Source organism: Georgenia sp. EYE_87, from assembly GCF_023148685.1.
Classification (GTDB): domain Bacteria; phylum Actinomycetota; class Actinomycetes; order Actinomycetales; family Actinomycetaceae; genus Georgenia.
On the sequence record NZ_JAHXNL010000008.1, the window covers coordinates 1 to 56,797 of the forward strand.

At 70.5% G+C, this 56,797-nt stretch carries 54 protein-coding genes and 1 pseudogene (1 of these 55 cut by a window edge); 37 read left to right on the forward strand and 18 right to left on the reverse strand.

Features of this window, described 5'->3' with window-relative positions; genetic code table 11:
* Together KZX45_RS12355 and KZX45_RS12360 are read left to right on the forward strand one after the other, a co-directional pair.
* Positions 1–1,238, forward strand: a 1,238-nt coding sequence (locus tag KZX45_RS12355) for an McrB family protein (protein ID WP_248258050.1), incomplete at its 5' end; no start/stop codon positions are given.
* Positions 1,238–2,482: an McrC family protein gene (locus KZX45_RS12360; protein ID WP_248258051.1), complete on the forward strand. Its 1,245-nt coding sequence runs from the start codon at positions 1,238–1,240 to the stop codon at positions 2,480–2,482. The genes KZX45_RS12355 and KZX45_RS12360, both read left to right, overlap by 1 nt.
* Before the next feature lie 478 nt (positions 2,483–2,960).
* Here the strand turns inward: KZX45_RS12360 and KZX45_RS12365 are convergent.
* Positions 2,961–4,619: pseudogene (locus KZX45_RS12365) on the reverse strand (IS1634 family transposase).
* Positions 4,620–4,860: 241 nt separating this feature from the next.
* Between KZX45_RS12365 and KZX45_RS12370 the strand changes: the two are divergent.
* From KZX45_RS12370 to KZX45_RS12385, 4 genes are all read left to right on the forward strand, one after another.
* On the forward strand, positions 4,861–5,544 hold the full coding sequence (locus KZX45_RS12370; RefSeq protein ID WP_248258052.1) for a VWA domain-containing protein: 684 nt from the start codon (positions 4,861–4,863) through the stop codon (positions 5,542–5,544).
* A gap of 8 nt (positions 5,545–5,552) precedes the next feature.
* The gene (locus tag KZX45_RS12375; RefSeq protein ID WP_248258053.1) at positions 5,553–6,467 is read left to right on the forward strand and encodes a PP2C family serine/threonine-protein phosphatase; all 915 of its coding nucleotides are present in this window, start codon (positions 5,553–5,555) and stop codon (positions 6,465–6,467) included.
* Entirely contained in the window at positions 6,464–8,401 is a 1,938-nt protein-coding gene (locus tag KZX45_RS12380; RefSeq protein WP_248258054.1) for a hypothetical protein, read from the forward strand. Before KZX45_RS12375 ends, KZX45_RS12380 begins: the two co-directional genes overlap by 4 nt.
* Before the next feature lie 187 nt (positions 8,402–8,588).
* Positions 8,589–8,753 carry a DUF4236 domain-containing protein gene (locus tag KZX45_RS12385; protein ID WP_248258055.1) on the forward strand — a complete coding sequence of 55 codons (165 nt, stop codon included), beginning with the start codon at positions 8,589–8,591 and terminating at the stop codon, positions 8,751–8,753.
* 1,419 nt (positions 8,754–10,172) lie between these two features.
* Here KZX45_RS12385 and KZX45_RS12390 read toward each other — a convergent pair.
* The 3 genes from KZX45_RS12390 to KZX45_RS12400 all read right to left on the reverse strand — a co-directional run bounded on the left by KZX45_RS12390 (position 10,173) and on the right by KZX45_RS12400 (position 13,259).
* Complete coding sequence (locus KZX45_RS12390; protein ID WP_248258056.1) at positions 10,173–10,841, reverse strand: response regulator transcription factor; 669 nt, start codon at positions 10,839–10,841, stop codon at positions 10,173–10,175.
* Positions 10,841–12,061, reverse strand: a complete 1,221-nt coding sequence (locus tag KZX45_RS12395; RefSeq protein WP_248258057.1) for a sensor histidine kinase — start codon at positions 12,059–12,061, stop codon at positions 10,841–10,843. Before KZX45_RS12395 ends, KZX45_RS12390 begins: the two co-directional genes overlap by 1 nt.
* 151 nt (positions 12,062–12,212) lie before the next feature.
* Positions 12,213–13,259 (reverse strand): hypothetical protein, encoded by a 1,047-nt coding sequence (locus KZX45_RS12400; protein WP_248258058.1) that lies wholly within the window; start codon positions 13,257–13,259, stop codon positions 12,213–12,215.
* A gap of 239 nt (positions 13,260–13,498) precedes the next feature.
* Here KZX45_RS12400 and KZX45_RS12405 point away from each other — a divergent pair, with 239 nt between their 5' ends.
* The 5 genes from KZX45_RS12405 to KZX45_RS12425 all read left to right on the forward strand — a co-directional run bounded on the left by KZX45_RS12405 (position 13,499) and on the right by KZX45_RS12425 (position 16,727).
* The gene (locus tag KZX45_RS12405; RefSeq protein WP_248258059.1) at positions 13,499–13,945 is read left to right on the forward strand and encodes a nitroreductase/quinone reductase family protein; all 447 of its coding nucleotides are present in this window, start codon (positions 13,499–13,501) and stop codon (positions 13,943–13,945) included.
* Between the two features lie 151 nt (positions 13,946–14,096).
* A complete protein-coding gene (locus tag KZX45_RS12410) occupies positions 14,097–15,209 on the forward strand; it encodes a sensor histidine kinase (protein ID WP_248258060.1) in 1,113 nt (370 codons plus the stop codon).
* The gene (locus KZX45_RS12415) at positions 15,206–15,871 is read left to right on the forward strand and encodes a response regulator transcription factor (protein ID WP_248258061.1); all 666 of its coding nucleotides are present in this window, start codon (positions 15,206–15,208) and stop codon (positions 15,869–15,871) included. Before KZX45_RS12410 ends, KZX45_RS12415 begins: the two co-directional genes overlap by 4 nt.
* A 173-nt stretch (positions 15,872–16,044) precedes the next feature.
* Positions 16,045–16,329: a type II toxin-antitoxin system Phd/YefM family antitoxin gene (locus tag KZX45_RS12420; protein WP_248258062.1), complete on the forward strand. Its 285-nt coding sequence runs from the start codon at positions 16,045–16,047 to the stop codon at positions 16,327–16,329.
* Positions 16,326–16,727 carry a type II toxin-antitoxin system VapC family toxin gene (locus KZX45_RS12425; RefSeq protein ID WP_248258063.1) on the forward strand — a complete coding sequence of 134 codons (402 nt, stop codon included), beginning with the start codon at positions 16,326–16,328 and terminating at the stop codon, positions 16,725–16,727. Before KZX45_RS12420 ends, KZX45_RS12425 begins: the two co-directional genes overlap by 4 nt.
* Positions 16,728–16,781: 54 nt before the next feature.
* Here KZX45_RS12425 and KZX45_RS12430 read toward each other — a convergent pair whose 3' ends face one another.
* A complete protein-coding gene (locus KZX45_RS12430) occupies positions 16,782–17,885 on the reverse strand; it encodes an NAD(P)/FAD-dependent oxidoreductase (protein WP_248258064.1) in 1,104 nt (367 codons plus the stop codon).
* 288 nt (positions 17,886–18,173) lie between these two features.
* Here KZX45_RS12430 and KZX45_RS12435 point away from each other — a divergent pair, with 288 nt between their 5' ends.
* The gene (locus tag KZX45_RS12435) at positions 18,174–18,572 is read left to right on the forward strand and encodes a hypothetical protein (protein WP_248258065.1); all 399 of its coding nucleotides are present in this window, start codon (positions 18,174–18,176) and stop codon (positions 18,570–18,572) included.
* A 59-nt stretch (positions 18,573–18,631) separates the two neighbouring features.
* Here the strand turns inward: KZX45_RS12435 and KZX45_RS12440 are convergent, their stop codons facing one another.
* Both KZX45_RS12440 and KZX45_RS20310 read right to left on the reverse strand, forming a co-directional pair.
* Positions 18,632–19,339, reverse strand: coding sequence for a response regulator transcription factor (locus KZX45_RS12440; RefSeq protein ID WP_248258066.1), 708 nt, complete (start codon positions 19,337–19,339; stop codon positions 18,632–18,634).
* Positions 19,336–20,487: a histidine kinase gene (locus KZX45_RS20310; RefSeq protein ID WP_248258067.1), complete on the reverse strand. Its 1,152-nt coding sequence runs from the start codon at positions 20,485–20,487 to the stop codon at positions 19,336–19,338. Before KZX45_RS20310 ends, KZX45_RS12440 begins: the two co-directional genes overlap by 4 nt.
* Before the next feature lie 207 nt (positions 20,488–20,694).
* On the opposite strand from KZX45_RS20310, the gene KZX45_RS12450 reads away from it, so the two are divergent.
* Positions 20,695–21,378, forward strand: a complete 684-nt coding sequence (locus KZX45_RS12450) for a hypothetical protein (RefSeq protein WP_248258068.1) — start codon at positions 20,695–20,697, stop codon at positions 21,376–21,378.
* 9 nt (positions 21,379–21,387) lie between these two features.
* On the opposite strand, the gene KZX45_RS12455 is transcribed toward KZX45_RS12450, so the two are convergent.
* The 3 genes from KZX45_RS12455 to KZX45_RS12465 all read right to left on the reverse strand — a co-directional run bounded on the left by KZX45_RS12455 (position 21,388) and on the right by KZX45_RS12465 (position 23,060).
* Positions 21,388–21,978: a hypothetical protein gene (locus KZX45_RS12455; protein WP_248258069.1), complete on the reverse strand. Its 591-nt coding sequence runs from the start codon at positions 21,976–21,978 to the stop codon at positions 21,388–21,390.
* 445 nt (positions 21,979–22,423) lie between these two features.
* A complete protein-coding gene (locus KZX45_RS12460) occupies positions 22,424–22,804 on the reverse strand; it encodes a type II toxin-antitoxin system VapC family toxin (RefSeq protein WP_248258070.1) in 381 nt (126 codons plus the stop codon).
* 1 nt (position 22,805) lies between these two features.
* On the reverse strand, positions 22,806–23,060 hold the full coding sequence (locus KZX45_RS12465; protein WP_248258071.1) for a type II toxin-antitoxin system Phd/YefM family antitoxin: 255 nt from the start codon (positions 23,058–23,060) through the stop codon (positions 22,806–22,808).
* Positions 23,061–23,203: 143 nt separating this feature from the next.
* On the opposite strand from KZX45_RS12465, the gene KZX45_RS12470 reads away from it, so the two are divergent.
* Positions 23,204–24,637 (forward strand): hypothetical protein, encoded by a 1,434-nt coding sequence (locus KZX45_RS12470; RefSeq protein ID WP_248258072.1) that lies wholly within the window; start codon positions 23,204–23,206, stop codon positions 24,635–24,637.
* Between the two features lie 52 nt (positions 24,638–24,689).
* Here KZX45_RS12470 and KZX45_RS12475 read toward each other — a convergent pair whose 3' ends face one another.
* Positions 24,690–24,956, reverse strand: coding sequence for a hypothetical protein (locus KZX45_RS12475; protein ID WP_248258073.1), 267 nt, complete (start codon positions 24,954–24,956; stop codon positions 24,690–24,692).
* Between the two features lie 636 nt (positions 24,957–25,592).
* Between KZX45_RS12475 and KZX45_RS12480 the strand changes: the two genes are divergently transcribed.
* Positions 25,593–27,419 (forward strand): calcineurin-like phosphoesterase family protein, encoded by a 1,827-nt coding sequence (locus tag KZX45_RS12480; RefSeq protein WP_248258253.1) that lies wholly within the window; start codon positions 25,593–25,595, stop codon positions 27,417–27,419.
* Between the two features lie 139 nt (positions 27,420–27,558).
* On the opposite strand, the gene KZX45_RS12485 is transcribed toward KZX45_RS12480, so the two are convergent.
* Entirely contained in the window at positions 27,559–28,053 is a 495-nt protein-coding gene (locus KZX45_RS12485; protein WP_248258074.1) for an SRPBCC family protein, read from the reverse strand.
* Positions 28,054–28,128: 75 nt separating this feature from the next.
* On the opposite strand from KZX45_RS12485, the gene KZX45_RS12490 reads away from it, so the two are divergent.
* From KZX45_RS12490 to KZX45_RS12520, 7 genes are all read left to right on the forward strand, one after another.
* Positions 28,129–28,476 carry an iron chaperone gene (locus tag KZX45_RS12490; protein WP_248258075.1) on the forward strand — a complete coding sequence of 116 codons (348 nt, stop codon included), beginning with the start codon at positions 28,129–28,131 and terminating at the stop codon, positions 28,474–28,476.
* 158 nt (positions 28,477–28,634) lie between these two features.
* Positions 28,635–29,639 (forward strand): LacI family DNA-binding transcriptional regulator, encoded by a 1,005-nt coding sequence (locus tag KZX45_RS12495; RefSeq protein ID WP_248258076.1) that lies wholly within the window; start codon positions 28,635–28,637, stop codon positions 29,637–29,639.
* 146 nt (positions 29,640–29,785) lie between these two features.
* A complete protein-coding gene (locus KZX45_RS12500; protein WP_248258077.1) occupies positions 29,786–31,090 on the forward strand; it encodes an ABC transporter substrate-binding protein in 1,305 nt (434 codons plus the stop codon).
* Positions 31,091–31,166: 76 nt separating this feature from the next.
* Positions 31,167–32,162, forward strand: a complete 996-nt coding sequence (locus tag KZX45_RS12505) for a carbohydrate ABC transporter permease (RefSeq protein ID WP_248258078.1) — start codon at positions 31,167–31,169, stop codon at positions 32,160–32,162.
* Entirely contained in the window at positions 32,162–33,067 is a 906-nt protein-coding gene (locus KZX45_RS12510) for a carbohydrate ABC transporter permease (RefSeq protein WP_248258079.1), read from the forward strand. Before KZX45_RS12505 ends, KZX45_RS12510 begins: the two co-directional genes overlap by 1 nt.
* The gene (yicI, locus tag KZX45_RS12515) at positions 33,068–35,419 is read left to right on the forward strand and encodes an alpha-xylosidase (protein WP_248258080.1); all 2,352 of its coding nucleotides are present in this window, start codon (positions 33,068–33,070) and stop codon (positions 35,417–35,419) included.
* A complete protein-coding gene (locus KZX45_RS12520; protein ID WP_248258081.1) occupies positions 35,416–36,891 on the forward strand; it encodes a GH1 family beta-glucosidase in 1,476 nt (491 codons plus the stop codon). The genes yicI and KZX45_RS12520 overlap by 4 nt, the downstream gene beginning before the upstream one ends.
* Before the next feature lie 24 nt (positions 36,892–36,915).
* Here the strand turns inward: KZX45_RS12520 and KZX45_RS12525 are convergent, their stop codons facing one another.
* Together KZX45_RS12525 and KZX45_RS12530 are read right to left on the reverse strand one after the other, a co-directional pair.
* The gene (locus tag KZX45_RS12525; RefSeq protein WP_248258082.1) at positions 36,916–37,434 is read right to left on the reverse strand and encodes a pyridoxamine 5'-phosphate oxidase family protein; all 519 of its coding nucleotides are present in this window, start codon (positions 37,432–37,434) and stop codon (positions 36,916–36,918) included.
* 120 nt (positions 37,435–37,554) lie between these two features.
* Positions 37,555–38,334: a hypothetical protein gene (locus KZX45_RS12530; RefSeq protein WP_248258083.1), complete on the reverse strand. Its 780-nt coding sequence runs from the start codon at positions 38,332–38,334 to the stop codon at positions 37,555–37,557.
* A gap of 224 nt (positions 38,335–38,558) precedes the next feature.
* On the opposite strand from KZX45_RS12530, the gene KZX45_RS12535 reads away from it, so the two are divergent.
* The 10 genes from KZX45_RS12535 (at position 38,559) to KZX45_RS12580 (ending at position 48,724) form a co-directional block, all read left to right on the forward strand.
* Positions 38,559–39,131 (forward strand): TetR/AcrR family transcriptional regulator, encoded by a 573-nt coding sequence (locus KZX45_RS12535; RefSeq protein WP_248258084.1) that lies wholly within the window; start codon positions 38,559–38,561, stop codon positions 39,129–39,131.
* 125 nt (positions 39,132–39,256) lie between these two features.
* On the forward strand, positions 39,257–40,159 hold the full coding sequence (locus KZX45_RS12540; protein ID WP_248258085.1) for a branched-chain amino acid ABC transporter permease: 903 nt from the start codon (positions 39,257–39,259) through the stop codon (positions 40,157–40,159).
* On the forward strand, positions 40,108–41,346 hold the full coding sequence (locus KZX45_RS12545; protein WP_248258086.1) for an ABC transporter substrate-binding protein: 1,239 nt from the start codon (positions 40,108–40,110) through the stop codon (positions 41,344–41,346). Before KZX45_RS12540 ends, KZX45_RS12545 begins: the two co-directional genes overlap by 52 nt.
* Positions 41,343–43,082, forward strand: a complete 1,740-nt coding sequence (locus KZX45_RS12550; protein ID WP_248258087.1) for an ATP-binding cassette domain-containing protein — start codon at positions 41,343–41,345, stop codon at positions 43,080–43,082. The genes KZX45_RS12545 and KZX45_RS12550 overlap by 4 nt, the downstream gene beginning before the upstream one ends.
* Positions 43,082–43,771, forward strand: coding sequence for an ABC transporter ATP-binding protein (locus tag KZX45_RS12555; RefSeq protein ID WP_248258088.1), 690 nt, complete (start codon positions 43,082–43,084; stop codon positions 43,769–43,771). Before KZX45_RS12550 ends, KZX45_RS12555 begins: the two co-directional genes overlap by 1 nt.
* 26 nt (positions 43,772–43,797) lie before the next feature.
* Positions 43,798–45,243 carry an amidase family protein gene (locus tag KZX45_RS12560; protein ID WP_248258089.1) on the forward strand — a complete coding sequence of 482 codons (1,446 nt, stop codon included), beginning with the start codon at positions 43,798–43,800 and terminating at the stop codon, positions 45,241–45,243.
* Positions 45,244–45,361: 118 nt separating this feature from the next.
* On the forward strand, positions 45,362–47,047 hold the full coding sequence (locus tag KZX45_RS12565) for a long-chain-fatty-acid--CoA ligase (protein WP_248258090.1): 1,686 nt from the start codon (positions 45,362–45,364) through the stop codon (positions 47,045–47,047).
* 37 nt (positions 47,048–47,084) lie between these two features.
* Positions 47,085–47,813: a molybdopterin-binding protein gene (locus tag KZX45_RS12570; protein ID WP_248258091.1), complete on the forward strand. Its 729-nt coding sequence runs from the start codon at positions 47,085–47,087 to the stop codon at positions 47,811–47,813.
* Positions 47,814–47,847: 34 nt separating this feature from the next.
* Complete coding sequence (locus tag KZX45_RS12575; RefSeq protein ID WP_374112592.1) at positions 47,848–47,991, forward strand: zinc-binding dehydrogenase; 144 nt, start codon at positions 47,848–47,850, stop codon at positions 47,989–47,991.
* Between the two features lie 145 nt (positions 47,992–48,136).
* Positions 48,137–48,724, forward strand: a complete 588-nt coding sequence (locus KZX45_RS12580) for a GNAT family N-acetyltransferase (RefSeq protein WP_248258092.1) — start codon at positions 48,137–48,139, stop codon at positions 48,722–48,724.
* Positions 48,725–48,750: 26 nt separating this feature from the next.
* Here the strand turns inward: KZX45_RS12580 and KZX45_RS12585 are convergent, their stop codons facing one another.
* Entirely contained in the window at positions 48,751–49,317 is a 567-nt protein-coding gene (locus tag KZX45_RS12585) for a DUF421 domain-containing protein (RefSeq protein WP_248258093.1), read from the reverse strand.
* A 202-nt stretch (positions 49,318–49,519) separates the two neighbouring features.
* Between KZX45_RS12585 and KZX45_RS12590 the strand changes: the two genes are divergently transcribed.
* Both KZX45_RS12590 and KZX45_RS12595 read left to right on the forward strand, forming a co-directional pair.
* Positions 49,520–50,545, forward strand: coding sequence for a hypothetical protein (locus KZX45_RS12590; RefSeq protein WP_248258094.1), 1,026 nt, complete (start codon positions 49,520–49,522; stop codon positions 50,543–50,545).
* 241 nt (positions 50,546–50,786) lie between these two features.
* Positions 50,787–52,244, forward strand: coding sequence for a SulP family inorganic anion transporter (locus KZX45_RS12595; protein WP_248258254.1), 1,458 nt, complete (start codon positions 50,787–50,789; stop codon positions 52,242–52,244).
* A gap of 72 nt (positions 52,245–52,316) precedes the next feature.
* Here the strand turns inward: KZX45_RS12595 and KZX45_RS12600 are convergent, their stop codons facing one another.
* The gene (locus tag KZX45_RS12600; RefSeq protein WP_248258095.1) at positions 52,317–52,712 is read right to left on the reverse strand and encodes a MerR family transcriptional regulator; all 396 of its coding nucleotides are present in this window, start codon (positions 52,710–52,712) and stop codon (positions 52,317–52,319) included.
* 190 nt (positions 52,713–52,902) lie between these two features.
* Here KZX45_RS12600 and KZX45_RS12605 point away from each other — a divergent pair, with 190 nt between their 5' ends.
* Entirely contained in the window at positions 52,903–54,087 is a 1,185-nt protein-coding gene (locus KZX45_RS12605; protein ID WP_248258096.1) for an NAD(P)/FAD-dependent oxidoreductase, read from the forward strand.
* A 5-nt stretch (positions 54,088–54,092) separates the two neighbouring features.
* On the opposite strand, the gene KZX45_RS12610 is transcribed toward KZX45_RS12605, so the two are convergent.
* Together KZX45_RS12610 and KZX45_RS12615 are read right to left on the reverse strand one after the other, a co-directional pair.
* Positions 54,093–54,482 (reverse strand): universal stress protein, encoded by a 390-nt coding sequence (locus KZX45_RS12610; RefSeq protein ID WP_248258097.1) that lies wholly within the window; start codon positions 54,480–54,482, stop codon positions 54,093–54,095.
* 67 nt (positions 54,483–54,549) lie between these two features.
* On the reverse strand, positions 54,550–55,212 hold the full coding sequence (locus KZX45_RS12615) for a GntR family transcriptional regulator (protein ID WP_248258098.1): 663 nt from the start codon (positions 55,210–55,212) through the stop codon (positions 54,550–54,552).
* 146 nt (positions 55,213–55,358) lie between these two features.
* Between KZX45_RS12615 and KZX45_RS12620 the strand changes: the two genes are divergently transcribed.
* Both KZX45_RS12620 and KZX45_RS12625 read left to right on the forward strand, forming a co-directional pair.
* Positions 55,359–56,411 (forward strand): tripartite tricarboxylate transporter substrate binding protein, encoded by a 1,053-nt coding sequence (locus KZX45_RS12620; RefSeq protein ID WP_248258099.1) that lies wholly within the window; start codon positions 55,359–55,361, stop codon positions 56,409–56,411.
* Positions 56,408–56,797: the 5' portion of a tripartite tricarboxylate transporter TctB family protein gene (locus KZX45_RS12625; RefSeq protein ID WP_248258100.1), read on the forward strand. 162 nt of this gene lie beyond the right edge of the window; 390 of the gene's 552 nt are visible here — the first part of the coding sequence; its start codon is at positions 56,408–56,410; the stop codon falls past the right edge of the window. The genes KZX45_RS12620 and KZX45_RS12625 overlap by 4 nt, the downstream gene beginning before the upstream one ends.

The following is a 56,797-nucleotide window of genomic DNA, read 5'->3' on the forward strand; positions in this document are numbered from 1 at the left end:
AAGGTAGCGTCGGGCACGTCGAGGTCTTCCGGATGGGTGGCGTGAGAACCTCCATCTTCGGAAGACCTCGACCCCTATCCGGCGACCGACGCGCCGACCCGCACTACACCCTCAACTGCGAAGAGCCGGTTTACCTGGGCCACATCCAGGGCGAACCGGTCCACAGCGAGCACGCCGACACCCGCACCACCATCCGCAGGGCCGTCACATGGAGTCACGACGGAATCGACTTCACGCAGCTCGACGAGGCTCTGCAAGCGCGACTGAAGTCCTCGGCCACCGTCGTCGACCTTACCGAGGTCGCCGACTCCGTCGAGGCACTGCTCGGCACCGCAACGGTCGTCATACCTGAAGTCGCCCTTGCGGATCTCCCTGGGGAGGTAGTCGAGCTTCTCCTGGTAGGGGCACCGTGGCTGAACGAGCTCACCGACCTCCTGCGTACCAGACGGCAGGTCATCCTCCACGGTCCCCCCGGCACGGGAAAGACGTTCATCGCACTGGCCGTGGCGGAAGAGCTGACAGACCGGGCCAACGTCACGCTCGTCCAGTTCCACCCGGCCTACTCCTATGAGGACTTCTTTGAGGGCTATCGGCCCACCACAGTCGATGACAGCGGCCGGGTCGGCTTCGCCCTCACCCCCGGTCCTTTCCGGAAGGTCGTCGACCAGGCTAAGGAGGACCCCGGCAACCCCTACTTCTTGATCATCGATGAGATCAACAGGGCCAACCTCGCCAAGGTCTTCGGCGAGCTGTATTTCCTGCTCGAGTACCGCGAACGGACCATCGATCTCATGTACGGCTCGGGCGACGAGGGCCGCGACTTCTCCTTACCGAAGAACGTCTACATCATCGGCACAATGAATACCGCCGATCGTTCGATCGCGCTTGTCGACGCCGCCATGCGCCGACGGTTCGCATTCCTATCCCTCCACCCAGACGACCCGCACCTGCGGGGCATGCTTCGGACCTGGCTCGGGCGCCACGGCTTGCCCACCCTCGCCGCCGACCTGCTCGACGTCCTGAACGCACGCATCCCTGATAAGGACTTCAAGATCGGACCGGCGTACTTGATGAAGCCCGACGAGGTGGCGAGCGACGCCGGGCTCGACCGGATCTGGCGCACGTCCATCCTCCCTCTGCTTGAGGAGCTCCACTACGGCGACGATGGCATGGACGTGCAACGCACATACGGGCTACCCGCACTTCGGGCCGCGTTGCCTGGCGTTGCGGAAGAGTGATGGATTTCGGGGCCAAGCGGCGCCGGGTCGACCTGGTCGAGAACGGCCCCGGGCTGGACGTCGTCCTGGACATCGAGACCGGAATGGCCCTGGCACAGACTGGCTTTATCGATGCCCGACTCATTCCGGGCACACGAGCTTGGACCCTGCAGCCGCTGTCCAAGGTCGGTACCGTCGCGCTCGGCAGCGTCGAGGTTCACGTCAGGCCGAAGGTCCCTATCAGCCGCGTGATCTTCCTGCTGGAGAGCAGTCTGAAGTCCGCCCGATGGCGCGACGACACGGTGAACGTCGCCCCCGCAGAAGACCTCCTACTCGCGGTCGTGGACTCGTTTGAGCGCCTCGCCTCGCGCGCGCTCCAGCAAGGACTTCTGCAGGGCTACCGCACGGTCGATGAAGCCATACCCGTCGTACGAGGTCGACTGCGCGAGTCTGATCAGATCCGGCGAAGGTTCGCTCTACCTGTGCCGGTCGAGGTGCGCTATGACGACTTCACCGTAGACACGGCCGAGAACCGGCTGCTGCGCGCGGCTGTAACCATCTGCCGCCGCCTACCAATACTCGATCGTCGTCTCCGTCACCGGTTGCAGCGGTTGGATCTTCTTCTCGCTGGCGTTTCTCCAGCGCATCGGGGCGCCCCACTCGAGGGATGGGCGCCGAGCCGGCTCAATGCGCGCTTTCACAGCGCGTTGTTTCTCGCCGAGGTCATCGTCAAGGCGTCGTCGTTTGAACGGTCCGGGACCGGGTTGGCCGTCTCGGGCTTCGTCATCGACATGGCCAAAGTCTTCGAGGATTTCCTTTGTGCCCACCTCGGCAAGCTCCTGCTTCAGGCTGGCGGCCGGGTCGCCACACAGGACCCATGGCATCTCGACGTCGGCCGCACCGTGCGCATGAAACCCGACCTCGTCTGGTACGCGGACACATCGGGGCCGTCCGCCGTCGTTGACGCCAAATATAAAGCTGAGAAGCCCGCGGGCTTCCCAGACGCCGACCTCTACCAAATGCTCGCCTACTGCACGGCCCTACGATTGCCGACGGGATATCTCATCTACGCGAAGGGAAACGCGGCGGGCGCAACCCATCATGTCCGACATGCCGACGTCGAGATTCGGGCAGTGACCATAGACCTTTCTGAGCAACCAACGGGACTACTTGCACAACTGGACAAGATCGCATCGGAGATTGTCGACGGTGCATGCCCCGCCGCACCCCCTGCAGATCGCCAAATGGCCTCACGTCATTTGTGAAGCCCCGTCGTGGCACCCGGGTTCGACCTCCGCCGCGCCGAACCGCGTAGACCACTGTCCCCGCGCCGAACCTCAGCCTCCCATCGGCGACAGGAGGACCTGCGGCTGCATAGTTCCCCATTCTCCAGCGCCAGTGCGCGGTCCGCCACTGCCGGATGGTTGAAGGTCCCGGGCCGGGACGATGATGATCGAGACGAACGTCGCCGGGACATGGGCTGCCGCAGGCGAAAACGCCGACCGCCGAGGCCCGGCACCCGATATGGAACGACCTCGTCCCAACCACAGAACCACCCCGAGGATAAGGATCGTCCCGATCGCGGCGAACGCGCCCGCTAGAGCCCCCGAGCAGGGGGCATCAGCTCGAGCCGCTCGACTGGGAGAATAGGGACGTTTGTCGGACACTGACTGCCTTCCGGCGATACAGTCGTCCTCGCCATCTGCATACTCAAAGGGGAACGGCGTTATGACCTGAGTTCGGTCATTCGGTTGGTGCCTGAGTCTTGCCGGTCGTGAGGGTGTCGATGATGGCTTGTCGGTCGGGGTCGATCTGCGGCGGGATGGTCTGGGTGGCGCCGTTGGCCGTGATGGTCGCCGAGCGCAGCGGCCGTACCTGGCGGACGACGTTGCGGATCGCGAGCCCGGAGCGTCAGCTGAACCTCGCGGGAGACGGCCAGTGCGGTGAACACGATGGTCAGGTGGGCCTCGATCGCGTCCCCGGTCCGCACGAACATCGGCCGGGCGGCCAGATCGGTCTTGGACATTCGGAAGGACTGCTCGACGTGCCAGAGCTCGTGGTAGGACCCAACGACCTCACCGGCGGGCATCAGCCGAGCGGGGATGTTCGTCACGTAGCCCTTCAGCCCGACCAAGCGCCGGGCGCGGGTCAGGGCGGCTTCGTCGAGGCTGCGCGCGTCACCGGTGGTCCTGACGAACCGCGGGGTGCGGGCGGCCTTCTCTCCGGCGACGACGGCCCGGGCCTTGTTCTCCTGCAGAGTGAGCGTCTTTGCGTCCCGCGCCGCCCGCTTCGCCGAGTAGGACCACACCGCCCGCCACGACCCCGGATGCTGCTCCAGGTCCCAGACCGGCTCGACACGAACCGCGTCGTTGTTCTCGCTGCGCCGGCCGGTCCTGGGGGTGATGGTGTCGATGACCTGGGCGTCGGTGAACGCATCCCCGTGCCAACGGAAGTGCGAGGCCAGGTCCATCGGCGCCTTGGTCACCCAGGAGCCGACGATGAAGCGCAGGTTCGCCTCCTCCAGCGCGGCCAGATTGGCCGCCGAGAGCATGCCGGCGTCGGCGACGACGACCATGTCCTCGATGTTGTGCCGGTCCTGGAACTGCTTGACGATCGGCACGATCGTTGCCGTCTCGGCATGATTGCCCTCTTAGCAGCCGATCTCGAGCGGGAACCCGTGCCGGTCGACGAGCAGACCGACGACGATCTGGGGGTCGACGCGGCGTTCCTTGGAGAACCCGACCTTGCGCAGGTCGTCCTCCTTCTCCGCCTCGAAGTACAACGTCGTCACGTCGTACAAGCACAGCGAGACATCACCGCTGGTCGCAGCATGGGTGAAGCACAACGCGGCGATCTTGTCCCGGTAAGCGCCCGGCCCCTCGCCGGCCGCGGCCCGGGCCAGGGTGCGGCGCATCGTCTTCTCGCTCGCCGGCCTGGCGCCGAGGTCGGTCAGCACCCGGGCGGTGTCCAGGATCGAGGTCGGCTCCACGATCCGGGCGATCACCAGATCCCGGAACACCACGTCACCCAGGGCGTCGAACCCTAGATCGGTGAACACCGCGGTCAGTGCGTCGTAGAGCACCGCGAGGCGGTCCCCACCACCCGCGGCGGTGCCACCGGCCCCCGCTCACGTACCGCCGGGCCCGGCTCGCCGAAGAGGGCCGGCACCCCGGGCCGGCCGATCAGCGTCGTCCTCGGTGCCACGGGCTCGAGGCCAAGGTCGAGCTCGCCCTGTCCCGGGTCATCCAGCAGCTCCCGCGCCCGCTCGAGGAGCAGCCCGACCTCGGCCTCGGTATGCGCCGACCCGACGTGGGCGAGGATCCGTCGACGGCCCTTGACGGACTCAGCGATCTGCACGGCCGTCGCTCCCGAGGCCGTCCGTACCCGCCGAATCCACGCCACGCGCCCCACGGTAGAGCACCAATTAGTGCCTCAAAACCGCCGCCTCCACACCCATCACCGCAGGTCAACGAGCTGCCCGATCTTGAAGCGCGGCGCGGTGACCAAACTCAGGAGAGCCCCCGAGCAGAGTGCATCAGCTCGAGCCGCTCGACTGGGAGAATAGGGACGTTTGTCGGACACTGACTGCCTTCCGGCGATACAGTCGTCCTCGCCACTTGCATACTCAAAGGGGAACGGCGTTATGACAGACCAGGTCGGGTACGACGGGTTCGAGTTCAAGCACAATCCAGAAGTAGACTTCGCAGACAATCCGGAACCCCGAGTCCCGCTGCTGTTACTTCTGGACGTCTCGTACTCAATGTCAGGGAAGCCAATCGAGGAGCTGAACGACGGCCTGCGAGTGCTCGAGGAGCAGATCCGGGGCGACAGCCTCGCGAGCAAGCGCGTCGAGATCGGAATCGTCACCTTCGGACCGGTCGAGACGAAGCAGGAGTTCGTCGGCGCCATGTCGTTCCAGGCCCCCACGCTTACGCCTCAAGGCAACACTCCAATGGGGTCCGCCATCGCCCAGGCTGTCGGGATGGTGCACGAACGCAAGCAGGTATACCGGGACAATGGCGTCAAGTACTACCGGCCCTGGATCTTCTTGATTACTGACGGCGCGCCCACCGATTCCTGGCACGAAGCAGCAAGCCTCGTCCGCGAGGGCGAGGCGTCCAAGAAGTTCGCCTTCTTCGCAATCGGCGTTCAGGGGGCCGACATGGACACGTTGGGGAAGATCAGTTCCCGCGCACCGCTGCCGCTACAGGGGCTGAACTTCCGTGAGCTCTTCATGTGGCTCTCAAGCTCTCTGCAGTCCGTGTCGCAGTCCGTCCCTGGCACCGAAGTGTCGTTGGAGTCTCCCGCTGGGTGGGCCGCGGTGTGACGTGGCGCGTGCTCTTCGCGTCCCAGGAGGGCACATCCCATAGCGCTTCGGGAGTCCCGTGCCAGGACGACTGCTGGGCCAGCGTCGAGGAAGTCGACGGTGCGGCGCTCCTAACAATATTTGTCGCCGACGGGGCTGGCTCGGCCAGTCGTGGGCATGACGGGGCGCAGAATGCAGTGCGCGAGGCGATCGCCTTCGTCACCAGCAGGGCGCACGACGATCTTCCCGGGCTCTTCACGGAAACTTCCGGACGCGACCTTGTAAACGCAGTTCGTGGTGCTCTAACGGCGCAGAGCGATAACTCCGGCATACCTATCCGTGAGTACGCGTGCACCTTCTTGGCGGTACTTTCGTCCGCCGAGCACGGCACCTTGGCGGTCCAGATCGGCGATGGCGGCATAGTCCTCGATTTCGGTAATGGTCTTTTCGTCCCGATCGAACCGATGGGAGGAGAATACGCCAATGCGACTCGCTTCGTGACCGAGGCCGACGCCCATGAGATCGTCGAAGTTCGTCATTACGATAAGAGTGCGGTTAGAGCGGCAGCCTTCACTGACGGTTTGGAACCATTAGCCTTAAATCAGGCAGAGAACACAGCTCACCCCCGGTTCTTCGCCCCCTTCTTCGACTCATTATCCTCACCTACGACGCCGGACGAAGAATTCTGCTGGCAGGACAGGCTGACCGGCGCCCTCGTACGGTTCCTCAATAGCGACGCGGTGAATAGTCGGACAGACGACGACAAGACTTTGGCGTTGGCGGTTCACCAGGGCGAGAAGCAGGTCGTGACGCCCGGCGGAGCGAATCATGAGCAGGACAACCCGTCCCCTCTCGGTCAGGATGGGGCTAACGCATATACTCCCGACGACCGAGACAACCGTGGTGTCAACGGGATAAAAATCGACACTGAGGTAACACCATGAGCACCGTCCTTGTTACAGGATCCGGAACTCCCGTCAAGCTCGCCAAGGAGATAGGCCGTGGCGGCGAGGGATCTGTCTTTACAATTTCAGCCAGGCCCGACCGCGTGGCGAAGGTGTATCACAGGCCGCCGGACAGAGAGCGCCAGTCGAAGCTGCAGCTCATGGCAAACAACGCCGACGACACTCTCCTAAGTTTCGTCGCGTGGCCAGAAACAACCCTTCACGACCAAAGGGGAACGGTTGTTGGGTTTGTGATGCCAAAGCTCGCAGACGACCAAGCTCCAGTCCACGCCTTCTACAGCCCCGCCCACCGCAAGGCTGAACACCCAGGTGCCACCTGGGAGTTTCTCTTGCTGGCAGCGCGCAACACAGCGGCGGCCTTCGCTGTCGTGCACAATCACGGGCACGTCATCGGGGACGTGAACCAGAACGGGATATACGTTGCTAAGGATGCCCGAATATCGCTAGTGGACGCCGACTCCTTCCAGATTTCCGACCCCCGCGGCTCGTTGTATCGGTGCAAGGTGGGCGTACCTGAGTTCACCCCTCCCGAACTGCAGGACAGTCCATCGTTAGCGGCCGTGACACGTGCGCCCAATCACGACAATTTCGGTTTAGCCGTCCTAATATTTCATTTGCTCTTCGCAGGACGCCACCCCTATGCCGGGGTTCCACTGCTCGACCATGTCGGCGCAGATATGACCACCGACATCCGCCACCTTAGGTACGCGTACAGCGCGGACAGCCAAAGCCGAGGACTAACTCCACCGCCGCGAAGCGTGCCCGCCTCAGTTGTCCCGGGCGAGGTGCAGAAAATGTTCTACGAGGCGTTCACTGAGAAGGGCCTCCAGGGCGGCCGGCCGTCAGCGACGCAGTGGAAGCACGCTTTAGATGAGGTACGCCGCTCCATCCGGAACTGCAACGTCAGCCGAACGCACCGCTTCCCCGGCAACCTCCGTGCCTGCCCGTGGTGCGCCCTCGAAGGGCAGGGTGTCACTCTTTTCATCGATCTAGGCACCAAGGTCACCTATACCCAGTCTGGCTTCGTCTTGGAGAAGGCTTGGGCACTCGTCGAGCGCGTGCAGGCTCCCCCTCCTATACCCCAACCCGTCCCTGAACGCATTGACGTCGAGGCGAAGCCACTCCCTCCGGGTGTGCCCTCCCGTGGCAACATCAGAGTCCTGCGCATCTTGGTCGTCGCCATAACGGTCGGTCTCGTCGCAGGTTTGCCCGACCTCGCCTTGTGGATGTTCCTTGTCGGTGTGGCGGGGTGGGCCGGCGTCACCGCCCGCGCAAAGCCCCTAAAAGCCGAGCGAAGGTCGCGCGAAGCGGAGCTGCAAGCCGCTCAGGAAGAGTTTCAGAGACAGACGTCGCGTCTGGAACGAGAGACCATCGGCCGGTTCCACTCGCGCAGGCAAGAGCTCGCTGGCCTCGCTGACGAGTACCGGCATCTCGCAGAGTTTGAGCGGCGGCAACTTGCGAAGCTGGACGCCACAGTGCGCGAGCGGCAGCTTCTGCGGCACCTCCAGGCCGCCTTCATCGACACGGCGAACATTCGGGGGCTCGGCCCAACTCGGAAGGCCGCGTTACGGTCTTTCGGCATCGAAACTGCAGCGGACATAGACGCGACAAGGATTCGTCAGGTCCGCGGTTTCGGAGATGCTCTCACCCACAGCATGGTCGCCTGGCGCCGTGAACAAGAGCGCAGGTTCCGCTTCGATCCGAACCACCCGTCGATCAAGGCCGACCGCGACGCCACCAAGGCGACGTTTCAAGTACGGCGCCGCCTGATCGAGCAGCAACTTCAGATGGCGCCTAACGAGCTCAGCCGCATAGCACGAGAGGCTTCGGCGCGTGCCGCTGTCATTCAGCCGCATCTCGAGGGCGCAGCACAGCGTCTTGCGCAGGCACGGACGGACCTCCGCATGGCCTAAGTGCAGCGACATCGCGGGCGGCCGCCCCCGGTTGCCCTCCGGCGACCGACGCTCGGGTTCACCGAGGTGCGCTTCGAGGTCTTTTAAAAGAGTGACGGTGAGCGGCGCCTCGGACCCGCGGCCCCACGGAACAACTTGTTGGCCCGTATCGGCCCAAGGACTGTACGCGTTACGGGACAATACCGGCATGGGCTTCTACTTCCGGAAGAGCAAGAGGGTTGGTAAGCGTGGCCGCATCAATGCCTCCAAGTCGGGCGTCTCATACAGCCATCGGCTTGGCCCGATCACTGTGAACTCCCGCGGCCGAGTCACCCTGCGGATCGGCAAGGGCATTGGCATCCGTCTACGATGACGTGGCCGGCTCGGCACGCTGCACCAGCCGGCACACGGCATGCAATGCGGCAGGGGCCGGGCAACGGCCGAGGAGCATTCTGTCTAACTGCGTGCGCCGCTCCTCGCCGAACTACTGAAACCCGGTCCTGCTAGATCGACACATGCTCAACCTGCATCGGCATCTTTGAAGTGGACGAGGTCTTAAGGCGATCGTGTTCGCCCCCACGTTACCGTTACCGTTGACTATCGGACCTCGCGCATTTGACCACGGCGAACGGCATGGAGTCCCATTCGAGAAGATTGGTCCAGGCCAGTCCATTCGGTTGGCGGCTCGCCGTAACAATGAGTCAGTCGTCCGGCGTGTGTGCGGGGCCGTAAACGGATTAGCTAGCTCGCCTAAGGAACTCAGTGTATTGGGAGCGTCCTACGGCGATCCGAAACGCAACACGGACGGCGCACCTGTTGAGACGATGGCAGTGTGACGACTTACCGCCGCCGAGGTCACTATCGCAGAGGCCCCAACGGCCAGAGGGTCTGGGTTTCCAGCCACATGGTCACTCGATCAAGCGGCGGCTACCGCAACACCCTGCGCTCGTCATCAAGTCGGGAGCCGTCTGCGCGGCCATCCAGGATGATCCCGATGGCAGCCGCACCTCGATCACAGGAGAAGCCGTACTCCGCCCGGTGGCTCCGGCCTAATGCATCGTGTCCTGTCTGCGGTGCTTCCGTCTTCTTCTATGCGAATGAACACGGGAGCCGCGTATACTTCGACGAACTCGGTCCCCCGTGGTCGAAGCATCCTTGCACCGACAGCACGTTGTTCCTCCACTCCGGCGCGCCACCACGTCAGCGAGTCACGCCGACCGCATACCAGGACCGTGTCGGTAGGAGAGTCCTCAGAGACGCACGGCGCTATGACAGATTCCTTCGATATCTGGCGAGCACTTGGTCCGACAGGCCCCTCGCCGATTCGACAGCACGGCTGGTACTTGGTTCGTGGCACAACCACCAGGGCACTCTGATCCACCTAGAACGTCCCTACGAGAGCGCGCCGGAAGAAGCATGGGGTACCCCAGCGCACATCTCGCTAGAGCGTGGTGATCTAGTTTTTATCGCGGACGGCTACATGTCATTCTTCGACGTTGAACGGATGGAAGGCGCCCGCGTGCCGGTTTACTTCCAGCATCGACTTACGAAGCCGTCGCTCGCGCACCGCATCGCTGCCTGGGTACGACCTCAGAACAATGAATGATCAGGACGAACTGCTCAACACGCCCGCTCCTATCTCCACGCCGGCAGGCGCCAGGCGCCCATCCCACCCTCGTCAACTTCAGGCACGAGCCACGCGACCGTACAATCGGGCTTCGGAACGGCAGCAAGGGGCTCCGGCCAAGGCGGGCAGACGGTCGGCGGCAGCACTACTGGAGGAGCTGGAAGCTTAGGCAATTCCCGGACGCACGAACCCCGACTCGTAGGCACGCACGACGGCCTGGGTACGGTCCCGCACCCCAAGCTTGGCCAGGATCGAGCCGACGTGTGTCTTGACCGTCTCGGTGCCTAGGAACAGTTTCGCGCTGATCTCCGCGTTCGATAGCCCGGACGCGAGGAGCCGGAGCACTTCCTGCTCCCGCTCGGACAGCTGGGCTCGGACGAGCCGGTCGCCGTTCTCGGCCGTGGCGGATGCGGCGACGAGCCGGCGCAGCGCCGTCGGGAACAGAAGCGCCTCCCCGCGCGCGACCACCCGGATGCCCTCGAGCACCTGCTCCGGGTGGGCCCGCTTGAGGAGGAACCCGCTCGCGCCCGCGCGCAGGGCGTCAAGGACGTAGTCGTCGTTCTCGAAGGTCGTCAGGACGAGCACCCGCGGAGCCACGGCACCCACACGGTCGGCCTGTGTGAGCAGCGCCCGCGTGGCCGAAATGCCGTCCCGGCCCGGCATCCGCACGTCCATCAACACGACGTCTGGACGCGTCCGGGCGAAGGCGTCGGGCACGTCGGCGCCGTCGGCGACCTCGCCGACCACCTTGAGGTCGGGCTCGGCGTCGATGATGTACCGCAGGCCGCCGCGCACAAGCGCCTCGTCGTCGACGAGCAGGACCTTCACCGTCACTATGCCTCCCACGGCAACCGGGCGCGGACCACCCACCGGCCCTCCTCGATGCCCCAGGTCATCTCACCACCGAGAGCGACGGCCCTCTCCCGCATCCCGGCCAGGCCCCGCCCGGTCCCGGGGCTACCGGCTCCCCCACCGGCCAGGCCATTGACCACTTCGATCCCGACGGCGGAGCCGGCGAGCTCGATGGCGATGCCGACGCTGCCGTCCCCGTGGCGTAGGGCGTTCGTCGTCGCCTCACGGACAACGGCGTAGCAGGCTCGGGAGACGAGGGGCGGCACTTGGTCCGTGGCCGGCAGAGCGAGCGTGGCCTCGGCACCCGCGGTGCGCAGTTCGCGGGCGAGCGTGGGCAGGTCGGCGAGTGTCCGGTCGCCCGCGGCGGCCTCCGCAGCAGTCGGGGCTTCGCCCTGCCGAAGCAGTCCAAGCGCACGGTCGAGCTCCGCCGCGGCGTCCCGACCGGTGCCTGCGATCGCGGCGAGCGCGGAGCGGACGAACTCGGGATCACGGTCGAGTGCCCGCTCGGCGGCTGCGGCCTGAAGCGAGGTGACTGTCAGGGCGTGACCGACGCTGTCGTGCAGGTCCCGGGCGAGGGCGTCGCGGGCCGCGAGCTGGCGCTTCTCCTCCTCGAGCTGTGCGATCCGCTCCTGCGCGGACGGCCCGAGCAGCACCGGCGCGAGGAGGCGGAGAAGCTCGCCGAGCCACCAGAAGACATAAGCGGGCACCACTAGGAGGACGACCGCGAGAACGACGGCGGGCACCACCGGCAGGCCGCCGAGCGCGCCGAGCGTCCGGTCCAGGACGGTGACGCCCGACTGCCGGGCCACGAGCGTGACGGCGACCGGCACGCAGACGAGCAGAGAGAGGACTGCGACCGCTCCGGTAGCGAGCAGGGTGAGGTACCACGCCGCCCCGCGCAGGCTAGCACTGGTGCCGCGTCCGGGCAGGACGGGCAGGTCGGCGTCGAGGAAGGTGCGGGCCGCGAGCGCCTCGAGGACCCGCACCGAGTGGAGAAACGGCGGGGCCAGGACGATAGCAGCGGTCACGACAACGAGCGCAGTGATTACCGCGCTCGGGACGTCCGGCTGTCCGTACATCTGGCCGAACCCTGCAATGAGCAGCCCGTACGCCGCCGCGACCACGCCGCCGATGACGAGGAGCACCCCGCGGCGCGGCGTCGCCGCGCTGGTCAACGGCAGCAGCACCCTCGGGACGGCCATGGCCGCAAGTCTGCCCGAACCTCCCATCACCTCGACCAACCCTTTCTCTTGGAGGCTCGTGCAGTTCGCGTCAACGCCGAGCAGGCGGACGCCGCCCGCCTGCGTTTCGGGCAGGAGTAGCCGGCCGACGGCGGACGGGGCGCCCACCCAGTCAGAGGACCGGGATTCGTACTTCCGCATCCACCGACGCCCGCCGCTCGCCGGCGCGGCGCAGCGCGTATGCCAGCGTCGCCGCGCCGAGCGCCAGCCCCCACAACGGCCACAGGAAAGTCGGCCCTGCGGCTGCCCAGTTCTCGATGATCTCGGTGGCCATGTCGTCGGCCATCGCCTGGCGGAACATCGAGATTCCCGCCGGGGTGACGATGATGGATACGAAGGTGGCGGGGACGACGGCGGCCGCAGGCGGCACTCGGCGACCGCCGATGCCCGGCACCCAGGACGGGACGATCTCGCCCCAGCGCTGGACGAGCCCGATGGTGAGAATGGCTCCGAGGACGGCGAATGCGCCAAGCCAGACGCCGGCGAGCAGCGACCCTTCCGAGCGCGCGACCTCCCAGAATTCGGGGTCAAAGCCGAGCGGGTAGACCAGCCAGACGAAGCGGGTGAGGGCGTAGGTCAGCGGCGGGACGACAGCGACGGCCACCGCCCATCTCCCCCACCGGGCTGCGGCGTCGGGGCGCGCCCACGCCGGCACTGGCACGGGGTGCCTGCGCAGATGTTCCCGGGCTGCCGCGCCCCACAGCAGGACGCCCGCGACCACGATCAGCTGGACGACGAGGCTGGCGTCGAAGGTGCGTACCAGCGAGTCGCGCATGCCTTCGTGGAACGGTGCCATGACGAGCGCGAGGGGCAGGTACCCCACGAGCGCCAGCAGGCCGGCGGTGAGTGTGAGCAGTGCCAGGGCGGCGCCGGCGACGGCCCCGACCATCACCGGGCGGGCTGCGCCGTCGCGGCGGCGGGGAGCTCCGGCGTCGGACGCGTTCGCCTCCGAGGTGAACCGGGCCGCCGTCGCGGCGAGGACGGCGGCCAGCGCGGCGGCGACGACGAGGAACACCGGCAGCGGCATCAGCCCGGCGAGCGCGGCGGTCGGGGTGGGCAGGTGGTTTGCGAGGGCGAGGTCGGGGCCGGTGGCGGCAAGGACGAGTCCTGCGCCGGCGGCGAGCGTCCAGTACGTGGTGGGGTTGATCGCGTGTCTCATGCCTCCACCCTCGTCAGCCGCGAGCGCGGGCGGATCACCCGCGACGGTGGTCCGGGTCCGCAGCGCTCCCCCGGGCGAGGGAGGCCGCCCTCAGGTGAGGCCCGGAGGCGGCGGCGGTACGGTGAAGAGGCAGGCCCTACCCCGACACGGTCGTCGGTGCACCGGGGCACGTCGCATCCGTGATGTCCCCGGCACGTGGCGCTCCCTGCTCGTGGCCGGGCATCGATGGAGGTGCGGATGTGGACAGGTGGCGGAAGACGCTGAGGCGCACGGGCGGCCGGATCGGGGTCTGGCTGTACCGCACGCTCGACGGAAGGCTGTCCAGCGGCAGCAAGAAGGTGACCGTCCTGATGATCACGACCCCGGGGCGTCGGACGGGGATCCCCCGCTCGACCTGCGTGCGCTACCTCGAGACCGCCGACGGGTTCGTCGTGTGGGGCACCGGATCGGGCTCGCCGAGCGACCCCGACTGGTTCCGGAACCTGCGCCGGGCCGCCACGGCCGAGGTCCAGATCCGGTCGAGGCATCTCCGGGCGCGCCCGCGCGAGCTCACCGGCGCGGAGCGGGACACGGTCTGGCGCGACGTGGTGCTCGCCCGGGTGCCGGAGGTCGAGCGGTACGCGCGCAAGGCCGGGCGGACCATCCCGGTCGCCGTGCTGGAGCCGCTCACCGCGGCCCCGGGCTGACCCGGGCCGTCGGCGCACCGGTCACCGGCCGCGCCGTCTCGCCCACCGGGCAGAGGCGGCCCTCTCCCCCGCGGCCGATGCGCCGGACCACGCGCCCCGAGAGCATCGGGGCATGCCACCGCCGCCAGCGGCCCGCTCTAGACTCGCGGCCATGACGGACCGGACGGCGCGGGTCGCGGCCCCGGTAGCGCTCGCGCTGTTCGTCGCCGCCGGGATCTTCTTCGGCCGGCAGCCTGTCGCGGTGGCGGTGCCCGCCGCGCTGGTGGCGGGCGCCGTCGCCGTCGTCCTTGCGGTCCGCGCGACCACCGGGTGGGCTCTCCTGGTCGGCGCGGTGGTGGCCGGAGCAGCGGCCACCGCGGTGTCGTGGGGTGTCGCGTCCAACCTCGGCTGGTTCGCCCTGTTCATCCTGGTGGCCTGGTGCGCGCTCGGCGCCGGACGGGCGGAAACTTTCCTGCTCACCGCGGGCGTCGTCCTCACCGCCGCGGTCCAGTGGGTCCTCTACCCCGCGGACCTCGGCTGGGGCGCCTGGATCGCCGGCGCCCTGTTCACCGCCGTCCTGGGCGTGCTGGTCCGCCGCCAGCAGGACCTCCTCGAGCGGCTCCGGGCCGCGCAGGCCGGGCTGGCCGAGAGCGCCCGCCTCGAGGAGCGCACCCGGATCGCCCGCGAGATCCACGACGTCGTCGGGCACGCCCTGACCGTCTCCCTCCTGCACGTCACCAGCGCGCGCCTGGCCCTGGACGAGGACCCCGCCGAGGCGCGCGCGTCCCTGGAGGAGGCAGAGCGGCTCGGCCGCCGCAGCCTCACCGAGGTGCGTCAGGCCGTCGGCGTGCTGCGCGACCACGAACCCCGCTCCCTCGCCCCCATGCCGGGCGCCGGCCAGCTGGACGAGCTCGCGGAGTCCTTCCGCCACGCGGGCACGCCGGTCCGCCTCGAGGTGACCGGCGACCGCGCCGCACTCACCGCCACCGGCGGCCTCACCGTCTACCGGATCCTGCAGGAGGCGCTGACCAACGTCGCCCGGCACGCGCCCCGCTCCCCCGCCGACGTGCGCCTCGAGATCACCGGCGACGGCGTGCGGCTGAGCGTCGACAACCCGGTCACCGAGCCCGGCGACGGCGGGGACGACGGCGCCGGTATCCGCGGCATGCGCGAGCGGGCGGAGTGCCTCGGCGGCACCCTGACAGCAGGCCCGACGGCCACCGGCTGGCACGTGGCGGCCGTGCTCCCGAGCACGCTCGTCCCCGAGACGGAGAGGATCGCATGAGCGACCCCGTACGCGTCCTGCTCGTCGACGACCAGGACCTCATCCGCGCCGGCCTGCGCGGCATCCTGCGGCCGCGGTTCGGCTTCGACGTCGTCGGCGAGCTCGACGACGGTGGCGGCGTGGTCGCCGCCTGTGCGGAGCTGCGGCCCGACGTCGTCGTCATGGACGTCCGGATGCCCGGCACCGACGGCGTCACCGCCACCGCCCGCCTGCTCGCCTCCGACCACCCCGTGCCGGTGCTCGTGCTGACCACCTTCGAGGACGACGAGATCCTCGCCGGGGCGCTGCGCGCCGGCGCCGCCGGGTTCCTACTCAAGGGCGTGCCCGCCGAGGACCTCCAGCGCGCCGTCCGTACGGTCGCCGACGGCGGATCCTGGCTCGACCCGGCCGTCACCGGCCGCGTGCTCACCGCCTACCGCGACGGCGTCACCCTCCTGCCCGACGACGCCCTCGACGTGCTCACGCCCCGCGAGCGCGAGGTCCTCACCCTCGTCGGCGCGGGCCTGAACAACGCCGAGATCGCCGCGCGCCTCTACCTCGGCGAGGGCACGGTCAAGACCCACCTGGGCAACGTCTTCGCCAAGCTGCACCTGCGCGACCGCGCCGCCGCCGTCGTCCTCGCGTTCGACCACGGGCTCGTGCGGCCCGGGCTGCGCGACTGACCCGCGGGACCGACCCGCCGTCCGTGCCCGTGCGGCCACCATCCGTTCATCCGGACGGCTCATCGCCGTAACGGCAGGTTGGCCCCGTGCTGCAAGCGTTATGCCGTGAACCCCTCCGGGGCCGCCGTGGCCTCTCCCGCCCGGGTAGCACATCCGGTGCTTACCATCGGAGGATGACACGCATCGGGATCCGGGAGCTCCGCCAGCACGCGTCCCGATATGTCGCCCAGGCCAAGGCCGGCGAGACAGTCGAGGTGACCGACCGAGGCGAGCTGGTCGCGCTCCTGACACCCCCCGGGGGCCCGCGTACGGTGCGCGACCGGCTGCTCGCCACCGGACGGCTCGTCCCAGCGACCAGCCCGACCGGGCGACTCCGGTCCCCGCACCCCGTCCCGATCGCCGTCGGGGAGCCGACCAACCTGGAGCTGCTCGAGGCGGAGCGCGGGGAACGGCTGTGATCTACCTCGACTCGTCCGCTCTCATGAAGCTGGTCCGGCGGGAGGACGAGACAGCAGCCATCGTCGAGTGGCTCGACGCGCACCCAGACCTTCCCCTCGTCACCAGCGAGCTCGGACGGGTTGAAGTCCTGCGCGCGGCCCGAGGAGCCGGCGGCCACGCGCTGGCGGAGGCTCGCGCCGTCGTCGGCGATCTCGACCTGGTCCCACTTGACCGCGCTGTTCAGGACGTCGCCTGCGACCTCGGTGCTCCGATGTTGGGAACCCTGGATGCACTGCACCTGGCATCAGCGCTCCTGCTCGGCGACGGGCTGACGGCGCTCGTCACCTATGACCACCGACTCGCCGATGCCGCCCGGGACGCCGGCCTCGCCGTCGCGACGCCCGGTCAGCAGGTGTGATCGCGAGCTCTCCCGTGCTCGTGGCGGAGAACGATCTGTCGAGCCCGTGGGCGGTCAGGCCGCGGCCGGGGCCTTCGCCCGGCTGCGCGCGCCGATCGCCCTGGCCAGGTAGGCGGCGTCGCGGCCGACGCCGGGCAGCACCATCGAGCCGAACGCGTATTGGAACGCCAGCCCGCAGAAGTAGAGCCCGGGCACCGACCCGACGACGCCGCGGAGCTCCACCGGCCAGCCGTCCTCCATCGGGAGGGGTGGGCGGACCCAGTCGAAGTCCTGGCGGAACCCGGTGGCCCAGATGACGTTGGCGACGTCGAGCACCCGGCCGTCGGCCAGGACCGGCCTGCCGTCGGGCGAGGCGCCGGTGACCTTCGACTCGTAGCGGGCGACGCCGCGCTCGGCGAGGTGGTGGGCCTTGACCCTGGTAGTCGGGCCGCCCTCGTGACGCACCTTCTGCATCTCCTTGCGGCCCATCGGCGTGCGCCGCGTCAGCACGTGCTTCCACAGGAAGACCACGATCGGGATCGCCAGCTTCATCTTCCGGCTGCCCCACTCGAACGGGATGTTCCCGCGGTCGGGTCCCACCAGGATGGTCGGCCGCTCGGCCCCCACCTCGTAGGCGATGTCATAGCCGGAGTGGGAGGCGCCGACCACCAGCGTGGTCCCAGGCTGCAGCTGGCCGGGGTTCTTGTACTCCGAGGAGTGCAGCTGCCGGATCGCGGGGGCGAGCCGCTCCGCCACCTCCGGCACGTGCGGCAGCCTGCCGAACGTCCCGGTGGCGACCACGACGTTGTCGCACTCGAGGACATCGCCGCCGACGTGCGCGACGAACCCCCCGCCGTCGCGCGCCTCCTGGCTTTCGACCTTCGTCCCGAGACGGACCGGCAGTCCGAACTTGGCGGCGTACGACTCCAGGAAGTCGGCGACCTCGTCCTTGCCCGGGAAGTGCCAGGGCTCGCCGGGGAACGCCATCCCGGGGAGCCCGTCGTACTTCACGGGCGTGTAGAGCGTCAGCGAGTCGTAGTGGCAACGCCAGTTGTCACCGATGCGCTCGTTGCCGTCGACGATCAGGAACTCCCGGCCCTGCCGCTGCAGGTGGTAGCCGGTGGCGAGGCCGGCCTGGCCGGCGCCGACGATCAGCGTCTCGACGTGCTCGATGGTCATCTCGGACTCCTTGTGTGAAGGTCGCGCCGGTGTGAAGTTGCGCCGGCGAAGGTCCGGTGGGCGGCCCCTGCGGGTCGGCGCGGCGGCCGCCGTCTTGCCGCCGACGTTAGGAGCGTGGCACCGGGGCTCGCATCGGGCGAACTGCGCAACCTGCCGCCGGAGACATGGGTATAACGACCCACTCGTCGAGCCCGCCGCCAGCGGGCTCCGGCGTGATCTGCGGTTTCCGGGGAACCAGTCGGTTCAGTCTCGTTGACTGATTCGGACCGCTCCCGCCATGATTCGCCGATGGGATACACGGTGTGCTTCTGGGGCGAGTCGACGGCGGACGCGGACGAGACGCACGCTCGGCTCCTGGACGGCGACGTCTCGACGGTGACCCCGCACCCGGACGTCGCCCGGCTCAGGGCGGACGTCCTGGCGCGCTGGCCGGAGCTCGGTGAGACGGTCGAGCCGTGGAGCCCAGATCTGGGTGATCCGGTCACGGGACCGGAGGGGCTGGAGTCGCACTACCTCCTGCTCAACCTCTCCTGGGACGTCGACGCCGACGTCGTCGAGCAGATCTGCGCGCGGGCCACCGAGCTCGGGCTCGTCGTCCACGACCCCGAGAACGAGGAAGAACCGCCGGAGGAGCCGGGCTTCCTCGCCCGCCTGCTGGGTAGATCCCGGCGACGCCAGGGCGGCTGACGCCAAGGGGGCGGTCAGGTGACCGGCACCCTGGCGCCCCCGGCCGCCCGCAGCCTCCCTCAGGCCGGCTCGCCCGCCTGCACCAGCCCAGACTCGTAGGCGACGACGGCGACCTGGACCCGGTCGCGCAGGTCGAGCTTGCCCAGCACCCGGGAGACGTACGTCTTCACGGTCGCCTCGCTGAGGAACAGCCGCGCGCCGATCTCGGCGTTCGACAGCCCCCGGGCGATCAGCCGCACGATCTCCACCTCCCGCTCGCTCAGCGCCCCCAGCTCCGCGGGGAGCTGCCCGGCCGGCGGACGGCGGGCGAACTGGGCGAGCAGCCGGGTGATGAGCGCCGGGGCGAGCATCGACTCCCCGCGCGCCACCACCCGGACGGCGTGGACGAGATCGTCGGGGGCGACGTCCTTGAGCAGGAACCCCGCAGCCCCCGCCCGGACGGCGGACCAGACGTACTCGTCGAGGTCGAAGGTGGTCAGGACGAGGATCTTGGGGTGCGGGCCCGCCCCGGCAAGGATCTCGCGGGTGGCGGCGACGCCGTCGAGCCGGGGCATGCGGATGTCCATGAGGACGACGTCGGGGCTCAGCTCCCGCGCCGCGAAGACGGCCGCCCGGCCGTCCGCCGCCTCCCCGACCACGTCGAAGCCGCCGCGCTCGAGGATGAGCCGGAACCCCGTCCGGACGAGCTCCTGGTCGTCGACGACCAGCACCGACGTGGCGCGCGCCGCCGAGCCGGCCGAGGGTGCCGCACCGCGCGCCGGGCTCACGCCGGCTCCAGGGGCAGGACGGCGTCGACGGTGAACCCCGGCCCGGACGTAACCGTGAGGCTGCCGCCGAAGAGCGCGGCGCGCTCGCGCATCCCGACCAGCCCGTGCCCCGGCTCGCCGTCGGGGGCCCGGGCGGGTCCGTCGTCGGAGACGCGGATCCGCAGGTCCTCCGGGCCGAACCGCAGCGCCACCCGGGCGCGCCCGGCCGCGGAGTGCCGGCGCACGTTCGTCAGCGCCTCCTGGACGATCCGGTAGGCGGTGAGGTCGAGGCCGGCGGCGAGCGGCATGCGCTCCCCCGTCACCTCGACGTCGACCTCCAGTCCCGAGCCGCGCACGGCGCCGAGCAGCTCGGGCAGGGCGTCGACCCCGGGCTGCGGGGTGAGCGCCCCGGTCGGCTCGAGCTCGCGCAGCATGTGCACCATGCGGCGCATCTCGGTCAGCGCGCCCGAGCCGGTGGTCCGGATGGCGGCGAGCGCCCGGCGCGCGAACGCCGGGTCGTCCTCGACCACCTGCTCGGCGGCGCCGGCCTGGACCACGATGACGCCGACGGCGTGGGCGACGATGTCGTGCAGCTCGCGTGCGATCCGGGCCCGTTCCTCGACGACGGCGGCCGCGGCCTTCTCCCTCGCCTCGGCCTCCGCCTGGTGGGCGCGCACCGCCGCGGCGGCGGCGCGGTCCGCGGAGACGCGCAGGCCGTGCCCGCACAGAAAGGCCAGGGTCATCGCGCCCCAGTGGAAGACCAGCTCGCCCGGATCGCGCAGGAGCGGCAGGAACAGGTCGCCGACGACGAGCAGCGCCGCCGCTGCCACTACGGTCACCCACCGCAGCCGGCCGGGTGCGTGCCGGGCGAGGGAGTAGACCAGGACGAGCATCGGCACGAGCTGGCCGAGGAAGAGGATGAGAAGCGACCCGCCCGTGAGGAGCCCGAGGACCGGCCAGACGGCGAGCGCGGCGAGCGCCACGCGGGGCCGGGCCCGGCGCTGGGACAGCAGCGCCGCGAACGCGAAGATCCCGACCGAGCTGACCACCGGCGAGCCGGAGCCGAAGACGGACTCCATAGGCAGCCAGACCTCGACGAGGCCGAGCACGGCGACGAGCGCCGCGACGCCGACGTCCTGCGCCCGTTCCCGACGGGCCGAGCGGTCCACGAGCCCCAATGTAGGGCGGCCCTCGCCCGCCCGGTGTCGTTCCGGAGGTGACCGGCGGTCAACCGGAGTTGATCGTGCCGGCGGAACGGGCCGACTTCCGGCGCACGGGCCGTCCACCAGGCGCCGATGCCCGGCCACCCGGCTCGTCCCTAGCGTCGGGACCAGGCCGGCACCCCGCCGGAACTGCAGCTCACGAAGGAGTGTTCCGTGCGAATCACCTCACCCGCGTTGCGCTGGACCGTCGCGGTCGCGCTCGCCCTCACCGCCGTCACGACCGTCGTCAGCGTCCTGCTCATGCCCGACTTCTCCGGCGGCCACGAGGAACGGCTCCTCGCGATCGCCGCCAGCTCCGGCACGGCGACCGCCTCGGCGCTGCTGTTCACCTTCTCCCAGCTGTTCCTGGCGGTCGGGGTCGTCGGGGTCGCCGTCCAGCTCGCCGCCGGCGCGCCGCGGCTGGCCTACCTCGCCGCAGCCGCCACGGTGCTCGGCGCCTTCGGGCACAGCTCGTACGGCGGGGTGCAGGCAGTCATGCTGGCGATGGCCGCCGACCCGGGCGACGCCGCATCGCACGCCGAGGTCCTCGCCCGGGCCGAGGCCGGCGCGGGCCTGCCGTTGATGGCCCTGGGCCTGCTCGGCACGGTGCTCGGCCTCATCCTCCTCGGCGCCGCCGTCCTGCGGGCCGGGTTCGGCCCGAGGTGGCTGGGCATCGCCCTCATCGCGTTCGTGGTCGTCGAGTTCGCCCTCTCCGGCCTGAGCGTGTGGGCGGGATATCTCTCGGGCGCACTCTTCCTCGGGGCGTTCCTCGCCCTCGCCGTCCTCACCGCTCGCGGAGCTCAGATAGTCGGCCGCCCGGCTCGCGCAAGGTCCGTCTCGGCTGCCGGGGCCGCGTGAGCGCCTCGCTCACACGCCAGGTCCGAGCGGCGCCGGGCCTGTCGGCCCGCCGAGCGTGGTCGGACTCGTCGGCGACCGGCTCGCGGCGAGGTCGGACAGCGCGACGGCCCCGCTCCCGACCAGGAGCCCGAAGCCGAGGAGTGCCAGCCCGGCGGGGACGACGGCGAGGTCCAGCGCCGCCCGACCGCTGTACGTCTGGGCCATGACCGAGGCGAGCAGGCCGACGTAGCCGGTCGCCCCCACGGCAAGCACCCGAAGCGCGTGACGTTCGCCGGCGCGGGACGCCAGGAGCACGAGTGCCAGCGCCGGGAGGACCTGGGCCGCGTGCAGGGCGACGGCGTGCGGCACCTTGAGGGCGCCTGCGGCACCGAACGTGTTGCCGCCCTCCGCGATCATCTGGACGCCGACCGCCTGGCTGACGAGCATCAGGACCAGGCCCAGCCGGATGGCCCACGCGAGAGTGCGGGAGGCGTCGACGCGGAAGAAGGACCGCACCGTGATGAGCACGGTCAGGATGCCGACCAGCGTGACGAGCGATCCCATCAGCGAGAAGACGAGTCCGTCGAACGCGGTGCTCGTTGAAGTGGGAGGGGACTCCACGCCACCTCTGCATGGAGATCAGGGCTACCTCGCCCAGGGACGCCAGCGCGTACGTCCCGAGGACGGCCCAGCCGACGGCCTTCCGTGGTCGCAGGAAGGTCGTGATCCAGGTCAGTGTCGCCAACGTGATACCGAAGGAGAGCCCGAACACGATGGGCTTGCGCCAGGAGATCGGCCCCACCCACGGGCCGCCGTCCACGAGGAAGACGACGGCGTGGAACGCAGCGCTCGCGATGAGGAGACCGCTGCACAGATAGGCGAAACGCTGGTACGGCGCCGCGGGTGTGAACCGGCCGACGCGCAGGAGATCTGTGGCCACTTCCCTCATCGGGAACACCGCCCTCGGCCGTCCGGGCGGTCCCGGCGACCCGTCGTGGCAGGGGACGGAGGACAAGCGCCGAAGCCTGACCTGTCGGCTCACCTGCGCGCGCCATGCTACGCCCGCTCAGCGCCTCGCGTCCCTGACGAACCTCAGCCCGAGCTCCAGCAACTTTCGGTCCGCCGTCAGGAAAGGCATGCGCTCCACTCTCGCCTGGGCGACGAGCAGGCTGTCGAACGGATCGTGCCGATCGAGCCCGTCCACGGTGAGCATCGCCCGGGCGTGCGCGGCCGTGACCGGCAGCTCGGTGAGACCGCTGCGCACCACGTCCTGCTCGAACGACTCCGGCAGGGTCAACGAGCCCCTTTCAGCCTTGAGCAGGAGCTCCCAGATGCTGGCGGCGGAGAACGATGGGCGAGCCGCGGCCTCGAGCGCCTCGCGCGCGAGCGGACCGAGTCGCGGGTCGTCCGCCATCCACCACAGCAGGACGTGGCTGTCGAGCAGCACGTCAGCTCTCGTCCGGGCCGATCGGCCCCTCGGTCATCACCCTGACGAGCCCGGGGTCGACGTCGTCGAAGGTCTCGGAGTCGTAGACGATCCGTCCCTTGAGCAGCCCCGGCACGAGCGTCGTGCGCGCGTGCGGGACGAGGTCGGCGATCGGCGTGCCGCCGCGCGAGATCACCACGCGCTCCCCCTCCTCCACCCGCTTGAGCAGCCGGGAGAGGTGCGTCTTCGCCTCATGGACGTTCACCTCGTGCACCATGCGACTTAGTCTAGGTGACTAACCACAGTTCTCCACAGGTCGGCGACGCTTCCGAAGGTCGCACGGGGTCGCCCGGGCCCGAGCCCGAGGGGATGCCAGACTGGACGGCGACCACCGCCGTCGTCGCATCAACGAGGAACGCCGTGCCCAAGAAGCGCAGGAGCAGCAAGAACAGTCACAGCCGGGTTGCGCGACCGGTCGCGATCCCTCGCATTGTCGAGGCGTTCGCCGACATGCGCGAGTCCGTCGGCCAGGACCCGGACGACGCCTGGATCGTCCAGCCGCTCGCGGAGCTCAAGCGTGACCTCCTCGGCAGCACCGACCCGACCGTCTGGCGGGCCGACGATCTCGCCGGTCTCCTCCTCGACGTCGTGCCTCGCAAGGTCCACCTCGACGCGGAGGACCGTGAGCGGCTCGTCCCCACGCTGGGGGACTTCTTCTCCTTCCTCGAGGCCAGCGGTCGGTGGTCGGCACGCTCGACGCCGCGCGCGGAGCTCGTCGAGAGCCTCGCCGAGCTCGAGCCTGCCTTTCGCGCCGCCCTCGCCGACCCTGCCCGCCGCTCCATGGGCGGCAACATCGTCGAGTTCGCCCTGTCCGAGGGTCTCGACCTCACCGACGAGCAGGGCCTGGCCGCGGCGATGGACCGGTTCAACTCGCTCAGCTTCGAGGAGCGCGCAGCGGTCACCGATACCGGTCGTCTGCCCGACGGCGGCACGCCACGCAGCACCGGGGGTGCGGCCGGGCAGCACGGGCCCGGAGCCGCCTTCGGGCTCGGACCCGGCGGCAGGCCGCGGCTCTCCGTCGTGCCGGACCTCGACGCGGGCGACGCGGGCTGGCCGGACGAGGCCGACTGGAACGACGACGAGGACGAAGTCGCGCTCGCCGACATCTGGCCGGAGTTCCTCGGGGACCCGATCGATCCCGACTTCGAGCCCTCGGCGGCGTCGCCGTCGGAGCTGGCCGCGGCGCTGTCGGGCACGGAGCTGGTTCGCCGCGCGGATCTCCTGCTGGACTGGCTCGGGACCGGCCGGCAGGTCACGAGCACGGGAGCGCTGCGGCAGTCCGACACCGCCGAGGTGGCTCGACTGCTCGGGCTCCGTTCTCTGTCGGTGCGCTCGATGTGGGAGATTCCCGAGCTATCCCTCCTGTGGAGCGCGCTGATCGCCGCCGGCTTCCTCGATCTCGGGCGAACCGTCGCCCGGCCGGCGGCGAAGGCAGTGGCGTGGGTGCCTGCCGGCGCCGACGACGACCGGCGGGTCGACGCCGGCACCCTCCTCTTCGGGGCGGCGCTGTCGGTGTTCCTGTCCGAGCAGGATGACGGCAGCACGATGGCCGCGATGCCTCCGCTGACGTTCCTCGCCCTGACCAAGGCGGCGTACCCGGGGGGCGTCCACCTGCCCGGGCCCGAACTCGGGTCGGACGACGTCATGGCGATTCTCGTCCACGCGGACCTGACGATGCTCGCTTCGGCGGGCGTCCTGGCCGTGGATGACGATCGGTACAGGTTCCTGCCTCAGCTGCTCCCGGTGCTGGACGCCGTCATGCACCAGCTGGTGGAGGAGCTCAACGCGTACTGACGCCACGCCTCACGGCCCGACGCCGCTGCGCACGTGCGCCGGCGCACCCTGCTCACCGGCGTGGGCTGGCCTGCCCGGCTCGCCCGCCTGCGCGGGCGGGCGGTTGCCCCGGCGCCGTCACGGTCTGCCCGGCCGAGAGCGCCTCGGCGCCATACGCGTCCGTGACGGCGAGGTACCAGCCGTGCTCCCCCACCGGCAGGCCGGACCACGCGGCGGTGACCGTGTCGCCGGAAGCGACGTCGTCGAACGAGGCGATCTTCACCGTCGTCAACACCTCGACCACCACGGAGTCCGTGGCCAGCACCTTCTCCTGCGGCACGATCCCCAGCGCCGCGTACGGGATCGCGAAGTCTTGGTGCTCGGCCTCGAGCGTGGAGTCGTCGGCGTACCACCGTGCCCGCCGGGTAGCTCAGGGTGACGTCGCGAGCGCGGTCGTCGCTGTCTACGTAGGTGTAGGAGAGCTCGACGCCCGCGGCGGTGAGGTCGATGTCCGCCGCGGGCAGCGAGGCGGTGCCCGCGGCGGCAGCGACCTACGCCGGGGGCACGGCGAGGCTGGCGGCCGGCGTGGCGGCCACGACGGCGACTGCGCATACGGTGCCCGTCATCGCCGCCAGGGCGCCTGGTCGGAAGGTCGGTCTACGGTCGGGCATCGTCGGTCCTCTGCAGCAACGGGCGGTGGTCGCCCGAAACGTAGAGGAGCGAGGTGACCTGGGGATTCATCCCCGGTGGCCGGGTGGTGAACGGGTGGTTGGAGTGCGGCTTGCCGGCCGGGCCGCGTGACCGCAGAACCGAGGACCGACGGGGACGCGCCGCCCGCCTGCGTCGACGAGTCGTCGGGCACGGTTCGCGCCGATGTTGCCGAAGGGCAATCCCCGGTTCATGCGCGGCTGGGACGGTGCAGTTCGGCCGGTCAGGGGGGCCGGCCGAACACCGACAGGAGCTCGAATACGTGAACATGCCCGAATGCTCGCCCAGCGCCCGACCTCACCGACCGCTTCGCCTCACCACCACCGCCCTCGCCCTCGCGGCGTGCAGCGCCGTCCTCTCCACCACCGTCGCCACCGCCGCGCCCGCCGGCCCAGCTGACGGCACCAACTGGGCCGAGACGGCCTACCGCGGCGGCGTCGACGTCGTCGCCGGCACCGACGAGAACCCGGAGACCATCGACGGCGTCGTCTTCGAGGACAAGAACCGCAACTCCGTGCAGGACACCAACGAGCAGGGCCTGACCGGGGTCGCGGTCACCAACGGCCGCGACGTGGTCACCACCGACGCCCAGGGCCGCTACGAGCTGCCGGCCTACGACAACATGACCGTCTCCGTCACCCAGCCGCGCGGCTACCAGGTGCCGGTCGACGAGGACAACGTCGCCCAGTTCTTCTACCACCACCTTCCCCAGGGCTCCCCGGAGCTGCGCTTCGGCGGCATCGCCCCGACCGGCCCGCTGCCCGACGAGGTCAACTTCCCGCTGGCCAAGAGCTCGGAGACGTCTTCGCCGGAGCAGCACTGCCTCATCGGTGCGGACGTGCAGACGTACAACCAGAAGGAGGTCGAGTACGCGCGCAACGGCGTTTTCACCGACCTCGCCGAGCGCACCGACTACGCCGGCTGCGGCGCGCTGTTCGTGGGTGACGTCGTCGGCGACGACCTCTCCCTCTTCCCGCAGACACGCGAGCTGACCGGCATGCTCAACGGCCCCGCCCGCTTCCTGCCCGGGAACCACGACCTGGATTTCGACTCCCCGGAGCGCGAGCACAACTTCGACACGTTCCGCTCCCAGCTCGGCCCGGACTACTACTCCTACGACGCCGGCAAGGCCCACGTGGTCGCGCTGAACACGATCGAGTACCCGACGGTGGTGCCGCCGAGGAAGAGCAGCTACACCTACGGCCTCGGCGAGCAGCAGCTGGAGTGGCTCCGCAACGACATCGCCCAGGTGCCGGACAACCAGCTGATCGTCCTCGCCTCCCACAGCCCGCTGCTGGAGTTCTACTACTCCAACTCCCACCGCACGAAGCAGCTCCAGGAGATCTACGCGATCCTCGAGGGCCGCGAGGTCATCGCCGTGAGCGGGCACACCCACATGTCGGAGAACCTGCGCGAGGGTGACCTCATGGCGGGCTGGAAGGACCTCGTCGGGGATGAGGGGCTTCCCTTCACCCACCTCACGGTCGGGGCGGTGTCCGGCCACTGGTACTCCGGCCGCGTCCTCGAGGAGGGCTACCCCACCTCGATCCAGCGCGACGGCACGCCGCCCGGAGTCCTCACCCTGGACATCAAGAACACCGAGGTCACCGAGCGCTACACCGTCACCGGCGGGGACGAGTCCGAGCAGATGGCCCTCGGCGTGAACTCGCCGACCTACCGCGACTGGTACGCCGAGAACGCCGGCAAGCCGCGCGGCACGGCTCCCGCGCTGGAGGACCCGCTGGTCGTGTCGCGGGAGGACTTGGCCGCCACCACATGGCTGACCACCAACTTCTGGATGGGCAGCACCGGCTCCACCGTGCGGGTCGCGATCGACGGCGCCGAACCGGTCGAGGCGGTCCGCACCCAGCAGCTGCAGGGCGAGACGGTGAACGTCGGCGCCGAGTGGTCCGACCCGGTAGCGATCCAGGAGCAGTTCGTCAACGGCGGCGGCCTCGCCGACCGCACCATGCACCTGTGGCGCCTCGAGCTGCCGGCCGACCTTCCCGCAGGTGAGCACACCGCCGAGGTCACGGCGACCGACGTTCACGGCCGCAACTACATCGACACCCTGACCTTCACGGTCACCGAGTGACGGGCGCCGGTGCGTCGCACCGGCCCGCCCCGCTCCGACGCCCGGCCAGATCGCTCCAGGTCTGGCCGGGCGCCGAGCCTGTCTCCTGAACCGGGCCCCAGCAGTGGACCGCCCCCGCTGCCATCCTGTTCGAGCCGCTTCACCGCGTGGGCGGTATCCCGGTCTCCGGGCCTGCCGCGGCCTCGGCGGCGGCCTTGTGCCCCGCCGCTTCCATCTCGACGTAGCGCCGCGTGAGCCGGCCGGTGAGCAGCCGCACGAGCGGCGCGAGCGGCCCGTGGTGGAACACCCCGAGCATCAGGCGGCTGCGCCGCTCTCCGACGGGCACCACGGAGTGCGTGCCGACGGTCCGCACGCCGGGTGAGGACGTCGTCCAGACGAACGACTCCCCCGGACGCCACGCCACCACGCGCCACACCATGACCGGGAACCTCGGCTGGCGGATCCGCACCCGGGCGTCCGGCCCGAACGGTTCGCCGTCGAGCAGCTCGACCGAGGTCATCGAGGCCGTCTGCTGCGGCCACCGGGCGGGGTCGGCGAGCACCTCCCACACCGCTGCGGCGGGTGCCGCGATCTCGATCTTGGTGCTGACCGCACCACCGAGTCGTCGCCGCGCTGACCGCTGACCTGACGCCATGATCGCCTCCGAGCTCGACACCGACCTGTGGGCCAACTCTGCCCGGCGACTGCCCCGCTGCACCACCATGGGCGCATGAGCACCGTGGACGAGGTCATCGCCGAGGTCCCCTCGCCGTCGCGCGAGATCCTCCAGCACGTCATCGACATCGCCCGGCGGCTCGCACCGGACGCCAAGGACGGCGTGAGCTACGGGATGCCCGCGCTGCGGGTGGCCGGCAAGCCGTTCGTCAGCGTCGTCGCCGCCGCGAAGCACCTCTCGCTCTTCCCGTTCTCCCCCGCTGCGATCGACACCGTGCGGGACGCCCTCGAGGGCTACTCGCTCTCGAAGGGCACCGTGCGCTTCACCGCCGAGCACCCGCTCCCCGACGACGTCGTCGAGCGCCTCCTGCGCGCCCGGCTGGCGGAGATCCGCCGCAGCTGACGCGGACGCGGACCCGTGGACCCCCTTCCGCCCAGAACGTTCATCGAAACGCTTCCGGGAAACGCTTGCGCACTCGGCGGGCGGTGCCGTAGTGTCCCGTCCAGCTTCGCAGTCGAAGCGTTTAGACAGTCCCTCGAAGCAGCGCGGACGGAGGATCGATGGCGACCATCAAGGACGTGGCCAGTGCCGCCGGCGTCTCCATCAGCACCGTCTCGTACGCGCTCAGCGGCAAGCGGGCGATCGCCGAGTCCACCCGCCGCCGCATCGAGGACGCCGTGCGCGAGCTGGACTACCGCCCCAACGCCGGGGCCCGCATGCTCGCCGGGCGGCGGACCTACATCCTCGCCGTGACCGAGCCCCTCCGGCCCGACACCTACACCCCGGCCCACATGGCGTTCGTCCTCGCCGTCGCGACCGCCGCACGGCGGTACGACTACGACGTCCTCCTCCTCACCCAGGAGGAGGCCGACGCCGGGCTCCGGCGCGTGACCTCGAGCCGGCTCGTCGACGGCGTGATCGTCCTCGACGTGCTCCGCGACGACGAGCGGGCCGACCTCGTCCGCTCCCTCGACCTCCCGGCCGTGCTCATCGGCGTGCCGGACAACACCGACGGCCTGGTCTGCGTCGACCTCGACTTCGAGGCCGCCGCCCGCCTCGCCGTCGACAGGCTCGCCGACGCCGGGCACCGCACCGTCGGCCTGCTCGGCCACCCGGGCTCGGTGTACGACCGCGGCTCGAACTTCCCGCCCCGCTTCCGCGACGCCTTCCTCGAACACGCCGCCCACCGCGGCCTCGAGGCCCGCTTCGCCACCGGCGAGCACGACCCCGCCCAGGTGCGCGCCGCCGTCACCTCGCTGATCGGCCCCGACGGCGACCTGACGGCGCTCGTCATGCACGGCGAGGAGCAGACCCAGCGCGAGGCCCTGACGTACGTGGCGGAGCGCGGTCTCACGGTTCCCGGCGATCTCTCGGTCATCTCCGCCGGGTCCACCTTCGACACCGCCACCTTCGACCCGCCGCTCGACGCCATCCCGCTCGTCCCCACGACGAGTTCGGAGCGCGCGGTGGAGCTCGCGATCGCGCAGCTGTCGGAACGGGTCGAGCCGCGGGTCGAGCTCATGCCCCCCACGTACGTCGACCACGGCTCCGTCGCACCCCGTTAGGCCACCCCCGCACCACCGAGAAAGGACTTCTTGGCGCCGCTAATCGAAACGCTTCGACAAATGGTTAATCGTCCCCGCTCAGCAGACCACCACATCACGACCCCATCCCCCGCGGGCGCACCGCGGGCCTACGAGGAGGTAGGAACATGAACCGCAGGACGACGACGATCGGCGCGGCCGCCCTTGCGGCGAGCGCCCTGGTGCTCGCCGGGTGCGGGTCCTCGGGCGACGCCGAGGCCGAGGGAGGCGGCGGCGACGTCCTCCGCCTGTGGCACTTCGAGTCCGAGACGTCGGCCATGGGCATCGCCTGGGAGGAGGCGATCAACGTCTTCGAGGAGGAGACCGGCGCCACCGTGGAGCTCGAGGCCAAGAGCTTCGAGCAGATCCGCTCCACCGCCAGCCAGGTGCTCAACTCCGACGAGGCGCCGGACATCCTCGAGTACAACAAGGGCAACGCCACGGCCGGCCTGCTCGCCAGCCAGGGCCTGCTCAGCCCGCTCGACGACGCCGTCGCCGAGTACGGCTGGGACGAGCAGCTGGCGCCGGCCCTGCAGACCACGGCCCGCTACGACGAGAACGGCGTCATGGGCTCGGGCAGCTGGTACGGCGTCCCCAACTACGGCGAGTTCGTCGAGGTCTACTACAACGTCGGCATGTTCGAGGAGGCCGGGCTCGAGGTCCCGACCACGCTCGAGGAGTTCGAGGCGGTCCTCGCGGCGTTCGCCGACCAGGGCGTCACCCCGCTCGCCGAGGCGGCCGCGGAGTACCCGCTCGGCCAGCTCTGGTACCAGCTGGCGCTGACGAAGGCGGACCGCGACTTCGTCGACGCCTACCAGCTGTACACCGACGAGGTGGACTTCACCGGCGAGGAGATCACCTTCGCCACCGAGACCGTCAAGGACTGGACGGACAAGGGCTACATCTCCACCAACGCCACCGGCCTGAAGGCGGAGGACGCCGGCACGGCGTTCATCGGCGGCGAGTACCCGATCTTCTTCTCCGGCTCCTGGTGGCACAACCGCTTCACCACCGAGATCACCGACTTCGAGTTCGACACCTTCCTCTTCCCCGGCGCCGAGATGTCGCCCGGCTCCGCGGGCAACATGTGGGTGATCCCCGAGCGGGCGCAGAACGCCGACCTCGCGCAGGAGTTCATCGACATCACCATGCGCCCGGAGATCCAGGCCCTCATCGGCAACAACGGCGGCGTGCCCGTCGCGGCCGACCCCGCCGACATCACCGACGAGAAGTCCGCGCAGCTCATCGAGAACTTCAACACCCTCAACGAGCGCGACGGCATCGCCTTCTACCCGGACTGGCCGACCCCCACGTTCTACGACGAGCTCAACGCCGGTCTGCAGGAGCTCCTCAACGGCACCAAGTCCCCCGCCGAGGTGCAGGAGCAGCTCGGTCAGCAGTACGAGGCCGGCGTCGCCGACATCACGGGCTGACGCCCGCACGGTGCCGCGGGCGGCAGCCCCGCCCGCGGCACCACCTCCCACCCGACCGCCACGCGAGGAGACCCCCATGGCGAGCGCCACGGCGCCGGCCGTGCCGACGAGTCCGGCCGCGCCGACGAGCCCGGCCGCGCCGAAGAAGCGGCACGACCGGAACGGCCTGATCCCGGGCCTGAGCCGGAACAGCTACTGGATCTACCTGGTTCCGGGTCTGATCCTGCTCACCCTCATCATCATCGTTCCGCTGGCGTGGAACGTGTACCTGACCTTCACCTCGTACCGCGGCATCAAGCCGCCGGAGTGGATCGGGCTGGAGAACTGGTCCCGGCTCCTCGCCGACGAGGTGTTCTGGACGTCGTTCCAGAACTCCCTCGCGATGGTCCTGGCCATGGTGGTCGTCCCGACCCTGCTGGGGCTCCTCCTGGCCGCCATGCTCTTCGACCTGGTGGGCCGCAAGTTCGGCGGGAGGGTGGCGAGCTTCCTCCGTGCCACCTACTACCTGCCGCAGATCCTGCCCACGGTGATCGCCGCGATCGTCATCGGCTGGATCCTGCGCCCGGAGAACGGCGCCCTGAACCAGGTGCTCGACGCCGTCGGCCTCGACGCCCTGCAGCGCAACTGGCTGGGCAGCCCGGACACCGCGCTCGTCTCGATCATGGTGGTGCTCGTCTGGGTGCAGATCGGCTACCCGGTGGTCATCTTCATGGCCGCCCTGCAGCGGGTCGACCCCGAGCTCTACGAGGCCGCCGAGCTCGACGGCGCCAACTGGTTCCAGCGCTTCCGCGCCATCACGGTGGGCATCATCCGGCCGGAGATCTTCGTCGTCGTCCTGACCTGCACCATCGCGGCCCTGAAGGTCTTCGGCCCGGTCTACGCCCTCACCGGCGGCGGCCCCGGCACCTCGACGATCGTCCCGGCCTACTACGCGTACTCCGAGTTCTTCCAGTCCCAGCGGGTCGGCTACGGCGCCACGATCGCCACCGCCCTCACCGCCGTCATCGCCGTGGTCGCCGTCGCCTTCATCGTCGTGCAGACCCGGCTCGAGCGCCGGGAGGAGCAGGGCTGATGGCCACCACCGCAGAACTGCTCGACACCGAGGCCGCCGCGCCGTCGTTGTCCCCGCCGCGCAGGATCCGCGGCGACCGCAAGCGCCGCTCCGCCGGCGACTGGATCGTCCTCGCCCTCGCGGTGCTGTTCGGGCTGGTCGTCGCCGTGCCGTTCCTGATGATCCTCGTCAACTCGTTCAAGTCCCCGGCCGACTACAACGCCTCCGGACCGCTGAGCCTGCCCACGAGCCTGTACACCGACGGCCTCGTCGCGTTCTGGGAGCGCGTGAACTTCCCGGAGAAGCTGTGGAACAGCTTCTTCATCTCCGGGACGGTCGCCGTCCTCGCCGTCGCCCTCTCGGTCCTGAACGCCTTCGCCCTGGGCATCGGGCGCGTCAAGGGCCGCACCTGGATCGTGGTGCTGATCCTGCTGGCCAACATGCTGCCGCAGGAGGTGCTGCTCTACCCCCTGTACTTCAGGTTCAAGGAGGTCGGGCTCTACGACAACGTTTGGTCGGTGATCATCATCTTCACCGTCGTCCAGAGCGCGTTCGGCACCTACCTGCTCGCGTCGGTCTTCGGCACGTTCCCCAAGGAGCTCCTCGAGGCGGCCTCCCTCGACGGCGCCAGCCGCCGCACCATCCTGTGGCGCGTCGTCTACCCCATCTCGCGGCCCACGCTCGCCGTGCTGCTGATCTTCTTCTTCATCTGGACCTGGAACGAGTTCCTCATCCCGCTGACGTTCCTGGTCTCCAACGCCACCCAGACGGTGCCCGTGGCCATCACGGTCCTCCAGGGCGACCGGCTCATGGACGTCACCACCACGAGCGCCTCGGCGCTGCTCGGGCTCATCCCCACGCTCATCTTCTTCCTCATCTTCCAACGCACCCTCACCCGGGGCATCACCGCAGGAGCCGTGAAGTAAATGAAGTTCACCGACGGGTTCTGGCACACGCGGCCGGGCGTCGACGCCCAGTACGCGGCCGAGGCCTACGACATCGAGGCCAGGGACGACGCCGACGGCGGCCGCCTCGTGGTCCTCGCCCCGACCCGGGTCGTCACCGGCCGCGGCGACACCCTCAACCGCGCCCTGCTGACGGTGACCCTGTCCAGCCCGCTCGAGGGCGTGGTGAAGGTCCGCATCGAGCACCACCGCGGCGCTCGCACCACCCCGGGCTTCGACCTTCTCGGCGCCGAGCCCGGCCACGGCGTCGCCGTCGCCGGCCCGTCCGGCGGGACGCTCGAGACCGGGCCGCTGCGGGCCCGGGTCTCCCCCGGCGACCCCTGGGACCTGACGTTCGAGGCGGACGGCACGGTGCTGACCCGCTCCGGCCACAAGTCGATCGGCTACGTCACCCTCTCCCCCGACGCCCCCGTCGCCGCCGACCCGGCCGGGGTGGCGGGAGTGACGACGACGGGCAGGGCGCCGTCGTCGGCCTACCTCCACAACCAGCTCTGCCTCGGCGTCGGCGAGCTCGTCTACGGCCTCGGCGAGCGCTTCGGCCCGCTGGTCAAGAACGGCCAGAGCGTCGACATCTGGAACGCCGACGGCGGCACCTCCAGCGAGCAGGCCTACAAGAACGTGCCGTTCTACCTCACCAACCGCGGCTACGGGGTGCTGGTCAACCACCCCGAGCACGTGTCCTTCGAGGTGGGCAGCGAGGCGGTCGAGCAGGTCCAGTTCTCCGTGCCCGGCGAGGCGCTGGAGTACCTGGTGGTCTACGGCCCCACCCCCGCGCAGGTCCTCGAGCGGTACACGGCCCTGACCGGCCGGCCCGCGAAGGTGCCGGCGTGGTCCTACGGGCTGTGGCTCTCGACGTCGTTCACCACCGACTACGACGAGGCCACCGTCAACCGGTTCATCGACGGCATGGCCGAGCGCGACCTGCCGCTGAGCGTCTTCCACTTCGACACGTTCTGGATGCGGGACTTCTCCTGGACCGACTTCGAGTGGGACCCGCGCGTCTTCCCCGACCCGGAGGGCATGCTCGCCCGGCTCCACGAGCGCGGCCTGAAGGTCAGCGCCTGGCTCAACCCCTACATCGCCCAGCGCGGCGCCCTCTTCGACGAGGCCTCGGCCGCCGGCTACCTCGTGCGCCGCCCGGACGGCAGCGTCTGGCAGTGGGACAGGTGGCAGGCGGGCATGGGCCTGGTGGACTTCACCAACCCGGCCGCGCGCGACTGGTACCAGGACAAGGTCCGCGCCCTCCTGGCCCAGGGCGTCGACACCATCAAGACCGACTTCGGCGAGCGCGTGCCCACCGACGTCGTCTGGCACGACGGCTCCGACCCCGGCGCCATGCACAACTGGTACACCCAGCTCTACAACGAGGCCGTCTTCGAGGTGCTCAAGGAGGTGCGCGGGGAGGGCGACGCCGTCGTCTTCGCCCGCTCGGCCACCGTGGGCGGGCACCGGCTCCCGGTGCACTGGGGCGGGGACAACTCCTCCAGCTTCGAGTCCATGGCCGAGTCGCTGCGCGGCGGGCTCTCCCTCACGCTGAGCGGGTTCTCCTTCTGGAGCCACGACATCGGCGGCTTCGAGGGCAAGCCCGACCCGGCGGTGTTCAAGCGCTGGGTGGCGTTCGGGCTCATGTCCAGCCACTCGCGCCTCCACGGGTCGCAGAACTACCGGGTGCCGTGGGCGTTCGACGACGACTCCGCGCGCGAGGCCGACGGCCAGGACGCCGTCTCGGTCACCCGCCGGTTCACCAGGCTCAAGCTCGAGCTGATGCCGTACCTGTACCAGGCCGGCGTCGAGGCCCACGAGCGGGGCGTCCCCGTCATGCGGGCCATGGCGCTGGAGTTCCCCGGCGACCCGGCCGTGGAGTACCTCGACCGGCAGTACCTGCTCGGCCGCGACCTGCTCGTGGCGCCGGTCTTCTCCGCCGAGGGCGACGTCACCTACTACCTGCCCGCCGGGACGTGGACGAACCTGCTCACCGGGGAGAGCGCCGGCGGCGGCTGGCGCACCGAGCGGCACGACTTCTCCTCCCTGCCGCTGTGGGTGCGCGAGGACGCCGTGCTCGTCACCGGGCCCGGCGCCGAGCGGCCGGACTACGACTACGCGGACGACCCGCTGGTCACCGTCTACCCCGGCACCGCCGACCGCACGGTCGCCGTCACCCACCCTGAGACGGGCGAGGTGACGACGGTCGCCGTCGTCCGGTCCGACGGCGGAGCCACCGTCACCGCCTCCCCGGCGGTGCCGTTCCGGGCCCGGCTCGCCGGGGGCGAGACGGTCGAGGCTTCCGGCGGCACCGCGGAGGTGCGCGCATGAGCGCCGCCGACCTGGCGCCGGGCGACGACTACCGCGGCAGCGGGCTGCGGTTCCCCGTGGGCTTCGTGCTCGGCTCGGCCACCGCCTCCTACCAGATCGAGGGCGCCGCGCAGGAGGACGGGCGCGGCCCGAGCATCTGGGACACCTTCAGCCACACCCCGGGCAGGGTCTGGAACGGCGACACCGGCGACGTGGCGGACGACCACTACCACCGCCTCGACGAGGACCTCGACCTGATGGCCGACCTCGGGCTGCACGCCTACCGGTTCTCGATCGCCTGGCCCCGGATCCAGCCAACGGGCCGTGGCCCGGCGAACCGGGCGGGCCTGGACTTCTACTCCCGGCTCGTCGACGGCCTGCTCGTCCGCGGCATCCGGCCGATCGCCACGCTCTACCACTGGGACCTGCCCCAGGCGCTCGAGGACGGGGACGGCTGGACCAGCCGCGCGACGTCCGAGGCGTTCGCCGACTACGCCGCGCTCGTCGGCGGCGCGCTCGGCGACCGGGTGGCCACCTGGACCACGCTGAACGAGCCGTGGTGCTCCGCCTACCTCGGGTACGGGTCGGGCGCGCACGCCCCGGGCCGCACCGAGCCGGCGTCGGCCCTGGCGGCCGTGCACCATCTCAACCTCGCCCACGGGCTCGGGCTGCAGGCGCTGCGGAGCGTGGTGACGGCCCAGGCCGAGTACTCCGTCACGCTCAACCTGCACGTGTTCCGCGGCTTCGGCGACGGCGCGGAGGAGGCGGTGCGCCAGGTGGACGGCCTGGCCAACCGGGTCTTCCTGCAGCCCATGCTGGAGGGCAGCTACCCCGCGGACGTGCTGGCCGACACCGCCTCGGTGACCGACTGGTCGTTCGTGCGCGACGGCGACGCCCGGGCGATCTGCCAGCCGCTCGACGTCCTCGGGGTCAACTACTACTCCACCACCGGCGTGCGCCTGTGGGACGGGGTCTCGCCGCGGGAGATGAACGACGGCCACAAGGACGCCGGCGGCTCGCCCTGGCCGGGCGCCGACCGGGTGGAGTTCCTCCGCCTGCCCGGCCCGTACACGGCGATGGGCTGGAACATCGAGCCCGCCGGCCTCGAGGAGCTGCTCGTCTCGATCTCGCGGCGCTACCCGTCCCTGCCGCTCATGGTGACCGAGAACGGGGCCGCGTTCGACGACGAGGTGGTCGAGGACCTCACCCGGCCGACCGGCGTCGCCGTTCACGACGACGACCGGATCGACTATCTGCGCCGGCACCTGACGGCGTGCCACCGGGCGGTCGAGCGCGGCGTCGACCTGCGCGGCTACCTCGTCTGGTCCCTGCTCGACAACTTCGAGTGGGGCTACGGCTACTCCAAGCGGTTCGGCGTCGTCCGCGTCGACTACGACACCCTCGAGCGCCTGCCGAAGGACAGCGCCCTGTGGTTCGCCGAGCTGGCCCGCACCAGCCGGCTCCCCGCCGCGGACCCGGTCCGCACCGCGTAGCCCGGCCCGCGCCTGCGGGTGGTGTCAGCTGATCGGTCGACCCGAGCCCTGCCGCTGGCGTTCGTCCCGCTGCCGGACGAGCTCCTCGACGGCGCTCGGGAGCGTCGTCTCGAAGTCGATGAGCTTGACCCAGGTGGGCGTCACGACGATCCGGACCATGCCGTCGTAGAGCGAGCGGACCTCGGCCTCCCAGTGGACCCGTTGCTCGGGCGTCATCTCGTAGGTGCCGTTCATCTGCAGGTACTCCTCCGGGATGCCGTCGACGACGTCCAGCTCGGCCCGGCCGCGGACCAGCAGGATCTTCGGCGGGTGCACCTCGGTGTCGATCGTCAGGGCGACCGCGGGGTGGTGGCGCAGGGGCGGGAGCTTCGGCGCGTTCTTCGTCGTGCACATGACGATCGCCGCACCGTTCCAGGTGAAGCCGATCGGGACGACGCGCGGCGTGCCGTCCTCGGCGACGTAGGCCAGCCGGGTCACGTCACGGGCCAGGAGCTCCTGGCTGGTCGGGTGGTTGAGAATCTCGGCGATCTTGTTCGGCTCCACGGTCAATCTCCTTCGTCAGACGGCCGCCGGCCGTCGTGCCCACTCGTCCCTGAGACGGAGCCGACGCCGGAAACTCGACATCAGAAGCGTGCTCGGTTTCAGGAGCTCTCGCGTGAGCCCTCAGGGGGTGAACCGTGCCGGCGAGGGCGTGTCCGTCGCGATGGAGATGACGTCCGTCGTGATCCCGTAGAAGCCCCACGCGACCATGAGGACGAACAGCACCCGGCCCGCCACCGTGACGGCGTCGCTGCGCCAGAACCGCACCGCCGCCCCCGACCGGCTGAGACCGAACGCGACCAGGACCGGCAGGGCGACGACGACCAGGGCGAGGTTCAGCGCGGCGGCACCGAGCCCGAGCACCAGCCACGCCGGGGCGCGGCGCGCCCAGCCACTCTCCAACCGGTCGATCGCCGACGGCGCGAGAAGCCCGAACAGGGTGGGGACGGCGACGAACGAGACTACGGCGAGCCACTCCGGCTGCAGCACCGAGTAGTCGAACGACGGGTGGTCGTGCACGAGGAACGCCCCGCCGATGTTGCCGACGAACAGCGCGAAGAGTCCCGCCCTGCCGCGCCGGGACGGCGGCAGCACGCGACGTACCCACAGGTAGACCAGGCCCGCGATCGCGCCGAGCGCGACGGTCGTGACGAGGAGCGTGAGCGTGCCGCCCAGCGAGATCTCACCCACCGGCTGGATGTCGTCGGTCAGCCGCCCCTGCGCCGACTCCGGCGAGGTCGCCGCCAGCAGCCGCATGAGCAGCCGGCCCAGCACGCCGCCGACGAGCAGCCCGACCACCCCGCCCCCGACGGCCCCCGCGGCCAGCGTGCGCCAGAACGCCAGCGCCGTCGGGCGCGTGCCCTCCCGGCCGGGGCCTGCGAATTTGTCCTTGACCAACGCCATGCGTGCCTCCGGTTCCGCTCCGACCCCCTCCGAGGCACACAGGATGTCGGCGGCGGACCGCCGTGTCAGCGAGTTGGAGCGGCACCGGCGCAGCCCTGTCCGGCGCGGCAGCACTCTCGGTATTCGGATGCCAGACTTCGGGACTTCACATATGGGCTCAAAGTACGCTGGGGCGTCCTCGGGGGCAGGGGCCAGCAGCACTCAGAACTGAGGAAGGTAGCGAGATGCGCAGCGACGCGCAGCAGAACCGTCTCCGTCTTGTAAGAGCCACCCGCGACGTCGTCGGGTGGGCCGGCTCCACTGACGTCAGCGTCCGCGACATCGCCAACGCTGCGGGGGTCAGCCTCGCCACCCTGTACCGCAACTTCGACGGCAAGCACGCCCTGATCGACGAGGTGTCGATCCAGCGGTGGTCCCGCATGGCGGAGCTCGCCCGGGAGCGACGGCCCGACGAGGAGCCCGTCGACCATGTCCTTCGGATCCTGGAGACCTACACGCGGATGACCACCCGCGATCACCGGTTCATCCGCGGGGCCGGTATCGAGGTAGGGACCACTCCGGTGCTGCACATCAGGGCCGCGTTCGAACCCGACTTCGCGACGTCGTGGGTAGCCGCGCAGTCAGGGGGTTACATCCGGCGCACCGCTGATCCCCGCGACGCGATCGACATGGCCGGTGTGATCCGCGATCCCCAACGCCGGGTCTCGATGCTGGCGATGCTCGCCGGCGGCCTCTGCACGGACAAGGTGGACGTCGCCGACTTCGCGGCCAAGGCGGTCTCTCGCCACTGGAAGTGAGAAGCAGTCGGGCGTGACGTCTCAGTTGCTTCTGCGGCCCCCCTGCCGGGTGACAGCATCCCGGCCATGCCCGTCGACGTGTCCCAAGTCACCTCGGTCCTGGCGCTCCCCGAGGGGAGCTCCTGATGGACACCGTGGTCTCCCTCGCCCTCGCAGTCGTGTCCCTGTTCGGGTTCTACGCACTTCTCGCTCTCAGCCTCGGCATCATCTTCGGCCAGCTGGGTGTCGTGAACGTCGCGCACGGCGAGTTCGTCATGGTGGGCGCCTTCACCATGTATGCGCTCGCCGGCGTCCCGTTCCTGCTGCGGGTCGCCGTCGCCGTCGTCGTCGGCCTCGTGCTCGGCGTGCTGACCGAACGACTGGTGCTGGCCAAGCTGTACGCCCGAGGTTTCCTCGCCACGCTCCTTGCGATGTGGGGCGTTGCGATCGTCCTGCGTCAGGGCGCCGACGCGATCTTCGGCTCCACACCGGCATCGGTGGCTGCCCCGATCGCCGGCACCGTCGACATCTTCGGCGTCAGCTACCCCACGTACCGGTTGGTCGCGACCGCGGTCTGCCTGGGCGTCGTCGCCGTCTCGCTGTTCGTCATCTACCGCACGAGTTTCGGCCTCAACATCCGCGCGACTGTCGACAACAGGGAGATGGCGGCGCTGCTCGGGATCCCGCCCGCGTTCATGATGACCGCCGGATTCGCCGTCGGTACGGCGATCGCCGTCCTGGCCGGTGCTGTCCAGAGCCCGATGCTCGGCGTCACACCCAACGTGGGCGCCTCGTTCCTGGCGCCAGCCTTCTTCGCGGTGCTGCTCGGGCGGCCCGGATCACTTCCCGGATCCATCGTCGGTGCCTTCATCGTCGCCGTGCTCAGCACGGTTCTGCGGACCTACCTCTCCGAGACGGCCGCACAGTTCGTCCTGTTCGCACTACTGATCGTGCTCATCGCCGCCCGTCCGAACGGGCTGACCTGGAGGAAACCACAATGGCTCAGCAAGTCTTCAGCATCCGTGGCCGCACAGCCGGGCGCGGCATGAGGTCCGCCCGCGCTCCGCTCGCCGCTGTCGTCGGTGCAAGCACTCTCCTCCTGGCCGCATGCGGTGCTGCTGTCAGCGAGACCTCGGGTGAATCGTCCGAGGACGGCCTCAAGATCGGCCTCATCGCGCCCGTCACTGGACCGGTCGTCCCCGAGGGCACAGCGCTTCAACGCGGCTTCGAGCTCGGTGTCGAGAGGATCAACGACGAGGGCGGGGTGCTCGGCCAGCCCGTCGAGTTCGTCATGGTCGACGACGAGGCGAACGTCTCGAAGTCCACCCAGCTCGCCCAGCGCCTGATCAACCAGGACCAGGTCGACATCCTCTTCGGCACGATCCCCGGCGACACGGCCGGTGCTGTCGCCGAGGTCTCCGCGGAGGCGAAGGTGCCGTTCGCCACGGCGATCATGGGTGACGCCCCGTTCTGCGGTGACTACTTCTTCTCGTTCGGGGAGCCGGACCAGACGATGCTCGAGGGCGTCGTGCCGCACATGCTCGAGCAGTACGGATCGAACGTCGCGCTCGTCGGCAACGACTACGTGTTCCCACGCAACTACAACGCCAAGGCCCGGGCAATGATCGAGGAGGCTGGCGGGTCGGTCGTCGTCGAGGAGTATTCCCCGCTCGGCACGACCGACTGGCAGCCGGTGCTGCGGAAGATCGACGGTGCCTCGCCCGACTGGATCCTCTCGGCGGTGGTCGGAGGCGACGCGGTCACCCTCGTGACCCAGGCCGACCAGGCCGGTCTCCTCGACGACACCGGATTCAGCGGGATCAGCCTGATCCAGGAATTCTATCCAAGTCTCACCACCAAGACCGAGGGCATGGTTCTCAGCGGGCGGTACTCCGACCAGCTCGAGGGCGAGGCGAACGCCGACTTCGTGGAGAAGTACCGGGAGACCTACGACTTCCAGGACCCGATCCCGTCGGTCGCTGCGAACGCCTACGAGGGCGTCCAGGCGATCGCCCGCGCTGTCGAGGAGGCGGGCACCACCGACGCTGACGCAGTGGCTGACGCGCTCGCACAGACGACCGTCGAGGACGGTGTCTTCGGGAACGGCCGTTTCACGGAGGACCACTACTTCGTCACCGACATGTACCTCTTCGAGATTCAGCCGGGCGGCGCCTACGCCCCGATCGAGGAGCTCGGAGCGCTGGACACCCTCCCGCCCAACCCTGCCTGCTCATGAACCTCTCACCTCGCATCGCGCGGATCCAGCGCCGTCACCTCCTCGGCCTCGCAGTTGCCGTGGTCGCGCTCGCCGCCGCGCCGTTCATCCTGACCTCGTACCCGCTCTCGCTGCTGACCCTCTCGCTGGCCTACGGCTTGTTCGCGTTCGGGCTCGACCTCGCGTGGGGCCGGGCCGGCGTGATCAGCATCGGGCACGCCGCATTCTTCGGCGTGGGGGCCTACGGCGTCGCCATTGCGACCGAGCGCGAAATCCCGCTGCTCCTCGCCATCCCGGTCACCGTCGCTCTGACCGCGGTCATCGCCTTCGCCGTCGGCCTGGCCGGTCTGCGCCGGGGCACGTCGCCATCCACCATGGCCGTCCTGACCCTCGCCCTGACACTCCTGGCCGAGCAGGCGGCACGGTCGCTGCTCAGTCTCACCAACGGCTCGAACGGCCTGTTCGTCGGGTCCGGCGGGATCGTCAGCACGTACTACCGCACCGCGATCGTCGTCGCTCTGACGGTCGGCGTCGTGTGGGCCGTCCTCCTCCGGGGCCGCTTCGGGCGGCGGCTGCTGGCGGTGCGGATCAACGAGCCGCGTTCGGAGCACCTTGGCATCGACCCGCGGCGGGTCAAGATCCAGGCGTTCGTGCTCAGCGCCGTCGTGGCGGCGCTGGCCGGCGTCGTCGTGGCGCCGATCATCGGCCTCGTCTCGCCAGGGATCGCTGGAGTCGTCATGTCGACCCAGGTGCTCGTCTTCCTGGCCGTCGGCGGGCGTGGCTCCATCCTCGGCGCGTTCCTCGGGGCCGCCCTGGTGACGATCGGGCAGGAGTACCTCGGCGCCGCGATCGGGAGCTGGTACCTCTTCGTCATCGGGATCATCTTCGTGCTCGTCGTGCGGTTCGCTCCGGGCGGGCTGGTGGGTCTGGTGACGGCGAGATTGCGACGGCCCGTGTCCGAGGCCGCGGCGCAGGGTGCAGTGGTGCAGCCACCGGCAGCGCGACCGGATGTCCACGACTCGCGCCGGGCGGCCACGGACGGTGCCGCCGACAGAATGCCCGAGGCGGCGATCGAGGTCCGAGACCTGGCGAAGAGCTTCGACGCGACGCCGGTTATCCGCGGGGTAAATCTCGAGATCAATCGTGGCGAGGTGGTCTGCCTCATCGGCCCCAACGGCGCGGGCAAGACGACTCTCCTCAACCTGATCGCGGGAGACCTCCGGCCCACTAGCGGCCAGATCCGCCTCAAGGGTCAGGAGGTAGCCAGCTGGCCGCCTCACCACCGCGCCGCCCTCGGGCTCGGCCGGCTCTTCCAGACGCCCAGCGTCTACCCCGAGCTCACTCCGGCGCAGAACCTGGCGCTCGCGCAGGCCGAGGCGTACCAGTTCGTGACCCTGCCATCCGAGCTGGCGCGCTTCGCCGACATCGACGACACCCTCACCAGTGATCTCTCGCTCGCCGATCAGCGGGCACTCGAGCTCGCCCTGACGATCGCGTGGGGCCCCGAGATCGTGCTGCTGGACGAACCGGCCGCTGGGCTCTCGCACGAGGACTCCGTCCGCCTGGCAGCGACGCTCCGGGCCATCAACCAGGATCTCGGCTGCACCCTCGTCGTCGTCGAGCACGACATGGACATCGTGCGGCAGCTCGGCGACCGGGTGGTCGTCCTAGCCGAGGGCCGGGTACTTGTGAGCGGTGACATGGACGAAGTGGCCAGCCACGACGAGGTGCGGGCTGCCTACATAGGAGCGGTCTGATGCTGAAGCTCGAACACATGACGGCCGGTTACGGCAAGACCCGGATCGTCGACGACGTCGACCTGGAAATCCCTGCCGGAGAGGTGGTGGCCCTCCTGGGCCGCAACGGCATGGGTAAGACCACACTGCTGCGAAGCATGTTCGGTCTCTGTGACGTCTTCTCCGGCAGGCTGACGATGGACACGACCCATCTGCCGCTGGAACGTCCGGAGCGACTCGCCCAGCACGGCCTCTCGTTCATGCCTGACCATCGCGGCGTCTTCCCAAGCCTGTCCGTCGAGGAGAACCTGCGCCTTGCACGGCGTCGGACCTACACCCCGCCGGTCGACGTCTTCGAGCTCTTTCCCCTGCTCCGGGATCGCGCTCGGCAGCTCGCTGGGGTGCTCTCCGGAGGCCAGAAGCAACAGCTCGGCCTGGCTCGCGCGATGCTCGGAGGCGAGCGGCTCATCGTCGTCGACGAGTTCTCCCAGGGTTTGCAGCCCTCCATCGCAAAGGCTGCGCTGGAGGCACTACGCACGATCGCGGACACCGGGGTGAGCGTGCTGCTCGTGGAGCAGGGCCCTCAGCTCCCGCTCGCGTACGCCGACCGCATCATCGGCATGGTCAAGGGCCGCATCGTCTTCGACGAGCAGGTGCCCGGCCTCCGAGCCAACCCCGAGCCACTGACGAACCTGCTCGTCGTCGGCTAGTCCACCCGAAGGAAAGGAACACAACAGTGCCCGACGAGATCTGGCAGTGGTCGGCCGTCCAGACGGCCGACGCCATCAGGAACGGACTGATCAGCTCCCGCGAGGCGGTCGCCTCGACACTTCAGCGGATCGAGGAGGTGAACCCGGTCGTCAACGCCCTGGCAGAGGTGCTGTCGGACGACGCCCTGGCCGCCGCCGACCAGGCGGACACCTTACGGATGTCCGGTGCGCCTCTCGGACCGCTCCACGGCGTCCCCGTGACGACCAAGATCAACAGCGACCAGGCTGGCCGCGCGACGACGAACGGGGTGGGCGCGTTCCGGGACGCCGTCGTCGAGGTCGACGCCCCGCACATCGAGAACCTCCGGGCCGCCGGCGCCGTCTTCGTGGGCAGGTCCAACACGCCGTCCTTCTCCATCCGGTGGTTCACCGACAACCAGCTGCACGGCAGGACGTTCAACCCATGGGACCGGGAGCGGACACCCGGAGGCTCCAGCGGCGGCGCAGCGGCGGCGACCGCGAGCGGCATGGGGACCATCGCGCACGGGAACGACATCGGTGGCTCGATCCGCTACCCGGCGGCCGCGTGCGGCGTCGTCGGCCTCCGCCCTACCCCGGGACGGGTGCCGCACTGGTACGGCCCCTGGGACACCGACATGCTGTTGGGCACGCAGCTGATGGAGGTCGAGGGCCCGATCGCGCGGTCCGTCGCCGACGTCGAGCTCGGCCTCCGGGCCATGGCAGCGCCCAACCCCCGTGACCCCTCCTACGTGCCCGCACCGCTGCAGGGTCTTCCGCAAGGACCCCGCCGGGCCGCGGTCCTTCGCGACGTCGGCGTGGCCGCGCTCGACCCAGCGGTGGACGCCGCGATCACCACCGCAGCAGGCTGGCTCCATGACGCCGGCTACGAGGTGGAGGAGGTGGAGCTTCCGCTCTTCGCCGAGGCGTGGCGGCTCTGGTGGCAGCTGGTGCAGGGCGTCGAGTTCGAGGACCTCGGGCGGCTCATCGAACAGCATGGTGACGACGCGATCCGCAAGTCCGCGGACCTGCAGTTCGCCGTGACCAAGCGGATGCACAGCGACTTCAGCCTGGACGCCTACGTCCGGGGATACGGGCGACGGGGCACGCTCATGCGTGCGCTGCAGCTGTTCCTCCAGGACTTTCAGGTCCTTCTCACGCCCATCTCGGCCGAGCGGACGTTCGAGATCGACGCCGACGTCCAGGACGTCGACCGTATGGAGCAGGTCATCAACGCGCAGTGGCCGATGATGTCGCTGGCCTTCCTCGGGTTCCCCGGGCTCTCCGTGCCGGTGACCCTCGGGAACGGCCTTCCGATCGGCGTGCAGCTCGTCGGGCAGAAGTTCCGTGAGGACGTGCTGCTCCAGGCAGGGCGGGTGATCGAGGCGCGCAACGACGTGCCGTCGCCGATCACGCCCGCGTTCAGCGCCGCAACGGAGACGGCTCGTCTGTAGCACCGCACCGGGACGGTGCCGTGGGGAGCCAGAAGAAAGAGAGCCATCCGGCTCCCCACGGCTGTCGATGCCGACCGGCGATGCTGCGGTTACGGTCCCGTAGGTAGAGAATCGGGCCATGTCGACGACGCCGCGCCCCTGGGTCCGCTACTACCACCGCGAGACCCCCGCCGAGATCGAGCTGCCGACCACCTCGCTGGTCGAGATGTTCGAGCGGGCCGTCAAGGAGGGCGGCCGCGCCCCGGCCACGGAGTTCTTCGGCCGGCGCCACACCTACGCCGAGCTCGGCGAGATGGTCGAGCGCGCCGCCGAGGGCCTGCGCCGGCTCGGGGTCCGCCACGGCGACCGCGTCGCCCTCATCCTGCCCAACTGCCCGCAGCACGTCGTCGCCTTCTACGCCGTGCTGCGCCTGGGCGCCGTCGTCGTCGAGCACAACCCGCTCTACACCTCCCGCGAGCTGCGCCACCTCTTCGAGAGCCACGGCGCGCGCGTCGTCATCGCCTGGGACTCCGCCGTCGCCAAGATCGAGCAGTTCCCCGACGACGTCGAGATCGACCACGTCGTCGCCGTCAACCTCCTCGACGAGTTCCCGGCCACCCTGCGCGCGGCCTTGCGCCTGCCGCTCGGGTCCCTGCGCAAGAAGCGCAGGGCGCTGACCAGCCGCGCACCCGGCGCGATGCCTTGGAAGGAGCTGGTGGACGCCAGGCGGATCGACCGGCGGCACCCGCGGCCCGCCGTCGACGACCTCGCCGTCGTCCAGTACACCTCCGGCACCACCGGCCGGGCCAAGGGTGCCATGCTCACCCACCTCAACCTCTACGCCAACGCCCTCCAGGGCGCGGCGTGGATGGTCGGGGCGCGGCAGCGCAAGGAGGTCAACTACGCGATCCTGCCGATGTTCCATGCCTTCGGGATGACCATCTACCTCACCTTCGGGATCCTCAAGCAGAGCCTGCTGGTGCTGTTCCCGACCCCCGATGTCGACCTCGTCCTCAAGGCCGCCAAGAAGACCCCGCCGACCGTCTTCTCCGCCGTGCCGCCGATCTACCGCAAGACGGCGGAGGCGGCAAAGAAGCGCGGCGTCTCGCTGCGCAGCGCCAAGTTCTGCATCTCCGGGGCGATGGCGCTGACCAACGACGTCGTCGAGCTGTGGGAGTCGGTGGCCGGCGGCAAGCTCGTCGAGGGCTACGGGATGACGGAGTCCTCCCCCGTCGCGTTCGGCAACCCCTTCAACGAGCACCGGCGCACCGGCACCATCGGCGTCCCGTTCCCCTCGACCGACATGCTCGTCGTCGAGGTCGACGACCCCTCGCGCGAGGTGGCCCCCGGCCAGCCGGGCGAGCTGCTGATCTCCGGCCCGCAGGTCTTCAAGGGCTACTGGCAGGACCCGGAGGCGACGGCGCAGGCGCTGCTGCCGGGCGGGTGGCTCCGCACCGGGGACGTCGTCACCGTCGACGCGGACGGCTTCACCACCATCGTGGACCGCGCGAAGGAGCTCATCATCACCGGCGGGTTCAACGTCTCGCCGAGCGAGGTCGAGGAGGCCGTGCGCACGCACCCGGACGTCGCCGACGCCGCCGTCGTCGGGCTCCCCCAGGCCGACGGCGGGGAGACGATCGTCGCCGTCGTCGTCCTGGCCGACGGTGCCACGCTCGACGAGGAGTCGGTCCGCGAGCACTGCCGCCACCAGCTCGCCCGGTACAAGGTGCCCAAGCGGGTCGTGGCGGTGGACGCGCTGCCGAAGTCGATGCTCGGGAAGGTGCTGCGCAAGCAGGTGCGCGACGAGCTGCCCGCGAGGCTGTAGGCGCGCCGGACCGCCGGCGTCTGCATAGGCTCAGCCCATGTCGAACCCCACCGCCGCCATCCTCGTGATCGGGGACGAGATCCTCTCCGGACGCACCCGCGAGGCGAACGCGTACCACCTCGCGAACGAGCTCACCCGCGTCGGCATCGACCTGCGCGAGATCCGCGTGGTCCCCGACGACCACGAGGTCATCGTCGACGCGCTCAACGCCCTGCGCGCCGCGCACACGCACGTCTTCACCTCCGGCGGGATCGGCCCCACCCACGACGACATCACCGCCGACGCCGTCGCCGCGGCCTTCGGCGTCGGGATCGACGTGCGCGACGACGCCCGCGAGCTCCTCGAGAACGCGCTCGCCGAGCGCGGCCTGACCCCGACCGCGGACCAGCTGCGGATGGCGCGCATCCCCGACGGCGCCACGCTCATCGTCAACGGCCGCACCGGCGCGCCGGGGTTCAGCATCGGCAACGTCCACGTCATGGCCGGGGTGCCGAGCATCTTCGTCGACATGGTCGAGACGGTGCTGCCCACCCTCGACGCCGGAGCCCCGCGCCTGTCGCGCGAGCTGCGCTTCGAGGTGGGCGAGGGCCGGATCGCCAGCCCGTTGCGCGAGCTTGCCGAGGCGATGCCTGAGGTCATCTTCGGCTCCTACCCGTTCCGCGAGGGCCAGATCCGCGGCACCAACATCGTCGTCCGGGCCACCGACCCGGCGCTCCTGGACGAGGCCATGACCCGGCTCGAGGAGATTCGCACCCGAGTCGGCTGAGCGGCCCCACCACCTATGGGGCACCATCGCCGACCTGCACGAGGTGGTGGCGATGTACCGCAAGGGCCAGATCCGCCCCGAGGTCGAGCGCTACTCCATGGACGCCGCGCTCGACGCGTACCGCAAGCTCGAGTCGGGCCAGCTCTCGGGCCGCGCCGTCGTCGTCCCGCACGCCTGATCCCTCGACGACGGCGGCGCGTCCGAGGGCGCCTCGCGCCGAGAACGCCCTTTGTGCCCGTTCGTGCGCGCGGATGGGCACTTAGGCGGGGAGCTCGCAGCCAGACCAAGGCCCCGCGTTCCAGCCCGGCTGCCATGCTGGGCCCGTGTTCGAACCAGCACAGTCCCCGCTCTCCGCACTGAGGTGGCCGGTCCGTACGGAACGCCTCGAGATCCGGCCGGCGACCGCGGACGACGCCGAGGCGACGTGGCGGTACCGCCGGCTCGAGGCCGTCAGCCGCTGGCTCACGCGAGCGCCCACCACCTTCGAGGCCTACCGGGCGCACTTCACGGACCTGGAGTCGCTGGCGAAGACGCTCGTCGTGGAGCGCGACGGCGCCATCGTCGACGACCTCATGGTCGCCGTCGAGGACGCCTGGGCCCAGGTCGAGGTGGCCGAGCGGGCGCGGGGCGTGCAGGCGGAGCTGGGGTGGGCGCTGCACCCCGACCACGCCGGGCACGGCTACGCCACCGAGGCCGTGCGTGAGCTGATCCGGCTGTGCTTCGAGGACCTCGGGCTGCGGCGGGTGACGGCCAACTGCTTCGCCGCGAACGAGAGGTCGTGGCGGCTCATGGAGCGGGTCGGGATGCGCCGGGAGCTCCACACCGTCCGCGAGTCGCTGCACCGGTCGGAGGGCTGGCTCGACGGCCTTGGCTACGCACTTCTCGCCGACGAGTGGCGAGGGCGGCGGTAGGGAGAGGTGGCGAAGGTTTGTTCGAGTCAGCTGCGGCGCAGCAGCTCTCGGGGCAGCCGCTCCCTACCCTCCACCCCGGCGAGCATCGCCGGGTCGATGAGCTCGCCGACGCGAAGGACGCTCACCGCGCCCGTCGGCTCGAGCACGACGGCGGCCACCTCGGCGTCGTGCCGGATGCCGGCCTGCCGAAGCCGCGAGCGTAGCTCAGCCTCGGAGATGCGGTGCCGACGCAGCTGGTCCGCCTGGAACGTCGGGCCGGCCATGAGGAGCACCGGTCTGTTGCTGATCAGCCTCTCCCACTGCGGCCTGGCCCCCAGTGCCCCGAGCATCCGCTCGAGCAGGAAGAACGTCAGGAGTGCGATCAGTCCCCCGGCCATCGTCGGGGTCTGACCGAGGGCGGCGCGCCCCAGGACAGCGCCGAGCACGATGACGACGATGAGGTCGAAGTTCGACAGGCTCATGAGCACCCGCTGCCCCAGCAGCCTTGTCAGCGCGACGAACGCCAGGTACAGCACCACCGTGGCCACGACCACCGCCACCGCCCCGGGCACCGTGATCCCGATGTAGTCCCACAGTCCGTCCAGCTCACCCATGGGTGGCCCCTCTCCGCGTCTACTCCGTGAGCGACCACCATTCTCCGCGCCCGGGGCAGGGCGGCCGATGGTCCGATTCCAGCGACCGCCGACCGACGCCCCCAGCTCCCGCCGTGCACCGGCGTTCACGTTCCTCTGCCGCGGTGGGATGCTGGGTGCGACGAGCTGCAGCGTTGCAGCACGGTCGCGGAAGGGAGCACCCGTGCCCGGACGCCTGGGCTACCTGATCGCGCTCGGCGCCGCCGTCGCCCTCGCGGGTTGTGCCGACGGAACGGGCGGGGGTCGCACCGCGGATCCGTGCCGCGGTGAGCCGCTCGACAAGATCGACGACGACTTCGGCGAGCGCATCGTCTTCGCGTCGGACCGGTCCGGCAGCGCCGACCTGTGGAGCGTCGCGCCCGACGGCACGGACCTCAGGCAGCTCACGGACCTTCCGGGGGCGGAAGGCACCGCCGCATGGTCGCCGGACGGTCGGCAGCTCGCCTTCACGGCCTTCGCCGACGCGGTGCCCGAAGACTTCCTCGGCGGTGACATCTGCATCCTCGACTCCTCCGGCCTGCGCAACCTCACCGGCACCGAGAGGTCCAGCGAGTTCGCGCCGACCTGGTCCCCCGACGGCGAGCTCGCGTTCGTGCGGATGGACGGACGGCGCAGCACGATCGTGGCGCGGGAGGCGGCCGGACCTGCCGAGCGTGAGCTGGCCCAGGGCGACTGGCCGGCGTGGTCGCCGGACGGCGCGACGATCGCGTTCGCCCGCGGCGTCGTCGGCCGCGGCTGGTCGGAGCAGCTCTGGGCCGTGGACGCCGACGGCGGCAGCCTCCGGCCGCTGACAGAGGTGAGTGACGGCAGCGCCACCCAGCCCGCCTGGTCGCCCGACGGCCGGAGACTGTCGTTCAGCTCGGGGCGCGACGGCGATCCTCAGGCCCAGGACCCGCTCGAGTCGAACGAGGAGATCTACCTGATGGACGCCGGTGGCGGAAACCACCGCCGTCTGACCGCGATCCCCGGGAACGACCACTGGCCGGCGTCGTGGTCACCGGACGGACGCCGCCTGGCGTTCACCTCCGACGGAGAGGGCGACCTGGGCGACATCGTCGTCGTCGACGTGGAGAGCCTGGAGACGACGTACCTCACCGAGGACGAGCACCTGGACGCCTTCCCCGCCTGGCGGCCGGCACTCTCCGGCGGACAGGCCCCGCTGATGCAGGTACGGCCCGGCTTGCCTTAACTCACACCGCCCCAACTCTCGGGTCGGGTTAGAGTTGGCGTCGACGCCCGCGCACGCTCGCGCTGTGCCGGCGTCCCACTCCTGGTGCGACGGCGCGCCGCCCATGACCTGACCACCGGGCGTCGACGCGCGCCCACCGCACCTGGGAGTCCATGTGACATCGCCCTTCGCCGCCCTGCGCCCTGGCCGCGGGACCCCGCAGGAGCGTCGGCTCGCCCGCACCGAGGACGTCACCTCGGTGATGGCGGCCCTCCGCGACCCGCGCCGCCTGCGCACCGAGGTCCTGGCCGGCCTGGTGGTCGCCCTTGCGCTGATCCCGGAGGCGATCTCGTTCTCGATCATCGCCGGCGTCGACCCCCGGCTCGGCCTCTTCGCGTCCTTCACCATGGCCGTGACGATCGCCTTCCTCGGCGGGCGCCCGGCGATGATCTCCGCCGCCACCGGGGCCGTCGCCCTGGTCATCGCGCCGGTGGTGCGCGAGCACGGGATGGACTACTTCATCGCCACCGTGATCCTGGCCGGGATCATCCAGGTCCTCCTCGGCGTCCTCGGGGTCGCGCGGCTCACGCGGTTCATCCCGCGCAGCGTCATGGTCGGCTTCGTCAACGCCCTGGCGATCCTGATCTTCCTGGCCCAGCTGCCGCACCTGACCGGGGTCCCCTGGGTCGTCTACGCCATGGTCGCCGCCGGGATCGCCGCCATCGTTCTCCTGCCGCGGGTCACCACCGTGGTGCCCGCGCCCCTGGTCGCGATCGTCGTGCTGACCGTCATCACCGTGGCGTTCGCGCTCAACGTGCCCGACGTCGGCGACCAGGGCGACCTGCCCGAGTCGCTGCCCTCGCTGTTCGTCCCCGACGTGCCGCTGACCCTCGAGACGCTGCAGATCATCGCCCCGTTCGCCGCCGCCATGGCCCTGGTGGGGCTGATGGAGTCGCTGATGACCGCCAAGCTGGTCGACGACGTCACGGACACCCACTCCGACAAGACCCGCGAGTCCTGGGGGCAGGGCGTCGCCAACATCGTCACCGGGTTCTTCGGCGGCATGGGCGGGTGCGCGATGATCGGCCAGACCATGATCAACGTCAAGGCCTCCGGCGCCCGGACCCGGATCTCCACCTTCCTGGCCGGGGTCTTCCTCCTGATCCTCGTCGTCGGGCTCGGCGACGTCGTCGCCACCATCCCGATGGCCGCCCTCGTCGCCGTGATGATCATGGTCTCCGTCGGCACGTTCGACTGGCACTCCGTCCGGCCGGCCACGCTGCGGCGCATGCCCAGGTCCGAGACGCTGGTGATGCTCTCCACGGTCGCCGTCACCGTGACCACCCACAACCTCGCCTACGGCGTCGTCACCGGCGTGATCGTCGCGGCCCTGATGTTCGTCCGTCGCGTCGCCCACCTCACCGAGGTCGTCGACGTCGCGCACCCGGACGAGGGCACCCGTGTCTACGCCGTCCGCGGCGAGCTGCTCTGGGCGTCCAGCAACGACCTCGTCTACCAGTTCGACTACGCCGGCGACCCGGAGAACGTCGTCATCGACCTGTCGGACTCCCACATCTGGGACGCCTCCACCGTGGCCACGCTCGACGCCATCACCACCAAGTACGCCGCGAAGGGCAAGACCGTCACCATCGTCGGCCTGAACGAGACCAGCGCCGAGCGCCACGGCCGCCTCGCCGGCCACCTCGCCGGCGCGCACTGAACCACCGCGCGCGGGAGGCCTCCCGGCGCCGGCCGGGAGATCTGCCGCGCCGAGCGGGAGGGCGTCCGGCGGCTAGGAAGACCGCCGCTGCTCGAGCAGGCCGATGAACTCGTCGGCCATCGCCACCTGCTCGAGGACCTTCGCTCGGCGCGCCCGCCCCGCCTCGATGAACCCGTCCAGGCGGGACCGCAGCTCCTCGCGCTCGGCGCCGGTCGCGCCGTCCAGGGCGTCGACGACGTCGAGCACCTGCCGCATCTCCTCCAGGGAGAAGCCGAGCGGCTTCATCCGCCGGATCACCAGGAACCGCTCCAGGTCGTCCTCGGTGTAGAGGCGGAAGCCGCCGTCGCTGCGCCCCGACGGGCGGAGCAGCCCGACCTCGTCGTAGTGCCGGAGGGTGTGGATCGACACCCCGGTCCGCTCGGCGAACCTGCCGATCTGCATCATCGAGCTGCGCCCCGCCGTCGTCATGCCGCTCAGTCTGCCGCCCGAGGTCCCGAGAGCGTCGCCCGACGCACGAGGACGGCGCATGCCCTGGTGAGCGTGCCCCGAGCTCGAGCGCCCTGGTGACGTGCCGCACCCCGCGGGCCGCCTGGGGTCGTGACCGCCGCCGGTCGCGCGCGTACCGTGGTCCTCACGTCGTCGCCCCGGGTGGTGCGTCATGAACGGGAATTCTCTCGCCGTCGTCGGAGCCGGGCCGGCCGGGATCTCGGTCGCCCTGGCCGCGAAGGACCTGAATCTGCGGCCGCTGCTGATCGACCGCGCCGACGACGTCGGAGCCTCGTGGCGCGGCCGTTACGACCGGCTGCGCCTCAACACCACCCGGCCCCGCTCGCGGCTGCCCGGCCGCCGCTACCCGCCGGGCACCCCGGTGTTCCCCACGCGCGACGAGGTGGTCGCGTACCTGGAGCGCCACGGGCACGAGGACGGCATCGACCTGCGCCTGGGCACGACCGTGGAGCGGGTCGACCGGGGCGACCGCTCCTGGGTGCTGCGCACCTCGGCCGGGGACGTCGCAGCGCGGCACGTCGTCGTGGCGACGGGCTACGAGAACGTGCCCGTCGTCCCGCCGTGGCCGGGACGCGACACCTACACCGGTGAGCTGCTGCACTCGTCCCGGTACCGGAACGCGGAGCCGTTCAAGGCCCGGAAGGTGCTGGTGGTCGGGCCGGGCTGCTCGGGCGCGGAGATCGCCTACGACCTCGTGACCGGCGGCGCCGCGGCCGTGGCGCTCGCGGTCCGGACGCCGCCGAACATCATCCTCCGGCGGCCCCAGGCGCTGGTCGCCGTCCCGAACGACCTGCTCGGCGAGGCGCTGATGCACGTGCCCGTCCGCCTTGCCGACGCGGTGGCTCGGCTCGGGCAGCGCTCCGACGTCGGCGACCTCGGCCCGTACGGGCTGCCGTTCCCGGACGAGGGGATCTACTCACGCATCTACCGCGACGGCGGCTCCCCGACGATCGTGGACGCAGAGGTCGTCGCGGCGATCAAGGACGGTCGCATCCGGATCGTCGGGGCGGTCGCCTCCTTCGACGCGACGGGCGTGACCCTCGCCGACGCCTCACGGCTCGAGCCGGACGCCGTCGTCTGCGCCACCGGCTACCGCTCCGGCCTCGAACCGCTCGTCGGTCACCTCGGCGTGCTCGACGGACGCGGCCTGCCTCGAGCGCTCAGCGAGCACGCGCCCGTTCCCGGGCTGCGCTTCGTCGGCTACGCTGCCCGGCCGAGCATGCTCGGCCACACGGCGGCCGAGGCGCGCCGCGTCGCCCGGGCGGTGGCACGCGAGCAGCACGCCCGGGGTCGTCCGCCGCGGCGGGCGGCCCGGCGGCCCACAGCGGCCGCCTGACCGCCTCAGGCCTTGACTGCCAGCACCGGGACGTCGACCGAGAGCAGGATCTTCTGGGCGTTGCTGCCCAGCACGAGCTTGCCCACGGGCGAGCGCTTGCGCAGGCCGATGACGAGCAGGCTGGCGCCGAGCTCGCCGGTGATGGCCAGGAGCTCGTCCGCGACGTCCTTGCCGCGCACGAGCTGACGCACCTGCCCCTCCACGCCGGCGCGCGCCAGCTCGCCGCGCACCTCGTCGAGCTCGTCCTCCGTCGCCAGCAGCGGGTCGGCGTACGCCTCGCCGGCCGAGACGTTGAGGACGAGCATGTCCTCGGAGTGGGTCTGGGCCTCGAGGATGGCGCGGGCGAGCGCCGCCCGGCCCTCGGGCTTGGTGGTGTAGCCGACGACGATCGTCATCGTGGTCCTCTCTCTGTCGCGCGGTGGTGGCGGGCACGGCGGGTCGGGCGGGTCGGGCAAGTCAGCGTCAGCTGAGGCTGTCGGGCGGCAGTGCGCGCCGGGCGGCGACGGCGCTGCTCACCACGTGGTCCTGCATGACGCGGTCGGCGGCCTCGGGGTCGCCGGCCATCAGGGCGTCGAAGATGGCCCGGTGCTCGACCGCGGCCTGCGTCGGCCTCCCCGGGTCGCTCGTGGCCCACGCCTTGTAGCGGTCCACGTGCCCGCGGATCTCGTGCAGCAGCTGGGTGCACCAGGGGTTGTCGGCGCACTCGGCGACCGCGGCGTGGAACTCCCGGCCGAGGCGCAGGATCTCGGACTCGTCGCCCTCGGCTCGGTCCATCCGCTCCAGCAGCGTCTCGAGCTGCGACCTGACCTCGGGCGTCATCCGCAGGCAGGCGTCGCGGGCGAGGAGCCCCTCGAGCCGGGCCCGGATGTCGAAGATGCGGTCGAGGTCCTCGCGCCGCAGCGGCGCCACGCGCAGCCCGCCGGAGAGCTGGCGGTGGACGAGCCCCTCGGCGAGCAGCAGGCGCAGGGCCTCGCGCACCGGCGTCCGGCTCACGTTCAGCCGCTGGGCGAGGGCGGGCTCGGTCAGCCGCTCCCCCGGGCCGAGGGTCCCGTCGATGATCTGGCCGCGGACCGTGGCGTACACGGTCTCGAGGCCCGTCCCCCGTCGGACGTTGGCGATCGGCATGGCGGTCAGTGTGGCAGGAAAAATCGCTCTTGCATACATGCATACACAGCGCTACGTTTCCCGCAGCACCCGGGCCGGGCCGCACGGACGGCCGGGGGGCGTGACAGCTGACAACGATGTTCAGTCGAACCGGAAGGTGCCCCCTCATGCGCTCTCGCCGCACCCTTGGCCTCCTCGCCCTCACCACCACCGCCCTCACCCTCGCCGCCTGCGGCGGCGGGGGCGGCACCACCGACTCCGGGGACGGCGAACCCGCCGGCGGCGGGACCGCCACCACGGCCGACGGTGGCGGCGCGGCCGCCGAGCCCATCGCCCAGCTCGAGATCATCGCGCCCGCCGCCCCGGGCAGCGGGTGGGACCAGACCGCCCGCGCCGTGCAGGAGGGCCTGCAGGCGGAGTCGCTCGCCGACCAGGTCACCGTCACGAACGTCCCCGGCGCGTCCGGCACGGTCGCGCTCGCCCAGGTCGCCCCGCAGACCGGCAAGGAGGGCCTGTGGATGGCCTCCGGGCTGGCGATGATGACCGGCGTCGTGACCAACAGCTCCGACGTCACCCTCGACGCCGTCACCCCGCTCGCGCGGCTGATGGGCGAGTACGAGCTCATCGTCGTGCCCGAGGGCTCGGAGTTCCAGACCCTCGAGGACCTCCTGACCGCCATCGAGGAGGACCCGGACTCGGTGCCCATCGCCGGCGGCTCCGCGGGCAGCGCCGACCACCTCTTCCTCGGCCTCCTCGCCCAGGAGCGCGGCATCACGCCCAGCGACCTCAACTACGTCCCGTTCTCCGGCGGCGGCGAGGCGACGACGGCGCTGCTGGGCAACCAGGTGGCGGCCGGCATCGCGGGAACCGGCGAGTTCCAGGCGCAGGTCGAGAGCGGCGAGCTCCGCCCCCTCCTCGTCTCCGCCCTGGACACCGTCGAGTCGGTGCCGGACGCCCCGACCCTCACCGACGCGGGGCTCGAGGACCTGGAGTTCTACAACTGGCGCTCGATCACGGCCCCGGCCGACCTGCCCCAGGAGACCGTCGACCAGTACGTCGCCACCCTGGACGCCCTGCACGAGTCCGAGACGTGGCAGCAGACCGTCACCGACAACGCCTGGGAGGACGTCTACATCTCGGGCGAGGAGTTCGCCTCGTGGATCGAGGAGGAGAACGCCCGCGTCACCGAGGTGCTCGAGGGCCTCGGTCTCGTCCAGTGACGGCCGACGGCGGAGCCCACGCGGCGACGCCGGAGACCCGCCCCGCCCCGGCGGGGCGGGCACGCCGGCGCATCGTCTGGGGCGAGCTCGTCCTGGGCCTGGCCGTGCTGGGCCTGGGCGTCGTCGTGCTCCTCGACGCCCGCTCGCTGCCGGCGTCGACGTCGGCGTCCGGCATCGGGGCCGGGTTCTTCCCGACGATCGTCGCGGTCTTCACGATGGCGGTCGCGCTCGCGCTGATCGTCCACGTCCTGACGGGCGGCCGCGGCGACCCCGACGAGGGCGAGGGCGACGTCGACGTCGCCGTGGTCCACCTCCGCGGCGCGCTCATCGTGGTGGCCGCGATCGCCTGGTACGCGCTCGCGCTGGAGCGGCTCGGCTACGTGCCG

Coding starts and splice junctions, on each gene's coding strand:
- KZX45_RS12360 (WP_248258051.1), top strand. CDS start 1,238: ATGGATTTCGGGGCCAAGCGGCGCCGGGTCGACCTGGTCGAGAACGGC.
- KZX45_RS12370 (WP_248258052.1), top strand. CDS start 4,861: ATGACAGACCAGGTCGGGTACGACGGGTTCGAGTTCAAGCACAATCCA.
- KZX45_RS12380 (WP_248258054.1), top strand. CDS start 6,464: ATGAGCACCGTCCTTGTTACAGGATCCGGAACTCCCGTCAAGCTCGCC.
- KZX45_RS12385 (WP_248258055.1), top strand. CDS start 8,589: ATGGGCTTCTACTTCCGGAAGAGCAAGAGGGTTGGTAAGCGTGGCCGC.
- KZX45_RS12395 (WP_248258057.1), bottom strand. CDS start 12,061: ATGGCCGTCCCGAGGGTGCTGCTGCCGTTGACCAGCGCGGCGACGCCG.
- KZX45_RS12400 (WP_248258058.1), bottom strand. CDS start 13,259: ATGAGACACGCGATCAACCCCACCACGTACTGGACGCTCGCCGCCGGC.
- KZX45_RS12410 (WP_248258060.1), top strand. CDS start 14,097: ATGACGGACCGGACGGCGCGGGTCGCGGCCCCGGTAGCGCTCGCGCTG.
- KZX45_RS12415 (WP_248258061.1), top strand. CDS start 15,206: ATGAGCGACCCCGTACGCGTCCTGCTCGTCGACGACCAGGACCTCATC.
- KZX45_RS12420 (WP_248258062.1), top strand. CDS start 16,045: ATGACACGCATCGGGATCCGGGAGCTCCGCCAGCACGCGTCCCGATAT.
- KZX45_RS12430 (WP_248258064.1), bottom strand. CDS start 17,885: ATGACCATCGAGCACGTCGAGACGCTGATCGTCGGCGCCGGCCAGGCC.
- KZX45_RS12435 (WP_248258065.1), top strand. CDS start 18,174: ATGGGATACACGGTGTGCTTCTGGGGCGAGTCGACGGCGGACGCGGAC.
- KZX45_RS12465 (WP_248258071.1), bottom strand. CDS start 23,060: ATGGTGCACGAGGTGAACGTCCATGAGGCGAAGACGCACCTCTCCCGG.
- KZX45_RS12480 (WP_248258253.1), top strand. CDS start 25,593: ATGCCCGAATGCTCGCCCAGCGCCCGACCTCACCGACCGCTTCGCCTC.
- KZX45_RS12485 (WP_248258074.1), bottom strand. CDS start 28,053: ATGGCGTCAGGTCAGCGGTCAGCGCGGCGACGACTCGGTGGTGCGGTC.
- KZX45_RS12490 (WP_248258075.1), top strand. CDS start 28,129: ATGAGCACCGTGGACGAGGTCATCGCCGAGGTCCCCTCGCCGTCGCGC.
- KZX45_RS12495 (WP_248258076.1), top strand. CDS start 28,635: ATGGCGACCATCAAGGACGTGGCCAGTGCCGCCGGCGTCTCCATCAGC.
- KZX45_RS12500 (WP_248258077.1), top strand. CDS start 29,786: ATGAACCGCAGGACGACGACGATCGGCGCGGCCGCCCTTGCGGCGAGC.
- KZX45_RS12505 (WP_248258078.1), top strand. CDS start 31,167: ATGGCGAGCGCCACGGCGCCGGCCGTGCCGACGAGTCCGGCCGCGCCG.
- KZX45_RS12510 (WP_248258079.1), top strand. CDS start 32,162: ATGGCCACCACCGCAGAACTGCTCGACACCGAGGCCGCCGCGCCGTCG.
- yicI (WP_248258080.1), top strand. CDS start 33,068: ATGAAGTTCACCGACGGGTTCTGGCACACGCGGCCGGGCGTCGACGCC.
- KZX45_RS12520 (WP_248258081.1), top strand. CDS start 35,416: ATGAGCGCCGCCGACCTGGCGCCGGGCGACGACTACCGCGGCAGCGGG.
- KZX45_RS12530 (WP_248258083.1), bottom strand. CDS start 38,334: ATGGCGTTGGTCAAGGACAAATTCGCAGGCCCCGGCCGGGAGGGCACG.
- KZX45_RS12535 (WP_248258084.1), top strand. CDS start 38,559: ATGCGCAGCGACGCGCAGCAGAACCGTCTCCGTCTTGTAAGAGCCACC.
- KZX45_RS12540 (WP_248258085.1), top strand. CDS start 39,257: ATGGACACCGTGGTCTCCCTCGCCCTCGCAGTCGTGTCCCTGTTCGGG.
- KZX45_RS12545 (WP_248258086.1), top strand. CDS start 40,108: ATGGCTCAGCAAGTCTTCAGCATCCGTGGCCGCACAGCCGGGCGCGGC.
- KZX45_RS12550 (WP_248258087.1), top strand. CDS start 41,343: ATGAACCTCTCACCTCGCATCGCGCGGATCCAGCGCCGTCACCTCCTC.
- KZX45_RS12555 (WP_248258088.1), top strand. CDS start 43,082: ATGCTGAAGCTCGAACACATGACGGCCGGTTACGGCAAGACCCGGATC.
- KZX45_RS12565 (WP_248258090.1), top strand. CDS start 45,362: ATGTCGACGACGCCGCGCCCCTGGGTCCGCTACTACCACCGCGAGACC.
- KZX45_RS12570 (WP_248258091.1), top strand. CDS start 47,085: ATGTCGAACCCCACCGCCGCCATCCTCGTGATCGGGGACGAGATCCTC.
- KZX45_RS12585 (WP_248258093.1), bottom strand. CDS start 49,317: ATGGGTGAGCTGGACGGACTGTGGGACTACATCGGGATCACGGTGCCC.
- KZX45_RS12595 (WP_248258254.1), top strand. CDS start 50,787: ATGGCGGCCCTCCGCGACCCGCGCCGCCTGCGCACCGAGGTCCTGGCC.
- KZX45_RS12600 (WP_248258095.1), bottom strand. CDS start 52,712: ATGACGACGGCGGGGCGCAGCTCGATGATGCAGATCGGCAGGTTCGCC.
- KZX45_RS12605 (WP_248258096.1), top strand. CDS start 52,903: ATGAACGGGAATTCTCTCGCCGTCGTCGGAGCCGGGCCGGCCGGGATC.
- KZX45_RS12610 (WP_248258097.1), bottom strand. CDS start 54,482: ATGACGATCGTCGTCGGCTACACCACCAAGCCCGAGGGCCGGGCGGCG.
- KZX45_RS12615 (WP_248258098.1), bottom strand. CDS start 55,212: ATGCCGATCGCCAACGTCCGACGGGGGACGGGCCTCGAGACCGTGTAC.
- KZX45_RS12620 (WP_248258099.1), top strand. CDS start 55,359: ATGCGCTCTCGCCGCACCCTTGGCCTCCTCGCCCTCACCACCACCGCC.